The organism is Vibrio sp. ER1A (assembly GCF_000733315.1).
Classification (GTDB): domain Bacteria; phylum Pseudomonadota; class Gammaproteobacteria; order Enterobacterales; family Vibrionaceae; genus Vibrio; species Vibrio mediterranei.
Genome location: NZ_JPJA01000088.1, coordinates 424989 through 471483, shown reverse-complemented (window position 1 = coordinate 471483; position 46495 = coordinate 424989). Strand labels below are relative to the sequence as shown.

42 protein-coding genes and 1 riboswitch are annotated in these 46495 nt (G+C 44.0%); of the genes, 18 read left to right on the top strand and 24 right to left on the bottom strand.

Features of this window, described 5'->3' with window-relative positions; translation table 11 throughout:
- A partial coding sequence (locus tag HW45_RS17620) for a LysR substrate-binding domain-containing protein (protein WP_152559688.1) occupies window positions 1-673 on the top strand: 673 nt, incomplete at its 5' end.
- A gap of 57 nt (window positions 674-730) precedes the next feature.
- Here the strand turns inward: HW45_RS17620 and HW45_RS17615 are convergent.
- Complete coding sequence (locus tag HW45_RS17615) at window positions 731-1324, bottom strand: GNAT family N-acetyltransferase (protein ID WP_038228556.1); 594 nt, start codon at window positions 1322-1324, stop codon at window positions 731-733.
- A gap of 290 nt (window positions 1325-1614) precedes the next feature.
- Complete coding sequence (locus HW45_RS17610) at window positions 1615-2988, bottom strand: Na+/H+ antiporter NhaC family protein (protein WP_038228554.1); 1374 nt, start codon at window positions 2986-2988, stop codon at window positions 1615-1617.
- A 282-nt stretch (window positions 2989-3270) separates the two neighbouring features.
- Between HW45_RS17610 and sbcB the strand changes: the two genes are divergently transcribed.
- From sbcB to purT, 5 genes are all read left to right on the top strand, one after another.
- A complete protein-coding gene (gene sbcB, locus HW45_RS17605; protein ID WP_038228553.1) occupies window positions 3271-4692 on the top strand; it encodes an exodeoxyribonuclease I in 1422 nt (473 codons plus the stop codon).
- Between the two features lie 98 nt (window positions 4693-4790).
- Window positions 4791-5156 carry a CidA/LrgA family protein gene (locus HW45_RS17600; protein WP_038228552.1) on the top strand — a complete coding sequence of 122 codons (366 nt, stop codon included), beginning with the start codon at window positions 4791-4793 and terminating at the stop codon, window positions 5154-5156.
- A 1-nt stretch (window position 5157) separates the two neighbouring features.
- Entirely contained in the window at window positions 5158-5844 is a 687-nt protein-coding gene (locus tag HW45_RS17595) for a CidB/LrgB family autolysis modulator (RefSeq protein WP_006072457.1), read from the top strand.
- Window positions 5845-6020: 176 nt separating this feature from the next.
- The gene (gene cdd, locus HW45_RS17590; RefSeq protein WP_038228551.1) at window positions 6021-6908 is read left to right on the top strand and encodes a cytidine deaminase; all 888 of its coding nucleotides are present in this window, start codon (window positions 6021-6023) and stop codon (window positions 6906-6908) included.
- 157 nt (window positions 6909-7065) lie between these two features.
- Window positions 7066-8241, top strand: a complete 1176-nt coding sequence (purT, locus tag HW45_RS17585; protein ID WP_038228550.1) for a formate-dependent phosphoribosylglycinamide formyltransferase — start codon at window positions 7066-7068, stop codon at window positions 8239-8241.
- A 77-nt stretch (window positions 8242-8318) separates the two neighbouring features.
- Here purT and HW45_RS17580 read toward each other — a convergent pair whose 3' ends face one another.
- Window positions 8319-8675: a VOC family protein gene (locus HW45_RS17580; protein WP_038228549.1), complete on the bottom strand. Its 357-nt coding sequence runs from the start codon at window positions 8673-8675 to the stop codon at window positions 8319-8321.
- 178 nt (window positions 8676-8853) lie between these two features.
- Between HW45_RS17580 and HW45_RS17575 the strand changes: the two genes are divergently transcribed.
- Both HW45_RS17575 and HW45_RS17570 read left to right on the top strand, forming a co-directional pair.
- Window positions 8854-10224 carry an MATE family efflux transporter gene (locus HW45_RS17575; RefSeq protein WP_038228548.1) on the top strand — a complete coding sequence of 457 codons (1371 nt, stop codon included), beginning with the start codon at window positions 8854-8856 and terminating at the stop codon, window positions 10222-10224.
- A 90-nt stretch (window positions 10225-10314) separates the two neighbouring features.
- Window positions 10315-11379, top strand: coding sequence for a DUF3080 family protein (locus tag HW45_RS17570; protein ID WP_051868206.1), 1065 nt, complete (start codon window positions 10315-10317; stop codon window positions 11377-11379).
- Between the two features lie 3 nt (window positions 11380-11382).
- Here HW45_RS17570 and HW45_RS17565 read toward each other — a convergent pair whose 3' ends face one another.
- The 4 genes from HW45_RS17565 to HW45_RS29765 form a co-directional block, all read right to left on the bottom strand.
- A complete protein-coding gene (locus HW45_RS17565) occupies window positions 11383-12243 on the bottom strand; it encodes a DNA ligase (protein ID WP_038228546.1) in 861 nt (286 codons plus the stop codon).
- A 172-nt stretch (window positions 12244-12415) separates the two neighbouring features.
- Window positions 12416-12799 carry a DUF4156 domain-containing protein gene (locus HW45_RS17560; protein WP_038228545.1) on the bottom strand — a complete coding sequence of 128 codons (384 nt, stop codon included), beginning with the start codon at window positions 12797-12799 and terminating at the stop codon, window positions 12416-12418.
- Between the two features lie 162 nt (window positions 12800-12961).
- Window positions 12962-13705, bottom strand: coding sequence for a hypothetical protein (locus HW45_RS17555; protein ID WP_038228544.1), 744 nt, complete (start codon window positions 13703-13705; stop codon window positions 12962-12964).
- A gap of 29 nt (window positions 13706-13734) precedes the next feature.
- Entirely contained in the window at window positions 13735-13893 is a 159-nt protein-coding gene (locus HW45_RS29765; protein ID WP_038228543.1) for a hypothetical protein, read from the bottom strand.
- A gap of 389 nt (window positions 13894-14282) precedes the next feature.
- Window positions 14283-14382: riboswitch (glycine riboswitch) on the top strand.
- A gap of 145 nt (window positions 14383-14527) precedes the next feature.
- Here HW45_RS29765 and HW45_RS17545 point away from each other — a divergent pair.
- Window positions 14528-15895 carry an alanine/glycine:cation symporter family protein gene (locus tag HW45_RS17545; protein ID WP_038228542.1) on the top strand — a complete coding sequence of 456 codons (1368 nt, stop codon included), beginning with the start codon at window positions 14528-14530 and terminating at the stop codon, window positions 15893-15895.
- Between the two features lie 266 nt (window positions 15896-16161).
- On the opposite strand, the gene HW45_RS17540 is transcribed toward HW45_RS17545, so the two are convergent.
- Window positions 16162-17694, bottom strand: coding sequence for a bifunctional NUDIX hydrolase/phosphatase PAP2 family protein (locus HW45_RS17540; protein WP_051868204.1), 1533 nt, complete (start codon window positions 17692-17694; stop codon window positions 16162-16164).
- Between the two features lie 13 nt (window positions 17695-17707).
- Window positions 17708-18202: a GNAT family N-acetyltransferase gene (locus HW45_RS17535; protein ID WP_038228540.1), complete on the bottom strand. Its 495-nt coding sequence runs from the start codon at window positions 18200-18202 to the stop codon at window positions 17708-17710.
- 176 nt (window positions 18203-18378) lie between these two features.
- Between HW45_RS17535 and HW45_RS17530 the strand changes: the two genes are divergently transcribed.
- A complete protein-coding gene (locus HW45_RS17530; RefSeq protein WP_006072426.1) occupies window positions 18379-18714 on the top strand; it encodes a hypothetical protein in 336 nt (111 codons plus the stop codon).
- A 1-nt stretch (window position 18715) separates the two neighbouring features.
- Here the strand turns inward: HW45_RS17530 and HW45_RS17525 are convergent, their stop codons facing one another.
- The 6 genes from HW45_RS17525 to HW45_RS17500 form a co-directional block, all read right to left on the bottom strand.
- Window positions 18716-20596 carry a propionyl-CoA synthetase gene (locus HW45_RS17525; protein ID WP_038228539.1) on the bottom strand — a complete coding sequence of 627 codons (1881 nt, stop codon included), beginning with the start codon at window positions 20594-20596 and terminating at the stop codon, window positions 18716-18718.
- Between the two features lie 19 nt (window positions 20597-20615).
- Entirely contained in the window at window positions 20616-21791 is a 1176-nt protein-coding gene (prpF, locus tag HW45_RS17520) for a 2-methylaconitate cis-trans isomerase PrpF (protein WP_038228538.1), read from the bottom strand.
- Between the two features lie 10 nt (window positions 21792-21801).
- The gene (gene acnD, locus HW45_RS17515; RefSeq protein WP_038228537.1) at window positions 21802-24396 is read right to left on the bottom strand and encodes a Fe/S-dependent 2-methylisocitrate dehydratase AcnD; all 2595 of its coding nucleotides are present in this window, start codon (window positions 24394-24396) and stop codon (window positions 21802-21804) included.
- Window positions 24397-24445: 49 nt separating this feature from the next.
- Entirely contained in the window at window positions 24446-25576 is a 1131-nt protein-coding gene (gene prpC, locus HW45_RS17510) for a bifunctional 2-methylcitrate synthase/citrate synthase (protein ID WP_038228536.1), read from the bottom strand.
- Window positions 25577-25680: 104 nt separating this feature from the next.
- Window positions 25681-26580 (bottom strand): methylisocitrate lyase, encoded by a 900-nt coding sequence (gene prpB, locus HW45_RS17505; protein ID WP_038228535.1) that lies wholly within the window; start codon window positions 26578-26580, stop codon window positions 25681-25683.
- 72 nt (window positions 26581-26652) lie between these two features.
- Window positions 26653-27339: a GntR family transcriptional regulator gene (locus HW45_RS17500; RefSeq protein WP_038228534.1), complete on the bottom strand. Its 687-nt coding sequence runs from the start codon at window positions 27337-27339 to the stop codon at window positions 26653-26655.
- Window positions 27340-27632: 293 nt separating this feature from the next.
- Between HW45_RS17500 and HW45_RS17495 the strand changes: the two genes are divergently transcribed.
- The 3 genes from HW45_RS17495 to HW45_RS17485 all read left to right on the top strand — a co-directional run bounded on the left by HW45_RS17495 (window position 27633) and on the right by HW45_RS17485 (window position 30855).
- Window positions 27633-28607, top strand: coding sequence for a tripartite tricarboxylate transporter substrate binding protein (locus HW45_RS17495; protein ID WP_038228532.1), 975 nt, complete (start codon window positions 27633-27635; stop codon window positions 28605-28607).
- 214 nt (window positions 28608-28821) lie between these two features.
- Window positions 28822-29319: a tripartite tricarboxylate transporter TctB family protein gene (locus HW45_RS17490; RefSeq protein ID WP_038228530.1), complete on the top strand. Its 498-nt coding sequence runs from the start codon at window positions 28822-28824 to the stop codon at window positions 29317-29319.
- A 9-nt stretch (window positions 29320-29328) separates the two neighbouring features.
- Window positions 29329-30855 (top strand): tripartite tricarboxylate transporter permease, encoded by a 1527-nt coding sequence (locus tag HW45_RS17485; protein WP_006072415.1) that lies wholly within the window; start codon window positions 29329-29331, stop codon window positions 30853-30855.
- A 69-nt stretch (window positions 30856-30924) separates the two neighbouring features.
- Here HW45_RS17485 and HW45_RS30240 read toward each other — a convergent pair whose 3' ends face one another.
- The 3 genes from HW45_RS30240 to HW45_RS17470 all read right to left on the bottom strand — a co-directional run bounded on the left by HW45_RS30240 (window position 30925) and on the right by HW45_RS17470 (window position 33840).
- Window positions 30925-31404 carry a type II secretion system protein gene (locus tag HW45_RS30240; protein WP_081875848.1) on the bottom strand — a complete coding sequence of 160 codons (480 nt, stop codon included), beginning with the start codon at window positions 31402-31404 and terminating at the stop codon, window positions 30925-30927.
- 133 nt (window positions 31405-31537) lie between these two features.
- Window positions 31538-32224 (bottom strand): response regulator, encoded by a 687-nt coding sequence (locus tag HW45_RS17475; protein ID WP_038228528.1) that lies wholly within the window; start codon window positions 32222-32224, stop codon window positions 31538-31540.
- Complete coding sequence (locus HW45_RS17470; protein WP_038228526.1) at window positions 32221-33840, bottom strand: ATP-binding protein; 1620 nt, start codon at window positions 33838-33840, stop codon at window positions 32221-32223. Before HW45_RS17470 ends, HW45_RS17475 begins: the two co-directional genes overlap by 4 nt.
- 398 nt (window positions 33841-34238) lie before the next feature.
- Here HW45_RS17470 and HW45_RS17465 point away from each other — a divergent pair, with 398 nt between their 5' ends.
- From HW45_RS17465 to HW45_RS17445, 5 genes are all read left to right on the top strand, one after another.
- Window positions 34239-34478: a hypothetical protein gene (locus tag HW45_RS17465; protein WP_006072408.1), complete on the top strand. Its 240-nt coding sequence runs from the start codon at window positions 34239-34241 to the stop codon at window positions 34476-34478.
- A 199-nt stretch (window positions 34479-34677) separates the two neighbouring features.
- Window positions 34678-36099 carry a TolC family protein gene (locus HW45_RS17460; RefSeq protein WP_051868202.1) on the top strand — a complete coding sequence of 474 codons (1422 nt, stop codon included), beginning with the start codon at window positions 34678-34680 and terminating at the stop codon, window positions 36097-36099.
- Window positions 36096-37070: an HlyD family secretion protein gene (locus HW45_RS17455; protein ID WP_038228524.1), complete on the top strand. Its 975-nt coding sequence runs from the start codon at window positions 36096-36098 to the stop codon at window positions 37068-37070. Before HW45_RS17460 ends, HW45_RS17455 begins: the two co-directional genes overlap by 4 nt.
- Before the next feature lie 9 nt (window positions 37071-37079).
- Window positions 37080-38264 (top strand): ABC transporter permease, encoded by a 1185-nt coding sequence (locus tag HW45_RS17450; RefSeq protein ID WP_051868200.1) that lies wholly within the window; start codon window positions 37080-37082, stop codon window positions 38262-38264.
- Window positions 38261-39400, top strand: coding sequence for an ABC transporter permease (locus HW45_RS17445; protein ID WP_038228522.1), 1140 nt, complete (start codon window positions 38261-38263; stop codon window positions 39398-39400). The genes HW45_RS17450 and HW45_RS17445 overlap by 4 nt, the downstream gene beginning before the upstream one ends.
- Before the next feature lie 63 nt (window positions 39401-39463).
- Here the strand turns inward: HW45_RS17445 and HW45_RS17440 are convergent, their stop codons facing one another.
- From HW45_RS17440 to HW45_RS17415, 6 genes are all read right to left on the bottom strand, one after another.
- Window positions 39464-40765, bottom strand: coding sequence for a dicarboxylate/amino acid:cation symporter (locus HW45_RS17440; protein WP_038228520.1), 1302 nt, complete (start codon window positions 40763-40765; stop codon window positions 39464-39466).
- 354 nt (window positions 40766-41119) lie between these two features.
- On the bottom strand, window positions 41120-41728 hold the full coding sequence (locus HW45_RS28435) for an FKBP-type peptidyl-prolyl cis-trans isomerase N-terminal domain-containing protein (protein ID WP_006072399.1): 609 nt from the start codon (window positions 41726-41728) through the stop codon (window positions 41120-41122).
- A 139-nt stretch (window positions 41729-41867) separates the two neighbouring features.
- Window positions 41868-43664 (bottom strand): class I poly(R)-hydroxyalkanoic acid synthase, encoded by a 1797-nt coding sequence (gene phaC, locus HW45_RS17430; RefSeq protein ID WP_038228519.1) that lies wholly within the window; start codon window positions 43662-43664, stop codon window positions 41868-41870.
- A gap of 79 nt (window positions 43665-43743) precedes the next feature.
- Window positions 43744-44091 (bottom strand): phasin family protein, encoded by a 348-nt coding sequence (locus HW45_RS17425; protein WP_038228517.1) that lies wholly within the window; start codon window positions 44089-44091, stop codon window positions 43744-43746.
- Window positions 44092-44191: 100 nt separating this feature from the next.
- Window positions 44192-45403, bottom strand: a complete 1212-nt coding sequence (locus HW45_RS17420; RefSeq protein WP_038228514.1) for an acetyl-CoA C-acetyltransferase — start codon at window positions 45401-45403, stop codon at window positions 44192-44194.
- 15 nt (window positions 45404-45418) lie between these two features.
- A complete protein-coding gene (locus HW45_RS17415; RefSeq protein ID WP_006072390.1) occupies window positions 45419-46159 on the bottom strand; it encodes an SDR family oxidoreductase in 741 nt (246 codons plus the stop codon).
- Window positions 46160-46495: the final 336 nt, after the last annotated feature.

Genomic DNA, 46495 nt, shown 5'->3' with positions numbered 1-46495 from the left:
CTCGCGGGTGAATAGTTACGAGCATATCACCATTGCCTACCCGAGCTTTATTCCCACTAGAGCCATTACCGTAGTCAGGAGTAGGCTTCAAGAACTGCACCCAAATATGAAAGTGAACTGTATTATCCGTAATCGTCGCGAAATTCAACTGGGTATTCAGAACGATACTATTCATTTTGGTTTAGTAAACATTGACGATCGAAGTCTAATTAGCAGCCTAAACTCAACGTTAGTGAGTAATGTTACATTTGGTGTATTTGTATCTAAAGACCATAAAGTACTGCAACTGCCGGAAGACCAACGCTGGGACGCGTTAAAGTCTCAAAAGCAAATCGTCATAAGTGGCATGATTGAAGATAAGATGGAAAACAAAATCATATCTTCTTCTGACTTTGAAGTAGTCGATCAATTAACGTTAGCGCTGCAATTGATTCGCGAAAATATGGGCTGGGGATTATTGCCTCGTTTAATAACCTATACAGAATTTAATGCCACAGATTTGGTTGAGGTTGAAATGTCTGTGATGAAGGAAAGATTTAGAGTACCTATGGCAGTTTGGTCTTTGCACGCTAAGCATCTAAATATACTTCACGCAGAAATTGTAGAAACTCTAGTGACATATGTAGAAAAGACCGCGAGTGAAGCCTTAGAGAACTACGGCATGTCAAACTGACATGCTCTTATGGAAGAGCGCTAGTCTAGCTAACGCTCTTCGTAACCTAAACGGATTCTAGCCTTGAGCAGGTCTAAGCATGAACCAGTATGGGAAGTTTTCACTCTTAGACAGTACTTCAAAGCCTCGACGTTCAAAAGTCTTCACAACTTTCTCACTCGATGCTACCACATAAGTTGGTTTACCCGCCGCGTCTGCTTGGTCAGTGACGGTTTTGATTAACGCACTAGCTAGACCTTTTCCGCCAGCTTTCGGTGACACCCCTAGGCCCCACAACCAATAGCAATCTTGTAACGGTGGCACTGCTAGCATTTGTTCGCAGACTTCTTTTGCCAACTCAATTTTGCACGAGCCCATCATGCGAGTAACAATGGATAGAATCTCCATTTTTTGCATCACATCGGGCTGATGCTTGCCTGGTGAACGCATAATAACGCAACCATCGCGCTCAGGAGTGGTGTACACTTCACCACCGGCTAAACCCCATTCGCCAACCGCCCAACGCCAGTAACAATCATGTGCAAAGTCAGCCACTTCATCTTGACGTAATGCTGCTTGCATCGCTTCGTTATCAGCGTAAGCATCTAAAAACATGTTACATAGATCTGGTACTGCAGAGTAATCGGCTTTAATAATTTGTAATTCAGACATGCTACTTCCTCATGGCGGATTTAAATCGAAATCGTAAGAAAAGAAACACACGCGCATTTGCTTGCCTTCTTCCTTCAATAAAACAGCACTTTAAAGCAAAGTCAATATTCTACGATAGTTAATAACATATCGATTAATAAAGCAGCATAACCTGCAAATAGAGGCGTTTTATCTGACGGTATTTGGACAGATATGGAGATTGTGAGTTCCGCAAATAAAGCAAAGGCTCCATATAATGAAGCCTTACTTATTATCAAAATTGGTGGTTTAGCCTTTCAACTATCAGTTTGTTATACGTGTCTCTCTTCGCAAAATGTCGCTTGCTTCGTACGTGGTTTTAACACGATCGCTACTACCGCTGATAATGCTAATGCGAAGCAGTAATAGGAGTTAGAAACCACTTCTAAAGGCGATAATTGGAACACGGAGCCAAGCAGTAACACTTGAGCACCATAAGGCAGTATTCCTTGAATTACACATGAATAGATATCAAGTAAGCTTGCTGAGCGGCGTGCGGTTACTTTGTTTTCTTGAGCCAATTCTCGAGCCACGCTACCAGAGACTATAATGGCTACGGTATTGTTTGCCGTGCACATATTTACTAGAGAGACTAAGCCTGCAATACCGAACTCACTCGCCTTTCTGTTTGCTTGCGTTGAATGCGTTGACCCAAACTTACGAATCATTTTAGTAATAACTTGCGTTAGAAATGCTAAACCGCCTTGACGACGCATTAGCTCACTCAACCCACCAATTAACATAGACAATAAGAAGATTTCTTGCATGTTGCCAAAGCCAGCATAGATATCTTGGGCAAAGCTTGTCAGTTGGTAACCCTCAACAGAGGTCAAACTTACCGTACCCGCAAGCAAAATACCTACGGCTAAAACAACAAATACGTTTAATCCAGAGACGGCCAATACCAAAATCGCAATGTAAGGCATGACTTTAAACCACTCAATGTCTCCAGTTTCTGGTAACTGAGTCGCAGAACTATTCAATGCGAAAATCACTAACGCAATAAACGCTGCAGGAATAGCGATACGTATATTTTCTTTAAATTTATCTTTCATTTCACACCCTTGCGAACGTGTCGCAGCTATGGTTGTGTCGGAAATAATAGATAAGTTATCACCAAACATAGCGCCACTTAGTACGACACCCGCAGTCAGTGGAACACTCATGCCCGCAGATTCTGCAATACCGAGTGCAACAGGGGCAACGGCGGCTATAGTACCCATTGATGTTCCCATTGCAGTCGCAATGAAAGCTGAAATAAGGAATATACCAGGAAGAATCATGCTTGTTGGAATGGCCGATAACCCGAGGTTGACTGTCGCATCAACACCTCCAGAGGCTTTCGCTACGGCAGCAAACGCACCCGCTAACAAATAAATCATGCACATGGCAATGATATCCTGATGTCCCACACCTTTAATAAACTGCTCAATAGCTTTGTTCAGTGTTTCTTTACTTAAAACGATCGCCAAAACCACCGCTGGTAATGCAGCAATTGGAGCAGGAAGTTGATAAAACGCGAAATCTACACCTTGTAAGGATAAATAGGTCCCTACACCTATAAATAATGTCAGGAATAGCACAAGAGGAAGCAGTGCTATAGGTGAAGGAACAATAGATTGGTTGTTTTTATTCGTTTTGGTCATATCAAAAGTGGCAGCAATAACAGGAAGGCGTGCAGCATAATGCCGCCATTAAGACATGTCAACGTCTAGACGTCCAAATGTCCATGCACTATTCCACTGTATGATAAAACAGCTAAACGAAAGCGTGGTAAACACTGAAAGAAATAAAACACCAACATCACGTGGATAATACCGCTGAGAATGCTCAATGTTCGTTGCCATACACTCTCTCGGGTGGTCTAATAAGAGTTATTCAAGCATCATTTCATCATGCTTAGTCTATGATTTAAGGAACCATTTCTAATGTCCCAACACCAACCCACTTATTTCTTTTTCGATTATGAAACATGGGGAGTGAGCCCTGCTAAGGACAGACCTTGTCAGTTTGCGGGTGTACGGACGGATGAGAACTTTAATATCATTGGTGAGCCATTGGTTATTTACTGCCAGCCACCATCGGACTACTTACCTTCTCCCGAAGCAGCATTAATCACAGGTATCACACCACAACTTTGTCAGGAGAAAGGGCTCTCAGAACCAGAGTTCATTGCTAAGATTCATCACGAGCTAGCCACACCAAACACAACAAGCCTTGGTTACAACAGCATTCGCTTTGACGATGAGGTAACTCGTTATACCTGTTATCGTAACTTCATCGATCCTTACGCATGGAGTTGGCAGAACGGTAACTCACGTTGGGATTTATTGGATGTTATGCGCGCATGCCACGCACTCCGCCCTGAAGGAATTGAATGGCCGGAGAATGACGAAGGTTTTACCAGTTTTAAACTTGAGCATCTCTCTGTTGCTAACGGTATCGAACACGAAAATGCTCACGATGCCATGGCAGACGTTATTGCAACGATAGAACTAGCCAAAAAAGTAAAGGCCGCACAGCCAAAACTGTTTGACTACTTTTATTCGATGCGTCAAAAGCGAAAACTAAACGAACTCGTCGATATCGTGAACATGACACCCTTGATGCACGTATCCGGAATGTTAGGTAAAGAGTGCCAATATACCAGTTGGGTAGTACCTATCGCGTGGCACCCGACCAATCAAAATGCGGTTATCGTTGCTGATCTGGCCAAAGACCCACAACCACTATTAGATTTAGATGTTGATGCATTACATCAGCGCTTATACACTCGACATGATGAACTCGCACCGGACGAGAAACCTGTCCCGCTTAAACTTATTCATCTCAACAAATGTCCTATTCTCGCGCCGGCTAAAACGCTCACAGCGGAAAATGCAGAGTCCATTGGCATTGACAGAGAGCAGTGTTTGAAGAACCTCGCTCTCATCAAACAACATCCAGAGATCCGTGAAAAACTGATCGGACTTTATAGTATTGAGCGCGAGTTTGAGAATGATGACAATGTAGATACTCAGCTCTACAGCGGCTTTTTCTCGCCAGCAGACAAGAGCGCGATGGATATTATTCGCGAAACGGACCCAAATAATCTATCTGCGTTAGACATTAGTTTTAGTGATCCTCGTATTGAGCCGCTGCTATTCAGGTACCGTGCGCGCAATTTCCCATGGACCCTAGATGAAACGGAACAAGCTCGCTGGGCAAACCATTGTCGTGAGTTTTTCGAAAGTCGTATTGAAAGCTATATGCTAAATATGGAAAACTTAGTTCACGAACATGAGTCTGACGAGAAGAAACTCGCCATACTAAAATCCGTCTACCGCTACGTGGAGCGTCTCGTTTCTTAACTTCTCCAGCCATGTAGTGACCGTGCAGCCAAATCTCAGGATTCATTCTTTTGGCTGCATTTAAGGAGAGTCGTTACTTTTTATACTAAGAGGAAGCCATGCTCAAAACCGCGCTTCACTATATATTATCGTTCGCTATTATTTTCGTTGCCCTATTTATCGGAAATACCATCCAACATTTACTCGATGTGTCCGTGCCTGGCAGTATATTTGGCATGTTACTGTTATTTGCGGCGATGGCGAGCGGAGTTATCCCGGTTAAACTCGTTCAACCGGGTGCTCACGTGTTCATTCGTTATATGATTTTGTTATTCGTTCCCATTAGTGTCGGGTTAATGAACCATTTCGATATGTTGATTGCTAACGCTCTGCCGATCTTAGCCGGTGCTATTGGCGGGACACTTATTGTTCTGACGGCGCTCTCCGTCTTCCTTGATCGATTCTTAAAGAAGGGAGATAGCTAGTATGTGGCTGCTCGTTACTATTGTCGTTTTCTTTGTTGCCCGTTTTATTTCTCAAAAAGTAAAGAATCCACTGTTTAATCCGCTACTCCTCAGTATTGCGATTATGATTCCTTTACTCACGTACCTTAAAGTGCCGTTTGACACTTATTACGCGGACAACGAGTGGATCAGCTATCTGCTACAACCCGCAGTGGTTGCTCTTGCCTATCCGCTCTATGAGCAACTCCCGCAAATACGTGCTAACTGGAGAATAATCGCGTTAGCATGTGGTGTTGGCAGTGTTGCTTCCATGTTCACGGCTTCAATGCTCGCTGTATGGTTAGGCGCCGACATGCAACTCATCGCTAGTTTGTTGGGTAAATCGGTCACCACGCCTATCGCAATGGAAGTTTCAAGCCATCTAGGTGGGGAGCCGGCCATTGCAGCCATTCTAGTGTTACTCGTCGGATTATTTGGTGCGATATTAGCGTACCCAATTTACAACTTACTCGGTGTCACGCATCCCATTGCAAAAGGATTAACCATGGGCACGGTGTCTCACGCTCTTGGCACAGCCACTTGCGCAGAGAAAGATCCTAGAGACGCAGCGTTCAGTTCACTTGCTCTCGTTGTTTGTGGCGTTATCACCTCCATTCTTGCCCCGTCTATGTTCGCATTCTCCCTCTGGTTTGGGACTGTTATTGCTTAACACTTCAGGACTGTATAGCCAGTAAAACTCGTCGTTTACTGGCTACAAATTGTGTGACATCACTCTTATTGCTGAAAAATTGCATTCATTGCATTTTTATTTGTGATCACCATCACCCTTATTTCTGGCTAACTTGCATAGAATGTCAGTAAACCGCAAAAAATAAAGGACACAGCATGACAGATCGTTTTGAGTCAGCGCTTGCAGATATGCCAGAGCAGATCGTTAACTATCTAAAACCTATCATTACTAAGCCAGAATTCGATGCAACGCTATCGCAAGAGCAGTTTGAACAACTGCTTGTTCTTTCTGGCCTAGAAGATGATGAGCTTCGCGTCGCCTTGCTGCCTTTAGCCGCAGCCTATTCATATGCACCTATCTCTGAGTTTTTTGTTGGCGCAATTGCACGTGGGACATCAGGCAAACTGTACTTCGGCGCAAACATGGAGATCATTGGGGCACAACTTGGTCAAACAGTTCACGCAGAGCAATCCGCTATCAGCCACGCTTGGATGAAGGGTGAAACTGGACTTAAAGATATCACGATTAACTTTAGTCCTTGTGGTCACTGCCGCCAATTTATGAACGAGCTGACCACTGCGGACAAGCTAGTTATTCAATTGCCACAGCGCGATGCAATGACGCTACAAGAATATTTACCAGAGTCCTTTGGACCTAAAGATCTTGGTATTACCGAAGGGTTAATGAGCCCATTAGCTCACGCTTTAACTACTGACGAAACCGATGCGCTCGTCGTATCTGCAGTAGAAGCGTTAAATCGCAGTCATTCACCTTATACTCAAAACCTAAGTGGTGTTGCTATCGCAATGAAAGATGGCTCTGTCTACCAAGGGGCATATGCTGAGAACGCAGCATTTAATCCTAGCCTTCCACCATTACAGGTAGCGTTTGTTCAGTTGCTTCTAGATGGTCAAAACTTTGAAGACATTCAGCTAGTAGCGCTAGCAGAAGTGTCCAAAGGTAAAATCAGTCACCTTGCAGACACTCAAGCAACACTTGAGGCCATTGACCCAGATATCCAACTAGAATACGTGTCAATTTAGCGCTGCAACTCCCTGATATCGTTTAGCCTCGCTCATGCGGGGCTTTTTTAGGCCAAAATTTATACTGATAATAAAATCTCGCGCAAACGTTTGCTTTCCTCCAATAATCCAGTATGATCCCCCGAAATTCTTCCTCATGAATGCTCAAGGACACTCTATGTTTGGTACTGCTACTCGTGAAAATGCTACACGTGTTTTACTTTTAGGCTCTGGTGAATTAGGTAAAGAAGTTGCCATTGAATGCCAACGACTAGGCTTAGAAGTCATCGCTTGTGACCGATATGCTGACGCCCCTGCAATGCAAGTTGCTCACAGAAGTTATGTTCTCGATATGTTGGACGGCGAAGCACTAGAAGCCATTATCAATAAAGAACAACCCGCTTACGTAGTACCGGAAATCGAAGCCATTGCAACGGACAAGCTAGTCGAGTTAGAAAGTAAAGGCTTAAACGTTATTCCTACTGCGAATGCAACCAAGCTAACTATGAATCGTGAAGGTATCCGTAGACTGGCAGCTGAAGAACTCGGCCTGAACACCTCTCCTTACCAATTTGCAGACAGCTACGAAGACTTTAAAGTGGCTGTAGAAAATGTCGGTGTACCATGTGTAGTGAAACCAGTCATGAGTTCTTCTGGTAAAGGACAAAGTGTCATCAAGTCAGAATCCGACATTGAGAAAGCCTGGACCTATGCTCAAGAAGGTGGCCGAACTGGCGCAGGTCGAGTCATCGTTGAAGGCTTTATCGATTTCGATTATGAAATTACGTTATTGACCGTACGCGCTGTTGATGGCGTTCACTTTTGTGCTCCTGTGGGTCACCGTCAAGAGGATGGTGATTACCGCGAATCTTGGCAGCCTCAGGCGATGTCAGCTAATGCAATAAAAGCGGCAGAATATACGGCGGAGCAAGTGGTTAACGCGCTGGGTGGCTATGGTATTTTTGGTGTAGAACTGTTTGTTAAGGGCGATAAAGTTATTTTCAATGAAGTATCACCTCGCCCACATGATACAGGTCTAGTCACGCTGATTTCTCAAGACATGTCGGAGTTTGCATTACACGTGCGTGCTTTTACCGGCTTACCAATTAACGGCATCACCCAATATGGTCCTGCAGCTTCCGCTGTTGTACTCGGCCAAGGCACCTCTAACAATATCCGTTACCAAGGCCTTGATGAAGCTTTAAGTCTTCCACAAACTCAAATCCGCCTCTTTGGAAAACCAGATATTGATGGCCGTCGTCGTTTAGGCGTTGTACTTACTAAGCGTAGATCTCTAGAGACAGCAATCGATGAGGCTGTCGAGTGCGCTAAAAAAGTAAAAGTTATCTACTAACACGAGCGCTTTTACGTAATGGAATAACCAATGGGCTCCAACAGAATGCTAGAGCCCATTGGCGTATTTAGTGCTTATTATCTAGATTCAGACCAAACCGCAAATTCGTTGCCACTTGGCTCGCTGAAATGAAAACGGCACCCACCCGGAAAGTCGAAAATATCCCTTACTATGCAGCCACCATTTTGTTTCACCCGCTCCAGTGTTTCGGAAATCGCTGCGCTGTAGAAAACCAGTAACGCCCCACCCTGTTGAGCTTTTGAACTTAACTCTGCGCGATAAAATCCGCCGTTAAGTCCTTGGTTTGAAAAGGCTGTATAATCAGGTCCATAATCCTCAAACGTCCAACCAAATACTGCTTCAAAAAACGCTTTTGTCGCGGGAATATCGGCCGCTGCAAACTCAACATAATCCAATTTATCGTGTGTACTCATCAATTCATCCTTGCCGCTCTGATAATTCAATCATAAAGCACGTTCACTATAATAGTTGTGAGTAAACGTTTGTTTCCAAAACAAACAATTATCTGACCACAGAGACAATAAATTATGGTGCAAAATGACAAACTTCTTTATCATTCATCGTAGTTATTTATAAAACATGGAATCCTACGTGCAACGCTATCAGACTGAAGCTAGAAATCTCATCAAACTTGCCTCTCCCGTTCTCATTGCCTCAATTGCTCAAACCGGTATGGGGTTTGTCGACACTATTATGGCAGGTGGTGTGAGTGCCGTAGATATGGCGGCGGTTTCCATTGCCGCCAGTGTTTGGCTTCCTTCCATTCTTTTCGGTATCGGTCTTTTGATGGCCTTGGTACCCGTTGTTGCACAACTCAATGGCGCTGGAAAGCAAAAGCAGATCCCTTATGAAATCCATCAAGGTTTCATCATGGCTCTGCTTATTAGTGTTCCTATTGTGTTAGTCCTATTACAAATAGAAACCATACTCGATCTAATGAGTGTCGAAACCATCATGGCCGACAAAACCGTAGGCTACATTTACGCGGTTATTTTCGCTGTACCTGCTTTCCTGTTGTTCCAAGCACTACGTAGTTACACAGACGGAATGTCGCTGACAAAGCCCGCTATGGTTATTGGTTTTATTGGCTTACTGATCAATATCCCACTTAACTGGATCTTTGTTTACGGGAAATTCGGTGCTCCAGCTTTAGGCGGCGTAGGATGTGGCGTTGCGACCACAATAGTCTATTGGCTCATGTTCTTTATGATGTTGTTTTATGCCGTCACTACCGATCGACTCAAGCACATTGAACTTTTTAAAACTTGGCATAAACCAGAGAGAAAAGCACAGGTTCGCTTGTTTAAACTTGGCTTTCCTATCGCTGCTGCAATCTTTTTTGAAGTATCCCTTTTTGCAGTGGTCTCATTGCTTGTCGCGCCACTTGGCTCACTTGTCGTGGCGTCGCATCAAGTGGCAATGAACTTTTCATCTTTGGTCTTTATGATCCCAATGAGTATCGGTGCAGCAGTCAGTATCCGCGTTGGACATAAACTGGGTGAAACTGATACAGCTGGAGCAGTCATTGCTTGTCGTGTCGGTCTCGGAGTGGGTCTTGGGACGGCTATTTTCACCGCAATCTGTACGCTAATCTTTAAGCAACAAATCGTTCATCTTTACACTGACAACGTAGAAGTGGTTGCGCTAGCGATGCACCTACTGATTTTTGCTGCCATCTATCAATGTACTGACGCTATCCAAGTCGTTGCTGCGGGCGCATTGCGTGGCTATAAAGACATGAAAGCCATTTTTAATCGAACATTTATCGCCTATTGGCTAATCGGATTACCGTTAGGCTACGTTCTCGGAATGACAGATTTACTTATCGAGCCAATGGGAATTGTTGGTTTCTGGATTGGCTTTATTGCTGGTTTATCAAGTGCCGCTATCATGCTCACTATCCGACTGCTATGGATGCACCGTCAAAACGATGAGTTACAACTCGAATACGCGAGCCGCTAGCTTGAGAACGTCGATAAGTTCATTAAGGGTGATCAAAGATGGACTAGGCTTACGTAATACCTAGATACGTAGTTTAACGCGCAGAAAACTTTGAAAGCACTAACCATACCTCCATCATCTAAAGTAATCTTGGCGTTTGTTTTTATTATAAGCGCCTTGACGGGATGTCTTGAACAGAAGGGAGCGGAGAGCCGTTTCGAAGACTATTTGTCGAGAATTGCCTCGGTTCAAGACAGCGACGCATTACTTAGCCCTGACAACGCTTTAATCACCCTTCCTAGCCAACGCGAAATTACTATCGATATTCCACGCACTACCTTAGGTATCGTCGACAGCTATCAGCTCAGAAAATGCCATCTCTTTGAACTAATAGCTGAACGTAATTCTGTTTTAGGTAAAGTCCAGGACCAGTTTCGTGATTTTGACTATCAGATAGCATTAATCGACGGGATCGAACGCTGCTTGTTATCCGACAAAATAGAGCAAAGTGTGAAAGCTCAGCTTGAAGACATTCTGGCCACTAAATACCGTTATCTTCCCAGTTACTTTTCAAATCTTATCTTTACCAGTCATGCAATGCGCGCTCAGCTATCTGGTAATCAGTGGTTAGATGAAGGGATAAGTAGTCAAGCGGCTCAATTGCATTCTGCGTTAAAGACGTTCAATAGTATTGCCGCTTACATTATCACACAAACCGAAGGAAGCCATACCTTAACCTTACCTCCGCCTATTACACCGTACCAAGAAACATTAGAGAAAACGAAACTCATCGGAAATCTCGCCTACTCTCTGCAAGCGAGTACAAAGTGGCTGACGGTAGTCACTCAACAATTACAGAAGTACGATTATAAAATTCTATGTGGGGCTAATAGAGATACTACCCGCTTTAACTATTTAGTTAATGTCTTCAACAATCTGTTCATCACCGATATTCAGCCTTACCTCTCGTTTCTCAGCAGTGAATATCAAGCCATTTCTCGCGAAGTGGTGTTTATAAAGCACGTTTTGGATAAGGTCCAGCAAGATAAGGCGTCGATTTATCGACTCGACCGCATTTATGATGAGTTCAAAACGGCAAATCAGCAGCATGTATTCTATTGGAAATTGTTGTTTAAGCGCTGTGGTAAAACCCTGACGGAGATAAGACAACCGTAATGGCTACTCTGGGTCGCGAATTCGGAAAAATCGAGCAAAGCGTGGCAATCCATTGACTGTCCAACCGTTGTGCTTAAAAGTAATCATGGTTCCGATCTTTGGAGGATTAGTACGTTCTATATCGCTAAATCCGCTACCGACATAAAATCGTGCGCCGTCACTGAGTTCGATAAGTAATGCGCCCATTTTGCCTTGATACTTGCCTTTCCCCTCTTTGTAGCCAACCACAAGGCCTTCCATATCCTGTACGGTTTTAACTTTAACAAGGGAATGGTTTCTTCCCGGATGGTAGACCTCATGTTTCAACTTAAGCATCAGCCCTTCAGCATTGTCCACGGTTATCTGTTCTAAATAGTCATCGAGTTCTTTGTGGCTTGAAACCGTACGCTGCTCTACACATTGAATATGTCTCATAGCAACAGTTTGACAGTAACGTTTAAGAAATTCATAACGTTGTTCAAATGTTCCTAAATGCCCAGGCGCGTCAAACAATTTAAAACGGATTTTTTGCCAAGCTTCATTATCAGGGATTAGGTCAAGTACTGTATTTTGGACTTTTGAGAACTGCTGTCTTCCTGCCCATAACTCTCCTTCGACCATGATGGAGGGGAGCGAATGTATAAACCAATCTGGAGCGTTAATCACTCGTCCGGAACGCGTCACTAACTGCTCTCCCGTCCAAATAGCACGAATACCGTCCAGCTTCTCGCTAACATAGTACTCGCTTAGATTCAGGCTTTGATCGTAGTTCGTGGCGTTAACGACGCTAGGTTTAGTGTCCAGGTAGGCGACTCCTTTCGCAAAACCATCCGTTGATAATATCGATATTGAGATAATATAGGGCCAATAATTTGCTCTGTTCATTCTACTGTTCTTTGGGCGTTAAAATTAACGTTATTCTAGAGAACAACAGTATTTTAGTTCGATTATTTCCATGCAAAGTCGAGCTAATTTGAAGGATCTAGCAGCAAGGGATATATCAATTACAATTGGGTTTGAAGTGACTCGATAGAATAGTTTCTTATCGAGAAAAATATCATTGTTCCGCGCAGAAATAAGCCTCGCCAATTAACGTACTACTGTAGGTTCCTTTACTGCTGGACATACGAAACGAATTTTCGTCGGCATAAGCGTACAAACCCTCGTTACTGTTATCTACACTCTTTTGTAGTACAACGACATTTGCTCCTAGTTTATGCGCTTCGTTTTTCAGTTGGTTCCTTGCACCAACTAGAATGTTTCTGTCACTTGTAAAGTCGGCGGTAAACCAATTGCCTTGCGTTCCATCGACTTCACCTAAGTACAAGCAATTCGCTGGTGCGGAATCGACAATTCTGACCGATTTAGCCTCTTGGTTAACGGGTTTCGCAGAGCAACCAACCATTAAAGTAATGACTAGTAATAATGTGGAGTTTTTCATTGATTCACCAATCTAAAGATACGATTCTTATGAAGCCCACATATTACAATTAGATTGATGAATCAAAGAATCAGAGTGTGAATGAAATTCACTTCATAATTCACGGAGGAGATTAATCGGCAAAGTATTATTAGATATTTCTACTTTGCCAATCCTTGAGTGTTATTGAATTCCGAGTTCGCTTTTCAACGTCGCAATATGGTTGAGATCCATATTATGCACTTTCAACATCTGCTCGATCTGGCTAATACGTGCTGTGGCAGAATCATAACGGTCACATGAATCTGACTTTGCATCCCAAGATGTGCCTTCCAGGAATAGATCACAATCCTTCTTCCAGCGTTTCAAGTTTGGAGTCAGCTGCGATTTTTCTTGTTCCAACTTAGCCACTTCAGCTTTCAGTTCTGCTTCTCGCTTAAATAGCTCCTGAGACTGTTCGAACATCGAACTTTGGATATCCGTTTTACGTTCCAGTTGAACATTCTGTTTTTTCTGTTGCGCAAGTTTCTTACCTTGAGCACTCAACTGGTTTTCGAGTTGCTGGTTATCGGCTTCAAGTTTGGTAATCTGCTCATTCAAAGCATCTACTTGTTGCTGATGTTGTTCCACTTTCTCTTCTACCACTTTGCGCAACTTTAATTGTGACTCTGACTCAGCTAAAGCAAGTTGTTCATCCAAGTTAGATTGTTGAGTTTGAGTTTTAACTAATGCTTGTTGGTATTGGGTATCGAGCTCTTTGTATCGCTGCTGCCAGTCATTTTGCGTGACTGCCGAGCCAATAAGACCACCAGCTGCTAAACCCAGCGCTGCGGCAATACCAATATACAACCTCGCACGGGTATCTTTCTGCTCGATGACTACGAAATCATCACTTTCGACCGGCTGATTTTCAGGTTGTTTATCCACTCTAACCCCTTTAAAAGTTGTTCATAGGTTTATCGAATTAACTCAGATATGACCAAGGTTGCTGTATAAATAACAAACGCAGACAACACCGTAATCACCACGCCTTTCTGTACCTTCTCATTGGTTCTATATCGAAACAGTAAAAAGGCCAGAGCCACTAGAAACACAATTGCAATCAATCGGGTCATAAACATCTCCTTTGCACTAACGGCTACATTTTAAGCAAAAGTAGTGAATTTCCAGAGAGTTAACTGTACTACTCATCACTTTAGCGTACAACTTCAATTCTAAAGTCAGAAACATGTTCAAATATACCAAATGGAACGATCTACGACCTATTTTGGCTCAAATAAATTGTAAAATTATTCATGACATCGTTTTTTATTTACGATAGGATTGCCGTCACAGATTATCTAGTCACTAGATATTTGTTCCGTTGAAGACTGCAGGAGAGTGGTTTATTAACCTTACATTAACATTTGGTTAGTATGACCCGCCGAAGAAGTAAATCTTTCAGGTGCTTTATTCTGAGAAATCAGAGCTTATCTTAGATAAGGATAAAGTGAGGACTGTAGTTGGAGGAACCTCTGGAGAGAACCGTTAAATCGGTCGCCGAAGGAGCAAGCTCATTTCATGTAATGAGTGAAACTCTCAGGCAAAAGGACAGAGGAGAGAATAGCACCATTGAACAACTCATATTTCTACTGTAACGAACAACCGTTTACGGTCAATACTGAGTGGTAATGAACTCAGATCTTCTTCGGTCTGTGGATTACTGCCCTTCTCTCTTCTCCTTAAGTTTTGTTTTATTAAGGGGAAATCATGAACGACCTTCAATCTTTACTACAAGCTATCGACTCTTTTGTATGGGGACCACCATTACTCATTTTGCTTGTTGGTACTGGTGTATACTTCACGTTTAGACTTGGCTTACTTCAATTTAGACATCTTCCAACCGCGCTCAAGCTCGTATTCAGCAAAGACAAATCCAGTAATGGTGATGTTTCTAGCTTTGCTGCATTGTGTACCGCTTTATCAGCGACAATAGGGACTGGTAACATCGTAGGCGTTGCAACTGCAATTAAGCTAGGCGGCCCAGGTGCTTTATTCTGGATGTGGTTAGCGGCTCTGTTTGGTATGGCAACTAAGTATGCCGAATGCTTGCTCGCCGTTAAATATCGCAAAGTAGACGATAAAGGACAGATGCTTGGCGGACCTATGTACTATCTGCGCGATGGTGTCGGTTCTAAGTTCCTAGCCACGATGTTCGCTGTCTTCGCTCTTGGTGTAGCTTGCTTTGGTATCGGTACCTTTCCGCAAGTAAACGCCATTCTGGATGCAAGCCACATTTCTTTCGGTATCTCTCGCGAGATCTCCGCTTCGGTTCTTACCCTTCTTGTTGCCTTTGTAACCTTAGGTGGTATCAAGTCTATTGCTAATGTGGCAGGTAAAGTCGTACCGACCATGGCGGTGTTTTATGTACTAGCCTGCTCGAGCGTTATTATCATGAACGCCGAGCAGCTAGGTGCCGCAATTCAACTTGTCGTAGTATCTGCATTTACCAGCACAGCAGCAACAGGGGGCTTCGTTGGGGCTAGCATAATGCTCGCAATTCAGTCCGGTATTGCTCGTGGCGTATTCTCTAACGAGAGTGGTCTAGGCAGTGCGCCAATGGCAGCGGCAGCGGCTAAAACTGATAGCTGTGTTCGCCAAGGCCTTATCTCTATGACGGGTACGTTCATCGACACAATCATTATCTGTACCATGACAGGGCTTGCATTGATTTTAACTGGTGCTTGGCAAAGTGATTTTGCTGGCGCAGCTATGACCACTCATGCTTTTGCTGTCGGTCTAAATTCGGACACTCTCGGTCCTCTACTGGTATCGATCGGACTGATATTCTTCGCGTTTACCACCATTCTTGGCTGGAATTACTATGGCGAACGTTGCGTTGTATTCCTCATGGGCACCAAGGCGGTATTACCTTATAAGATCATCTTCGTTGGTTTGGTCGCGTCTGGCGCGTTCTTGCACCTAGATATGATTTGGATTATTGCCGACATCGTGAATGGCTTAATGGCGGTGCCAAACCTAATTGGATTGGTGTTGCTCAGAAATGTCGTTATTGAAGAGACTAAGCTCTACTTTGCTGCGACCTCTAAGAACAAGCGTGAGGCTGTTATTGCATAGAGTCATCAGCTCTTAAATTAGAAAAGGTCTGATGTATAATCAGACCTTTCTTTTTACATAAACATTATGTCAGTAACGCTATCTAATGCGGCATCGGTTGCGCCATTTAATTGAGAGGCTAAGGTCGCCATAAACGCCGAACAAGCCGCTATAATTGCGATGATCATAAGAATCTCCTACCGAGTGGATAAAGCCATAGATTAACGCCACCCTTTTTCCAAGAGTTACCTTTCTGCGCCAAGTGCTGAAGCGTTTACTAGAAGGTCTTAATGGCAGTTTCTCTTGCGAAACACGATCATCACAATAGCCGGAATCATAATAGTCACCGGTATCACCAATGTTTGTAACAGCAATGACCCAATACCACTGTGCGCAAACATGGTCTCTAAACGGAAATAGCCGACTAACAACAGTAGAATAAATATCAAAGCACAGAGGAGCTCTTTCAAACACATCTTCGAACGAGGCGGACAGTAACCATTTGCGACAGCGAATAATAACATTCCAATACACAGTGCTAACCAACTCAAAAATGATGGATATTGCCAGATATAAGCACAGATAGCCGCAATCACCGTTAGTATCTGCCACACTCTAACCCGTGTAAATGTGTAGTCTTCACTTACCGCAAGGCTAAAATGATGCCTAATAAAATGCCAGCCAACAAGCGCACCAATAATGGCGCCAGCCAACATATCCGACAAGAATGCACCACCACTGATAAATTGGTAGAACGCGATGATGACGGTGACCAAAAAAGCCGCGATGGCAAACTTACTCAAATGGCGCGGCTGTATTTGGCTCACCACGATACTAGAAATACAAATCCAATTTGCCATGATTAAGTCAGGAAAGCTGAATCCGCTTCGCTCGTTATAGTTAAGAGTGGGCAAATAAGCATGTGGAACAGGAAAGCTAAACCCCTGCTTTGCGACCAAAATAAATAAGGAAGTAGCCGTTACAGCAAACATCAGTTGCGCGGTAAAGTAACGCCCCCATAACCAAATGAACAGTGGCAGGAACGAAATAAGGAGTAATGGCTGTAACACGATATAAAGAACATTGCCACCTAAGACAACTAACTCTTGTAGTTGCTTCGGTGCAGCAACAAGCGCTTCTTGTGTACTAGATAACCAAGACAATTCGAGTTGATGTACTTTAGGTGCAGAACTGATCAGGTTGTCGATGTAACTGATAGGCTGATTAGGGAGCGCAGCAAACATTGATTCAACCATCGGCCATTGGCTAGGGTATCGATATTCTGTTGGTGATACCGATTTTGGACTCAGCAGGTTGGCACTGCGTACCTCAACACCAAAATGTGGTGCAAAGTAAATCGGAAGTTCTACGCCTCGACCATAATTAGTCTCACTGTAAGCAATGATGTCAGACTCGACCTTACACTCATAAAACACTGCGCGTTTAGTTCGACCTAACTCTTGACCAACGACAACCACTAACCCTGCCTCTTCCCATGTTTCACGTTGGGCAGTCAGTCGCGGGTCTTCGTTGTTATCAATCGTTCCTCCCGGCAAAGATAGCTTTCCCGTTACGATTTCATCGACCAGCAAAATACGATCGTCGGCACGAACTAAACACAATGCTCCTCTTATGGTAGGAGCCAATGGTGGATCGTTATGCACAAAAGGCTGTCGGAGATTATCCGATAACTCATTGAACGAGGAGTTTGGCACCTTAGACGTCACGCTCGATGACACGTCCGAAGCAGCAAAGCTCTGATGTATTGTTAATAGCGCAAGCAATAGCGTAAAAGCAATATGGCTCAAAAGTTGAGTCACAAACGTACCTAAATTAGATTTTTTTTCTAAGACAATGTATATGAGGGATAAATCCCTCTTTGTTATATAAGTTCAGAGCGGCGTGATTAAAGTCCCAAACCTCAACCATAATCTGACTGGCCCCTAATTCAATTAAACGACGTTCACTTTCTTTCAGTAATTTTTGAGCAAATCCATGATGACGATAGTCAGGTTTAATAAACAGCTCATCGATATTTCCTATTAAACAAGGCTTACTAATCGGTGATAGTAGTTCACAAAACTGTGCCGTCACAAAACCGACGATCTGAGAAACTTGCTTGCCGCCATCAATGGTTAAAACAAGTACCAGGCAGTCAGGTGAATCGAGGTAACGTGCAATGCTCTTTTCTTCCTGCACCTCTGATGCGGGCTTGAAGTCTTCGGGAACGGCTTGGTGATGATACTCATGCAACTCATACATAAGATCATTTAGCGTTTCCAAATCTTGGGTATTAGCAGAGCGAATTCTATAGGCTAAATCAGTCATAGACGCGTGGTAAATGTTGCAAAAGGAGAAAGTCGTTTACAAATGTGCGCCTAGTGTGAGGGTTTTGTCAGGCATGTGCAAATAAAAAAACATAATGAAAGGTGATGTGGGAGTCTCGTGGGTGAATATCACACTCTTAAGTGACTATACTTATCCAAAACGATAAGGAGCATGATATGTCACGTACACTGATTTGCACTTTGTTTGGCCTACTATTATGGGCACCCTATTCTTTGGCGTCTTTGCCGATGAAATGTACCTTAACGGCTACTACCGACCATTTTTGGTTCTATCAAGAACAGTTAGTATTTCAAAGTGAGCAGTTCGTTATTTTTCAGAATTTTAAAGGAAGAGTCGTCACACAGGTCGACCTCAAGACGGGAAAGTTCAGCCGTACTACCTATATCGGCGAACCTTTTACTCCTAAGTATCAAATGCTGTTTGGTAACTGCGAGGAACCGAACCATGTCCTCAAAATGTGGCAGATGAGCTCGGTTCCTTATGACAATTAAATCAGTCCGTATGCAATGCTCGTTCAATTTCTGAAAGACTGCTTGGGTCATCAATCGTCGAAGGGACAGTGTAGGTTTCACCGTCAGCGATTTGGCGTATAACTCGACGTAGAATCTTACCAGAACGAGTTTTGGGTAATCGTTCTACTACTAGTGCGTGTTTGAAACATGCAACAGCACCGATTTCCTGACGAACTTTACCGACCAATTCATGTTCCAATTCCCCACTATCGACTTTGACACCATCTTTTAATACCACTAAGCCCAATGGTAACTGACCCTTGAGGTCATCATGCACACCAACAACCGCGCACTCTGCAATCGCTGGATGTCCACCAACAATTTCTTCCATCTCTCCAGTAGATAAGCGGTGTCCTGCTACGTTTATGACGTCATCCACTCGGCCCATAATGAATAAGTAGCCATCCTCATCCAAATAACCGCCATCTCCAGAGACATAATAACCTTCAAACTGACTTAAATAACCTGATTCAAATCGATCATGATTGCGCCAAACGGTAGTAAGGCAACTTGGTGGCAATGGACGTTTAAGTGAGACAAAACCTTGTTGATTAGCGCCAACTGGTTCACCGATTTCATTGAGAATCTCGACGGTAAAACCCGGACTTGGTTTTGTTGATGAGCCTGCTTTGACGCTCATTACCTCGAGCCCTAATGGGTTAGAAGAGATAGCCCAACCTGTTTCCGTTTGCCACCAATGGTCGATCACTGGCTTTTTGGTATGTGTTTCTACCCACTCTAACGTCGGTGGGTCGAGACGCTCCCCCGCCATAAAAATGCTCTTTAATCCACTGATATCATACTTAGACAGTTCCAAGCCATCAGGGTCTTCCTTCTTGATTGCTCGAAACGCAGTAGGTGCAGAGAACAGCACTTGAACATTATATTCTTCACACACACGCCAAAATGCGCCTGGGTCAGGTGTTCTCACTGGTTTGCCTTCAAATAGAATCGAGGTGCAACCGTGAATAAGCGGCGCATAAACAATGTAAGAGTGCCCAACTACCCAACCTACATCCGACGCTGCCCAATACACGCCATCGGTTGGCATGTTGTATACTGCAGACATTGAGTACTTCATTGCGACGGCGTGTCCACCATTATCGCGCACCACACCTTTTGGTTTCCCAGTCGTTCCTGACGTATACAAAATATATAGCGGGTCAGTGGCAAGCACAGGTACACATTCATGGGGCAACGCGGATTCATATTCTGTTTGCCAGTCCAAATCACGTTCTTGATTCAGCTCTGCTTCACATTGCGGACGTTGCAGTACAAATACATTGTTCGGCTTCCAACGACTATCCATGATCGCCTTATCAACCAATGGCTTGTAAGGTAAAACTTTATTGATTTCTATACCGCAAGACGCGGTCATAATGACTTTAGGTTCAGCATCCTCAATTCTGACAGCCAGTTCGTTTGGTGCAAAGCCGCCAAATACTACCGAATGAATGGCTCCCAAGCGTGCACAAGCCAGCATTGCCATTGCCGCTTCCGGGATCATTGGCATATAAATTACAACACGGTCGCCTTTAACCACTCCTTGTTTGGCAAGCATTCCCGCAATCTTTGCAACCTTATCTCGAAGCTCAAAATAGCTATACTTTTGCTTTGTTCCTGTGACTGGTGAATCGTAAATGAGAGCGGTTTTCTCCCCTCGCCCTTGTTCGCAGTGATAATCAAGTGCTAACCAAGCAGTATTCATAACACCGTCAGGAAACCAACGCTCGATACCATTTTCATCTTTCTCAAGTATGGTTTTTGGTGCTTCAAACCAGTCTATGGCTTTTGCTTGATGTTCCCAAAAGGACTCTGGTTGCTTCGCAGCCCACTGATATTCTTGTTGATATGCAGACATAATGCGTCCTCCAATATGTCTATTTCATAGTATCCGATGGCACACGAACCCAACCTTCCATTAGGATTCGAGCACTTCGACTCATTATTGCTTTATCTACTGTCCAGCCATTCGGTGATTGTGAAGCAACCGCTCCCACCTTCAAGGTTCCAGAAGGGTGACCAAACGTCACAGATTCTCGGTTGCCTCCACCAGCAGCCAAGTTTACGACGGTGCCGTCTACACTTGCAGCACAGGCGATGGCAACGGCCGCAGTGCCCATCATGGCATGGTGTAATTTCCCCATCGACAAAGCACGAGCCAATAGATCCACGCTGTTTGCCTCAATGGGCTTACCACTCGATGAAACGTAGTCTTTGGCAGACGACACAAACGCCACTTTCGGTGTGTGCTGCCTAGTTGCGGCTTGATCAACCGACTTAATCAAGCCCATTTTTACCGCTCCATGGGCTCGGATTAGCTCAAACTTCTCAAGCCAAACTGCATCGCTGTTGATGTCATCTTGAAGCTCAGCACCTGATAACCCCAGCTCTTTGGCATCGATAAAAATTGTTGGGATACCCGCACTAATCATGGTCGCATTAAAGACACCTACATTTGGCACTTCTAGATCATCAATCAAGTTGCCCGTTGGGAACATCGACCCGTTGCTGTCACTAGGGTCAACAAACTCAACCGCGATCTCGGCAGCCGGAAATGTCACTCCGTCGAGCTCAAAATCACCCAGCTCTTGCACTTCGCCATCGACAATCGGAACGTTAGCGATAATGGTTTTTTGAATGTTTGCCTGCCAGATTCGAATTTTGGCGATACCGTTTTCGGGTATCCGCTCTTTTTCAACCAACCCACTATGAATAGCGAAGGGTCCCACCGCAGCCGATAAGTTGCCGCAATTACCACTCCAATCGACAAAGGCCTTGTCGATTGAAACTTGCCCAAACAAATAGTCAATATCATGATCATTACGGGTGCTTTTTGACACTATTACCGTTTTACTGGTGCTCGACGTCGCGCCTCCCATGCCATCAATCTGTTTTGCATAAGGATCTGGACTTCCTATTACGCGCATCAGTAGCTTATCTCGTGCTGCTCCTGGTTGCTGAGCTTCAAGAGGGAGATCCAACAAGCTGAAAAAGACCCCCTTGCTAGTACCACCACGCAGATAAGTCGCAGGAATTTTTATTTGTTTCGTCATTCCTTTCCCCTTACTGTGCTAAGAAGTCTTGAGCAAATCGCTGTAACACACCACCAGCAGAGTAGACTTTAACTTCATCTTCAGTATCCAAGCGGCAAGTCACTGGCACATCGAGTTTTTCCCCGTTGGTTCGGGTAATCACTAAAGCAAGATCACAACCCGCTTTAATATCGCCTACGACGTCGTACAGTTCCGTGCCATCAAGCGCTAACGTATTGCGGTTGGTACCTTTTTTAAACTCAAGAGGTAGTACTCCCATCCCCACTAAATTGGTGCGGTGAATTCGTTCAAAACCCTCTGCCGCAATAGCTTCAACCCCAGCTAGGCGCACACCTTTTGCAGCCCAATCTCGCGAAGAACCTTGCCCATAATCAGCGCCCGCTACAATGATTAACGGCTGTTTACGCGCCATATAGGTCTCAATGGCTTCCCACATTCTTGTGATTTTGCCTTCAGGCTCAATACGAGCGAGAGAACCTTGAACGACCTGTTCATCCTCTTTAACCATCTCGTTGAACAATTTTGGATTAGCAAATGTCGCTCTTTGCGCGGTCAAGTGGTCGCCACGGTGGGTTGCATACGAATTGTAGTCTTCTTCTGGCACGCCCATGCTTGTCAGATATTCGCCAGCAGCACTCGTGGCTAGAATCGCGTTAGATGGCGACAAGTGGTCAGTGGTAATGTTGTCGCCCAATACTGCTAAAGGTCGCATTCCTCGCAACGTGCGTTTACCTGTCAACGCCCCTTCCCAGTATGGCGGTCTGCGAATATAAGTGCTGCGTTCACGCCAGTCATAGAGTGGGCTTTTCGCCCTCTCACTCTCATCCAGCTTGAACATTTGAATATACACTTGGTTAAATTGCTCAGGTTTCACATGTTGGTTAACTACAGCATCAATCTCTTCATCACTAGGCCAAATATCGTTGAGATAGATGGGGTTACCGGAAGCATCAAGACCAAGAGGATCGCGCTCAATATCAAAGCGAATGGTACCTGCTATCGCATACGCAACAACCAATGGCGGTGAGGCGAGAAACGCTTGTTTAGCGTAAGGGTGAATTCGCCCATCAAAGTTCCGGTTACCCGACAATACAGCAGTGGTGTAGAGGTCGTTTTCAATGATCTCTTGCTGAATTTGCGGATCCAGCGCACCACTCATACCATTACACGTGGTACAAGCGTAAGCGACGATGCCAAACCCCAACTTTTCGAGTTCAGGTAACAATCCCGCTTCTTCTAGATACAGTTTGGCGACCTTGGAACCCGGTGCGAATGATGATTTCACCCACGGTTTGCGCAATAGTCCTAACTCATTGGCTTTTTTGGCGATCAACCCTGCTGCTACAACATTTCTTGGATTACTGGTATTTGTACACGAAGTAATAGCGGCAATGATAACAGCACCATCTGGCATCTTATCTTGCGTCTGCTCCCAAGGTGCAGCAATACCCTGCTGGTTTAACTCAGCAGTTGGCAATCGGCGATGTGGGTTGGAGGGACCTGCTAAGGTTCTTTCAACTTTAGATAGGTCAAATTCAAGTACTCGCTCATACTGTGCAGTTTCTAAAGCATTTGCCCAAAGCCCTGTTTGCTTGGCATAGTTTTCTACCAATTTAACTTGTTCATCATCGCGACCAGTAAGCTTCAGATAGTTAATAGTCTGCTCGTCGATGTAGAACATGCCAGCTGACGCGCCGTATTCTGGCGTCATATTTGAAATGGTGGCACGATCACCGATAGTCAGATGCTTAGTACCTTCACCAAAGAATTCCAAATAGCTCGATACTACACGTTGAGCACGCAAAAACTCCGTTAACGCCAACACAATATCAGTGGCGGTAATACCGGGTTGACGCTGTCCAACAAGACGAACCCCGACAATATCTGGTAAGCGCATCATGGATGGTCGACCTAACATCACCGTTTCCGCCTCTAAACCACCAACGCCAATGGCAATAACACCAAGTGCATCAACGTGAGGCGTATGGCTATCTGTGCCGACGCAGGTATCGGGAAATGCCACGCCTTGCTTAGTTTGAACGACTGGCGACAACTTCTCTAAGTTGATCTGGTGCATAATTCCGTTACCGGCTGGTACTACACTAACGTTCTCAAAGGCGGTTTTACACCACTCGATAAAGTGGAATCGGTCTTCATTTCGACGCTCTTCTACGGCTCGATTCTTTTCAAACGCATCAGCCTCAAAGCCGGCATGCTCAACCGCCAATGAATGGTCAACAATCAGCTGAGTTTCAACAACAGGGTTGACGCTGGCCGGATCGCCGCCTTGATTAGCTATCGCGTCTCTCAATCCAGCTAAGTCCACCAAAGCAGTCTGCCCAAGAATGTCATGACAGACAACGCGGGCTGGATACCAAGGGAAGTCTTTATCTCGACGGCGATAAATAAGCTGAGACAAACACTCCTCTAGCTCTGACGGTTCGCAACGACGTACTAAATTCTCTGCCAAAACTCGAGACGTGTATGGCAAGTGCTGGTAGGCTCCTGGCTCTATGTCATCAACCGCAGCTTTGGCATCGTAATAGTCCAACTGCGAATTTGGGAGAGCTTTGCGATATTGATAATTTATAGTTTGATTAGACATGCTCACATCCTTTCTAAACGCTTCTTTTTTCTCTGTTTAGTTTTCACAGTTAGTCACGTTCGTTGATTGCCACCCACTCTCTTGCTTCTGGGCCTTCATAGTCCGCGCTTGGTCTAATAATTCGGTTATTTGCGCGCTGCTCATAAACGTGAGCAGCCCAACCTGTAAGTCGACTCATGACGAAAATAGGCGTGAACAGTTTGGTAGGAATATCCATAAAGTGGTAAGCCGACGCATGGAAAAAGTCAGCGTTACAGAACAAACCTTTTTCGCGTTTCATTACCGCTTCTACCCTTACCGAAACATCGTAAAGATAGGTATCGCCAACTTGTGTAGAGAGCTCTTCTGACCAACGCTTAATGAGTGCATTACGCGGATCGCTCTCACGGTAAATAGCATGCCCAAAACCCATGATTTTATCTTTGTTGGCTAGCATCTGCATGATGTTCGCTTCTGCTTCGTCCGCGCTACGCCAATCTTGAATCATATCCATGGCGGCTTCGTTTGCACCGCCGTGCAATGGACCACGCAGAGTGCCTATAGCTGCGGTGATGCAGGAATGAATATCGGACAAGGTGGACGCGCAAACACGAGCTGCAAAGGTCGAGGCATTAAATTCATGCTCGGCATAAAGAATTAACGAACAATGCATCACTTTTTTGTGAAGCTCAGATGGCGACTTATCAGTTAGCATTTTCAGGAAATAGCCCCCGATACAATCCTCTGACTGGTCCTTGGTATCAATACGCACGCCATCATGGCTGTAGCGATACCAGTAACAGATAATCGCAGGAAAGAGCGCAAGCATTCTCTCTGTCGCGGCTTCTTGCTGTGAGAAGTCTAGTTCTTGCTCTAAATTACCTAGCATCGAGCAACCCGTTCTCATCACATCCATCGGATGAGCATTGGCGGGAATCAACTCCAGTGCCTTTTTCAAAGATTCAGGTAGCCCACGCAAGCCCACAAGAATAGTCTTATATTCATCAAGCTCTTTTTGATTAGGTAAATGACCACGCAATAGTAAATGCGCGACTTCTTCAAATTGCGCATTATTGGCAAGATCGGTGATGTCGTAACCTCGGTAAGTGAGACCAGTCCCAGACTTACCTACTGTACACAACGCTGTCGTACCTGCACTTTGGCCTCGTAGACCTGCTCCACCTATGGCTGAATTAGGCATTTTGAACTCCTTTTCCCGCTTTTGTCCCTTTTGGGATCTCTTAACGCGGCATCATGTTATTGGATAAAGTTAGTAAATGGTTTTCTTGAGCTTCCGTTGTATTTCTAGGATTTGCTTTCGGCAAATAATTGATCCAGTTTATCTTCATAGCTGTGATAATTGAGATGCTCATAAAGCTCTGCACGAGTTTGCATTTGCTCGGTAAGCGCTTCTTGATTGCCAACACTTAGCAAATGCTGGTAAACATTCTCTGCTGCCTTGTTCATCGCTCTAAACGCAGATAGCGGGTAAAGGACCATATCGACGCCGACTTTTGCCAACTCGTCACAACCAAATAGCGGGGTTTGCCCAAACTCGGTAATATTGGCAAGAATCGGAACATCTTTACCTGTAGCTTGATTCAAAGCCGTTTTGAATTGCTGGTAGTGCTCAAGCGAGGTCATCGCCTCGGGGAATATCATGTCTGCCCCTGCGTGAACACACGCAATCGCTCGTTCAATAGCCTTATCCATCCCTTCAACCGCCAGTGCATCAGTACGGGCCATAATGACAAAGCTAGCGTCAGTTTTGGCGTCTACCGCAGCTTTCACTCTATCTACCATTTCTTGCTGACTAACAATGGCTTTATTAGGGCGATGGCCACAACGCTTTTGAGCCACCTGATCTTCAATATGCACCGCTGCAGCTCCTGCTTTTTCCATCGCCTTAATCGTACGAGCAATGTTAAAAGCGCCGCCGAAGCCAGTATCGATGTCCACCAGCAAAGGCAAGTCACACGCATTTGTTATGCGTTCTACATCAACCAAGACGTCATTTAAGGTGGTAATACCTAGGTCAGGAAGTCCATACGATGCGTTAGCAATGCCACCACCCGACAAATAAATAGCTTGATGACCAACGTTTTTTGCCATCATGGCACAGTAAGGATTTACCGTACCAACGACTTGCAGTGGGTTACCGTTAGTGACGGCGTCACGGAATAGTTGTCCCGGGGATACTGACATGATTGTCTCCTTGTTACTTTCCCTTATGTAACGCAGTGCTCGACATCTTTACTGCGTTATCTATAAATTGAATTAGCTGTCTAGGTTCTTTTCGATTAACGCTTTGCTTCTTGAAATGTGTCTTCTCATCAGCAGTTCTGCCAATTCAGGATCACGATTTTTAATCGCGTCTAAAATAAAAAGATGTTCCTTTAACGCTGCCTCAGGACGAGATTGTGTCCGAGGTGATTGATATCGATACATCCTCAACAAGTGGTAAAGCTCATTGCATAGCAAGTTTACTAATTGACTGTTTTGACTGGCTTTGATGATGCGGTAATGGAAGTCAAAATCACCATGCTGGTGGAAATAGGAAGCGCCATCCACTTCGTCTATATGCTCTGAGTGTCTGTTCAACAGCGATTCCAACTCAGCAACTTCCTTATCACTGATGTTTTGTGCAGCCAGTCTCGCCGCCATTCCTTCTAGGGCTTCACGAACGGAGTACAACTCCACCAACTTATCTTGAGATAAGGTAATCACGCGCGCTCCTATATGAGGAATTCGCTCAATTAACCCCAGCCCTTCTAAGCGCATAATAGCCTCGCGAAGAGGTCCTCGGCTCACTTCAAAACGTTTCGCTAGCTCTGGTTCAGAAATCTTGCTACCTGATTCAATTCTGCCTTCAACGATCTCTTCGATGAGCAGCTCTGTTAAATTTTCAGACTTGGTCGCTTCTTTTAACGGCGCGTCGTCATTCATTACTGGTTCTGCACTCATATCAACGCTCACCTTGAAATTTACTCATATTGTTGACAGTTTTCATTTCTTGAACATTATTTAAGCAGCTTATAAGCATCAGATCAATAAGATTGTCGACAATGTAGACTAACGTCTAACTTGAAAACCAGTGTGTGAACTTTATGAACAAAATTCACCCTATGTTCTTTATCCTCAATATCTGCACTTTATTGATGCATTTGTAACAAGTACGTAACCTTTGACTAACCCATAGAGGTCAAGTCAGCATCCCTCTGCTGGCAGACAATAAAGTCAACATAAGGAACGTGAACATGTTTAAGGCACTAAAACCGACCCTAGCGGCATCGATTGTGGCAACTACTCTTTCTTTTGGTAGTTATGCTGCAGATCTAGAGAAGATTCATTTCTTAATTCCTGGGGGTGCTGGCGGCGGTTGGGATATGACAGCACGCGGAACAGGTGATGTCTTGGTAAAAGCAGATATTGTCGACAATGTTTCTTTTCAAAACCTGTCAGGTGGTGGCGGTGGTAAAGCAATTGCACACCTAATCGAAACCGCGAAACGCCAAGAAGACACTTTGATGGTTAACTCTACTCCTATCGTTGTGCGTTCATTGACTGGTGTTTTCCCACAATCATTTAGAGACCTAACACCTGTTGCAGCAACGATTGCTGACTATGGCGCTATTGTTGCTCCAGCAGATTCTCCATACAACACATGGGAAGACGTAGTTGCTGACTTCAAAGAGAACCCTCGTAAAGTCAAAATTGCAGGAGGCTCGGCTCGTGGAAGCATGGACCACCTAGTCGTTGCGGCAGCATTTAAAGGCGAAGGCTTTGATGCGAAAAAGGTACGCTACATTGCCTACGATGCAGGTGGTAAAGCGATGGCCGCTCTTCTATCGGGCGAAACCCAGCTTCTGTCAACAGGTCTTGGTGAAGTACTAGAAATGTCGAAGTCAGGTCAAGTCAAAGTACTTGCTGTTACAGCACCGAAGCGTCTCGAAGCAGCGCCAAATATTCCAACACTAACCGAGTATGGAAACGAAACTGTCTTTGCTAACTGGCGTGGTTTCTTCGCAGCTCCAGGGGCGAGTGAAGAGAAAGTCAAAGAGTGGACAGAAGCGTTGTCGAAAATGTACTCCACTGATGAATGGGCAGTAGTTCGTGACCGCAATGGTTGGATTGACAACTACAAACCTGATCAAGAGTTTTACCAATTCCTTGAAGACCAAGAAAAACAGATGGGCGCGCTCATGACTGAACTTGGTTTCTTGAAACAGTAAGTAACACTAAGGAGGGATTTGCTGTTCCCTCCTCTTGCCAATATTTTGCCGTATATGAGACGCAGCTACGAATCCTTCAGTTTGTAATTGCTCTAGCAGTACTCCTTTGTTTATCGGGTAAAAAGACTGTGTCCTGAGTTCTCTTACCCACTTGGTCGACGCTCATCGATCCCTTGTATACGGCCTTTTCTCTTTTCTTTACCTGGAGTGAGTTATGTCAGATTTCACCTCTAAGCTGTTCACGAAAGAAAATCTACTTTCTCGTGATCGTGTAGGTGCGATGATATTTATGATCCTTTGCTTATGCTATGGATACCAGACATCGCTAATCCCAATGTTTCCTGGGGATGAGTACGAACCGTTCACCGCGAGAACGTTACCAAACATATTAACCGTTGTTGGTATTGTGCTGTCGGTAATTCTTCTTGTCACCGGACAACCTAATGAAAAAAGCGGCGCCGTCACTGATTTCAATTGGAAACTACTGATTGGATTTTTGGTGTTAATGGCCGCTTATGGCTTGGGACTAACCTATCTAGGATTTGTCCTCGCTACTGGTTTCTTCTTAATGATTGGGTTCTATTTACTTGGCGAACGTCGTAAGAGCATTTTACTTGGTGCTTCTTTTCCTTTTGTCATCGCTTTTTATCTCATGCTTACGCAAGGACTAGATATTTATCTAGAGCCTGGACTCATCTTCACTCTTTGGTAGGACACCATTATGTTAGACGGAATTTTACAAGGATTATCAACGGCAGTTATGCCGATGAACATCATGATGGTGATTGTCGGTTGTTTTGTCGGTACTTTTATCGGGATGCTTCCGGGTCTGGGCCCTATTTCTGCAATCGCGTTGATGATCCCTATTACTTACGGACTGGATCCCTCCTCTGGCCTAATCCTGATGGCCGGTGTTTACTACGGCGCGGTATTCGGAGGTTCAACCTCATCCATTCTTATTAATGCTCCGGGCTGTTCATCAACCGTTGTTACCGCATTTGATGGTTACCCAATGGCACAGAAAGGCCAAGCAGGTAAAGCGTTAGCTCTCGCAGCCTACTCTTCTTTTACCGGCGGTACACTTTCTGCCATCATGTTGCTGTTCGCAGCCCCCGCCCTTGCCAAAGTTTCATTGAGTTTCCAGTCTTCGGACTACTTTGCGCTGATGCTACTTGGTTTATCTGCGGTTGCGGCATTCGCTGGCAAAGGTCAGGTTATTAAAGCGTGGATGATGGTTGTGCTGGGACTCATGCTATCAACAGTCGGTATCGATAAAGGTGTGGGTGTCGAGCGTTTTACCTTTGGTTTAACTGACCTAATGGACGGATTTAGTTTCCTATTACTTGCGATGGCAACCTTTGCTTTAGGCGAAACCTTGATGGGTATCCTTAAACCAGAAAAAGATACACGCCAAGACGAACAGCGCAAGATGAGCGATATAGGAAGCATGAAGATCACTAAAGAAGAAGTAAAAGAAGTGGCACCTGTCTCTATTCGTTCTTCTATCTTGGGCTTCTTTACCGGTGTCCTTCCAGGCGCAGGCGCAACTATTGCCGCTTTCCTTTCTTATGGTATGGAGCGTAACCTTGCGCCTAAAGACAAAAAAGAAGAATTTGGCAAAGGAAGCATTCGTGGCTTGGTTGCACCAGAGTCTGCTAACAATGCAGCATCAAGTGGTTCGTTTGTTCCGCTATTAACGCTTGGTATCCCTGGTTCCGGTACAACTGCAATTATGTTGGGTGCACTGATCGCTTATGGTATTCAACCGGGTCCTCGACTATTCGTTGAACATCCAGACGTGTTCTGGTCAGTCATCATCTCTATGTACTTCGGTAACATCGTTCTAGTTATCTTAAACCTACCGTTGATTCCTTATATTTCTAAGCTACTGGCGGTACCAAGAACCGTATTGTTGCCGATGATCCTATTCTTCTCGATTACCGGGGTGTATTTGGTCTCGTTCAATACCATGGACGTGTTTATCATGCTTCTCGTAGCAATGGCAGCAATCGCATTAAGGCTAGCCAATTTCCCATTAGCTCCGTTACTACTTGGTTTTATTCTTGGTGGATTAATGGAAGAAAACTTAAGACGAGCACTGATGATCAGTGATGGTGAGCTAAGCTTCTTGTGGGAGCGCCCTATCACATTGACGTTTACTGTGTTGGCAGTGCTAGTACTTGTTGGACCCGCGTTACTTTCATTGGTTAAAAAATGGTTTTATCAACCCAAGAAAGTTGAATCTTAAGTTCAATATGAATTAGTTCAATATGAATTGATACTAACAGAGCCACTCTATTGAGTGGCTCTTATTTATTTAACAATTCTGGTCGATAATAGCGTAGCGGTACTCGCCTTTTTCAGAATCTGGTTGAGTAACAAGAAGAAAGCAGCCGCCCTCTTTCACAGTTTCAACATTGCGTATTTCTTTACCACCATAGATAACCAACTCACCACCGTCAGTAGCACCATTCTGTTTGACATGATAATTCATGTCTGTATCAAGAAATTGAGCGACGTTGTTTTTAGTATCCAGTTTCAAGTGGCCATTGATTAAGTTTACTCTTTTACCATCAATTTTGACTGCTTTATCTCCATTGCGTTCAACGCCATTGATTACGGCCTTGCTATAAACCAATGAATCCATACCTTTAACCGCAGCTTGAGCGCCTTTCAACACGCTTACTCGGGCATCAGTGGTAAGATTTAAGAACCTTGGTGCGGCACTGACTGCTAAAATGCCAAGAATAACGATAACTACAACAAGTTCGATAAGCGTAAAGCCGTTACGTTTCATGAGGATTTTTCCTTTCTATTGGGCTGAGTTTATTGAATCAAGATCACGATTCGGCCGAATAGTACGAAAAAAGCCCTTTTGTAAAACAACAAAAGGGCTTTAGAAATCCTTTGAAAATCAGATTAAGAGATGATTAACGTATAACTTTACGATAACAGCGCTCAGGGCGTCCGACGGTGCCGTAATTCACGTCTGCTACCAACTCGCCATTACTAATAAGAAACTCCAAGTATCGTCTTGCTGTCGTTCTGCTCGCGCCAATCATTTCCCCTGCTTCATCGGCGGTAAATGGCTTATCTTCTTTAAACAACGCACGAATTTTCTCAAGTGTCACGCCATCAATTCCCTTCGGCAGCCGAAGCTCAACATTTTTCTCTGTGTTACTAGCTTGCATCATTTCATCTACTAGTGATTGATCCAGACCTTTCACGTGATGCAGTTGCTCAGTACGTTTCTGGTACTTTTTCAATGCGGCCTCCAGCCGAGGAAACATGACTGGCTTTAATAAGTAATCAATCACACCGCCACGCATCGCCTGTTGCAGAGTTTCAACATCGCGTGCAGCAGTAATCAAAATAACATCACACTCTTGATTCAAACTCCGCAGCCAAGCCAAAATTTCTATGCCAGTACCATCTGGCAAATAGACATCGAGCATCACTAGTTCGGGTTCTAAAATTTCAAGCTGTATTTCAGCTTCGGCTTTTGATGTCGCCATTCCAACTACTTCAAAACCACCAATTTGCTCTAGGTATCGACGATGCAGTTCTGCGATTTTTAAATCGTCTTCTATTATCATGACTCGTGTTAAGTCACTCATGCTAATCCATCCTTAGGAATATATACCGTCACACGTGCGCCGATATCCTTGTTTTCTACTATTTCCAACTGCCCTTGGTACCTTTCAGTCAATTGCTTGACTAAAAACAATCCCACACCTCGATTAGTGACTGATTTGCTAGACACTCCGCGTTGAGTCAGCGATTCCACATCGAGATGCTTGGGTAAGCCACACCCCTTATCAATGACTTCTAAAATGATTTCATTACCAAAGTCACTCACCGACACTTCAACTTCTGACCGCTCTAACCGCTCATGAGGAGAATGTGCAATAGCCGATAATGTTGCTTCAAACGCGTTATCAATTAAATTACCCAAAATGGTCACTAAGTCATCAGCATTTATCTCTTTTGGCAATGGTTCAAGTCGCGACTCATCTTCTACTTTTAATCCTAAACCCAGTTCACGTGCACGCTCTGTTTTTCCGAGAAGCATGCCGGCGATTAACGGGTCTTTAACGGTTTCTCGTAGGAACTCAATTAAGCTCTGATAGTGCTCAGTTTCTTGCCCAATGAGATGCTGCACTGCATCCAATTCCCTCATTTGTACCAATCCACTTATAGTGTTCAGCTTGTTTCGATGTTCATGTGTCTGCGAACGCAGCAGCTCTGCATAAGCTTTGGTTTGCGATAGCTGTTCAGTCAATTCCGAGATTTCATCGCGCAAACGAAAACTCGACACCGCACCAACGACTTTGCCATCAACAACAATGGGACTGCGATTAGCAACGATGCGTTGTTGATTGAGATACAGCTCAATATCGTTATCTGACTCTTGGCTTTCGATCAAACTTTGCAGGTCAGAGTTAGGTAATACCTGGTACAGAGGTTTGTTCATAACAGCCGATTTAGTTAATCCTAAGATCTCACACGCACTGGTATTAATTGAACGTAATACCCCATCGGAGTCAATGCTAATAACACCTTCCTTAATGGTGCTCATAGTGACGTCCAACTCGCCATAAAGACGACCGATCTCTTCTGGTTCAAAACCCAATAGTGCTTTTTGAAAACGACGTGAGATAAAGTAAGAAACAATCGCGTTCACAATGAGCACCAGTACTGCCATTCCAAGGAGGAACGCTAAATAAGGCTCAATACGGTCTTGGAGTCTATCCAATAAGTAGCCGACGGAAACAACACCTATGATATTGCCATCTTTATCAAATACCGCCGCTTTGCCTCGAACTGACTTACCAAGAGATCCTTCTGCAAACGATACGTAGGTTTGACCATGAATCAGAGCTTGATCATTATCACCCCCTTTCATTGGCAACCCAATTCGTTCATCAATAGGATGGACTAAACGAATGCCTTTCTCGTCACCAATAACAATGAAGGCTGCCCCAATCATCTCAGTAAGCCCTCGAAATCGGTTTTGCATTCGGGCAGACGTGTTCTGTTCAATCATATTGATAACAGCACTAGACTGCGCCAAGAATGTTGCGACGCCTTTGGCTTTTAGCCCCATCTCCTGTTCTTGGGACTGCTTGATGTAGCTAAATCCAGCTAATGATAAGACAAGCAACTGCAACAACCCCGAAACCGTCATAATTATGAGCATTCGGTGTCGAAAACTTATCTGGTTCCATTTCATGATAACTCTCCCTAACACCCATACTGTAACAGCGTTGTAACATACGAACACTCAATTGAGTATCGAACTGTGAAGCATATAATTAATTTACGTAGAATCAGTCAAATAGACGATAAAAACGCTCTTTGATTCCTACAGGTAGAGTGTAAATATTCATGTCAGTTACATGCATATGCAACCGAATATCTGATTATGATCACATCACTTTTAGCTTATTTTTAGAACAATTCAGCCGTTATTCCGTATAGTAAAATTGTTATCTAAAAAGTATCTGAGTCTACTTGCTATTTGTCGACTCAAACGTAACTTTCAAGGTCACTTATAACTAGAAAATAATAAACGAAAACGCAGTAACCCTTGTGCAGAGCGCAAAATACAACGTAAGAAGGAACGTCGTTATGGAACGGGACTGTTTTGGAATTTGCCTTAATCGGGCGATGCTGTCGAAAAATCGACGCGCTACATTTACTCACGTCAGAGCATATCAAGCGACAAACTCACAAGTATCGGAACTAGAACACGAGGTTATGGTATCGTTCGCTTCACCACAAATGTCAGGCAGTGAAGTCTTAAAAGAACTGCTTCAAGCAAAAGACTTAATGTGGAGAGCAGGCTACGTTTGTCCATCAAATGATTAAGATCGTTTAAAAAAAAGCAACGGCACGTAATGTGACGTTGCTTTTTTAGTATCCGTCATCAAAATATATCGTTTAGCTTCTAAATAACAGATACTTAACCGCATAGCACTCGAAAAAACATCTATAGTTATGTTATTGCACACCATTTTATTAGAGCATATACTCTAATTAATTTATTAACATCTGTTTTGGAGCAAACATGAAAATAAGGTCCCTACCGCTGGTTGTGGGCGCATTGCTAGGAACGCTTTCTTTCGGCAGCTACTCTGCCGAAGTCTCCTTTGATGAAGCCTGGCAATTGCTTCAACAAAACAATAATTCTTTAGCCGCCCAACGAGCCAACGTAGAACGATACGGGCACTTACAAGATGCAAGCAGTAGCCTAAACCTACCTAAGGTTACGGTTGGCGCTAACTACACTCGATTGGATCAAGATGTGACAATTAGTGGTTCACAGTTTGCGGATAGCTTAAGTGGGTTACCCGCAGGTGCTTCTGCTCTTGGACCTTTACTTGGCAACCTACTTGGTGGTGTAACCTCAACAATCGAAACACAAGATGTATTTAGCTCATCAATTCGAGCCGTTTGGCCAATCTTTACTGGTGGCCGAATCACAGCAGCACAAACTGCCGCTGAGGGTAAAAAAGAAGAGGCTCAAAGCCAGCTTGCAATGGAAGTTCAAGCTCGATACGAAGATTTAAGTAAATACTATTTTAGCGTGGTGCTCGCACGCAATGTCGTTGAAACCAGAATGGCGGCAGAAGAAGGGCTAACCAAGCACCGAGACTTCGCCATTAAACTCGAAGAACAAGGACAAATTGCTCGAGTTGAGCGCCTTCAAGCAGAAGCATCATTAGCGAAAGCGGTAGTGGAGCGCGCAAAAGCACAACACGGCCTAGATATAGCTGAAGCTGCCCTTACCCAAGTTTTAGGGCAATCTGAAACCGTTGAGCCTCGTGACCAGCTCTTTATCAACGAAAACCTGCCACCGCTGGATGCTTTCGTTGACCAAACTCTAGACACCTACCCTGGTCTCTCCATTCTTGATGCCAAAGAGAAGCAAGCAAGTAGCTTGATGAAGGCTGAGAAAGGTAAATATTTCCCAGAAGTATACGCCTACGGTGACTATAGCCTGTATCACGGCGATTCATTGGCTGGACAGCTGAAGCCAGATTGGTTAGTTGGTATTGGTGTAAGTGTCCCACTTCTTGAGAACACAGGCCGCAGTGAGCAAATGAAAGCGGCTAACAGTGCGGTATCTCAAGTACAATTTTTAAAGAAACAAGCGAAACAAGACTTAAGTGTCTTAGTTGAGAAAACTTACTTGGAAGCGCAGCAAGCACTCGATGAAGTGCAAGGGTTGAATACCAGTATTCAACTTGCAGAAGAGAACCTCAAGCTACGCCAAAAAGCCTTTTCTCAAGGATTAGGCCGCTCTCTAGACGTGGTCGATGCTGAGCTTTATCTTGCCAGCGTCAAGACCCAGCAAGACGCCGCAAGCTTCCAGTACTTACTGTCATTAAATAAATTACTCGCGCTTTCTAGCGAGATGAACAACTTTTCTACGTATAAATATAACGCTATTACCCCAGCTCAACTAAGAACGAAGGATGCATCATGAACAAGGTAAAACCTACTTTACTGACATTAGGTACGATTGCGATTATTGGTTGGGTTGGATACAAATTTTATGATGCCTATCAAACACCTCCATTTCGCCTACAAGGGCAAATCGAGTCTCAGCAATATAGCATTTCATCAAAAGTACCAGGTCGCATTGATGAAGTATTAGTGCGAAAAGGTGACGAAGTAGCTGAAGGCCAACTCATTTTCACCATCCATAGCCCAGAAATCGAAGCCAAACTCGAGCAAGCCGTAGCCGGACAAAAAGCTGCGGGAGCACTTGCCAAAGAAGCGGAGACAGGGGCACGTAAGCAACAGATTCAAGCAGCAGAAGACCAATGGCGCAAAGCAAAAGCCGCTGCAGCATTACTTGAGAAAACGTATCTACGAGTTAACAACCTATATAAAGATGGTGTGGTAGCTGAGCAGAAACGTGATGAAGCAATGACTCAATGGCAAGCAGCCAAATACACCGAAAGCGCAGCATTTCAGATGTACCAGATGACCAAAGAAGGGGCGCGTTCTGAAACAAAACTCGCTGCGGCAGAAAAAGCTCGAATGGCGGAAGGCGCGGTAGCCGAAGTGGAAGCTTATGCAGCTGACACTAAAATTCATTCTTGGTTTGATGGTGAAGTTTCACAAGTATTGCTGCACAGTGGCGAACTTGCACCTCAAGGCTTCCCTGTTGTTACGGTTATTGATACCAAAGACACCTGGGCCGTTCTGAATGTACGTGAGGATCTTTTAAGCCAATTCGAGAAAGGTAAAGAATTTGATGCTTACTTACCTGCACTTGATGAAACCGTGACCTTTAAAGTGTTCCACGTTGCTGTAATGGGTGACTTTGCTACATGGCGTTCAACTGACGCGACTCAAGGTTTCGATCTTCGTACCTTTGAAGTTGAAGCTCGTCCTGTAGATAAGGATGTACCGCTTCGTATGGGTATGAGCTTAGTGGTAGAAATGTAGGAAGCCATTATGCCTCACTCTTTTCCAACATTAGCTAAACGAAAACTCGCGAAAAGTCAGTTTCATAGCCAATGGCAGATACTACGCCATGACAAATGGTTATTATCCTGCCTCTCTTGGGTGCCAATATTACTGTGCCTTTCTATCTATTGGATCTTTTCCCAAGGAATCGCCAGTAACTTACCCATTGGTGTGGTTGACCTGAGTAAAAGCCAGTTATCGCAAAAGCTAATTCGAAACTACGATGCCACCTCGATGTTGAGTGTTAATCATCAATATGATGACATTGGCCAGGCTCGTGATGCCCTCATAGAGGGCAATATTTACGCAATTCTAACCATACCGCATGGTTTTGATAAAGCCGTAGTGAAGTCATTACGTCCAGAAGTAACCTTGTTTTATAACAGTCAGTACATACTCGTTGGACGCTTGATCAATTCTGCGGCTCTACAAGCACAAGGCACTTTTAATGCTCAAGTTGAAGTTGTCAAAGCTCTAGCAAAAGGCGACACAACAGGCGCTGCAGCTATGGGTAAAGCGGTCAACGTGAGAACTCAGATAACACCGCTGTTCAACAAAGGCACTAACTATGCTCAGTTCCTAGTGAGTGCTATCGTTCCAGCAATTTGGCAAATCGCTGTTGTGTCTTTCACTGTACTGGTGTTGAGTGCAAACTATCGAATCTCCGGACTCACTCCTTGGTTAGGACAAGAAAAACCCATATCAAGATTGGCACAGACCTTGTTCCCCTATTTCCTCTGGTTCTTGTTGCAAGGCACTTTCTTTTTAGTGTGGTTTTACGACTTAATTGGATGGCCAATGGAAGGAAGTTGGCTGGTGCTCTTCTTTGCACAGATCGTTACTACGATCACCTGTATGATAATGGCAGCACTGTTTTTCTTCTTAACTTGCGATGCTGCACGTGCGATGAGTTTTGCGGGCGCATTTACCGCACCAAGTTTTGCGTTTATGGGAATTACTTTTCCAGCGACAGACATGAATCCCCTCGCGTTATTTTGGCGTGAGCTATTACCAATCAGTCATTACATTGAGGTTCAGGTAAGCCAAGCAAGTTACGGCGTCACTCCACTTCAGTCACTCTCGCACTTAACACCAATGTTAGTTTACGTCATCCCATTGGTAGTAACGTCTGTGTTAATTAAAAAACATATGAGTAAGGAGTTAGTAGCATGACGCTGTTAGAACATGTAAAACTCGAACTCAAAGCCATTCTCACCAATCCCGCAGTAGTACTAACGGTATTTGGTGGCGTGATTTTCTATTCGTTTTTATACCCTCTTCCCTACACTCAGCAAACACCAAGAGAACAACCAATCTCTGTAGTCAACTTAGATCTCAGTCAAACCAGCTTTCAATTAGAACGGATGGTCGACGCAACACCAAATGTGAAAGTGGTACAGCGAGACCATACTATTGCTGCAGCGAAAGAGGCTTTTTTAAATGGGGAAGTGTCCGGTATTTTGGTGATCCCTGAGCATTTCTACAAAGACCTTATGTTAGGGAAAAGTCCAGTACTCGCCTACGCTGGCGATGCCGCTTTGTTTTTGGTTTATGGAACCGTGGTTGAGGGTCTAGCGCAAGCTGGCGGGACATTGGCAGCAAAAGCCAAAGTAACCAAATTGCTTATCGATGGCATCCCTCTAGAGCTGGCGAGCAAACAGTATGCAGCGACTCAACTTAACACCAAACCTACCTTTAACCCTCGAATGGGGTATGTAGACTATGTTGTGCCAGCAGTATTTGTATTAATCCTTCAACAGACTCTCGCAATGGCGTCCGGTTTAGTTGGTGGAACACAACGCCAAGGTAAAGGTTACTGGTGCTCTCAATCAGTGTTATCTGTTGTGGCTGTTCGCAGCATTGTGCTGACGCTTATTTACTACCTACTTGGTATGTATTACTTCGGTGCTAGCTTCGAGATGTATGGTATCAGTAAGCTGGCACACCCCGTTGAATTGCTGACTCTAATGTTGCCGTTTTTGCTTACTTCCTGTTTTATTGGCATATTTTTGGGCGCCATTACACCACGAAGAGAGCTAGTAACTGTTGTTGTTCTGCTAAGCTCAATGCCTCTGATCTTTTCCGCAGGCTTTATATGGCCAATAGAAATGCTCCCAGAGCCCATCAAGTGGTTTGCTGCAATCTTCCCTACGCAAGCAGCGATTAATGGCTTTTTGAAGCTGAATCAAATGGGTGCCGAGTGGTCTCAAATACGTGGGGCATGGACGCAACTTTGGATTCAAGCCTTCGCTTGGGGAAGTCTTGCTATATATAGCTTCAAGAAATATAGAGTAAGCAATGCTGAGTAACTAAAAGACAAAAGAAAGGGGCTAATGACATATCATTAGCCCCGTTTGTTTTCTCTCGTTGAATTAGCTTCGAACTAGTTCAACCTTTTCTTCGTTTTCACCGGCAGCAGGATCGTTGAACTTATCGATGTTCAATGCACCTTCCGATTTAGCAACAATACAAGTAACTGCACTGTCACCTGTGATGTTAACTGCGGTACGAATCATATCTAATAGGCGGTCAACACCCATGATTAATGCAATACCTTCTAAAGGTAGACCCACTTGGTTTAGTACCATGGCTAACATGATAAGGCCAACACCAGGAACGCCCGCAGTACCAATTGACGCAAGGGTCGCTGTCAGGATAACCGTCAGGTAATCACCCATGGTTAAATCAATATTAAACGCCTGAGCAATAAACGCCGTCGCGACACCCTGCATGATTGCCGTACCGTCCATATTGATGGTTGCACCCAGCGGGATAGTAAAGGACGATACTTTGTTATCCACACCAAGACGATTCTGAGCCGTTTCCATGGTAACAGGAATGGTTGCGTTGGATGATGCGGTCGAAAACGCGAACATGACAGCGTCTTCCATCTTCTTCAAGAAGGTAACAGGACTTAAACCTGTAAATGACTTAAGCATGACACTGTACGTAACCAAGCCATGCAATAGTAATGTGGCTGTTAGAACGAAGAAGTACTCTGCAAGGTTAAAGATGGCGCTTAAACCTAAACCAGTAAAGAGCTTAGCCATTAAGAAGAATACACCGTAAGGGGCGATGTTCATTAACAAAGCTACCAACTTCATGATCACTTCGTTAAGGTCACGGAACACAGCCGCGATTCGCTCTCCAGGTTCGCCCGCAGCACTAATCGCAATACCGAACAATACAGCAAACACGATGACTTGTAGTGTTTTACCTTCTGCCATTGCGCTAATAGGGTTAGTTGGGAACATGTCAATGATGACCTGCCCTAAAGATGGGGCTTCAGCAGCGGCAAATGAACTAGCAGCAGTAAGGTCTGCACCTGCACCCGGTTGGAACACAGTGCCCATGGTAAGAGCTAAGGTGATCGCAACTGCTGTCGTTGCTACATAAAAAAGAACAGTCTTACCACCTAAACGGCCTAGAGTGGTTACGTCCTTCAAAGAACTTGTACCACAAACTAGCGATACAAAAACCAAAGGTACAACAAGCATCTTCAAGCTGGCGATGAAAATTTGGCCACCAACTTCGAACAAACCATTAACGATGTATGCGTCTACAAATCCGTTCTCAGCAAACAAGCTTCGAATCGCGAAGCCCGTCAAAATACCTGCAACCATACCGATAATCACTCGTGTAGTCAGTGACATTGGTTTTTTGGTATTAGTCATAATTACTCCTTATTTTTATATTGCTTAGAGATGGGGACATCAAAAAGCCGGAGCAGATTAGCAGCTAGATACTGACGATTAGAATTACAAATTTGTTTTCTGGTTCTGCACTGTGACTGGGATCACTCATTTTGTTACGAATAGCACTCCAGCAAAAACCTTAACGCTACATTTGACCAACAAAACAGCATGCAATATAACACATTTCTCCATAAGTAATATTATGTTCTTTTAAAGTTCAGATAAGAAATATTAATACCTAAAAGGCACCTCAATATACCATCTTAATTAAATAAAAATACCTAGCACATAGTTCTGTATGTTTTTACAATGAAAGACAAATAATCTATATCATCAAATAGACACGAGACTCAACTCGAAAACGACAGCAGTTTCTTCTGGAATCCTAGGATGTTCATCTTCTTTGTAAGCTAAGTGCGCTGGGACATATAAACGCCACGTAGAACCTAGCTTCATCTGTTTTAGTACGACTAACCAAGAGACAGGAGCCTGATTTAAAGAAATCGTTAGCGGCTCAGGCAGATGTACAGAGCTATCAACTTGACGTCCGTTTAGAAGCCAAGTCTTATGTCTGACCTTACACTGAGTTCCTGACGAAACACTAGCGAGCTCATTCCCCTCTTTTAGTATTTCATACTGAATACCTGAGCTATGGGTTGTTACTTCACGGCGCTGACCATTCTTTTTGAAAAAAGCTTGTTCAAATTCTGTTTGTTGCTGTTTTAGCTGTTTCTCTGTTTCTTTGCGCTGATCTTCCATCTGTTGCTTCAATTGCTCATTTTCAGAGGGGTCAAATGGCCATTCTTTTTGCATGAATGTGTCCATGATGGCTTCTTGGACAATTTTGATATTCATTTTTGGAAATGATTTTTTGGCGAGTTCCAACGCGATTTCTCGACCGTATATATAGCTTACTTTTTGTTCTAACGTCTCTATTTCCATCTCAACCTCTCAACAACTAACTCTTGGTCTAATGTTAAGACTTCTTATACAGAAAAAAAGTATGTTACGGATAAAAAGGCTTGATACTGGAAGAAGAAAAGGACCAAGAGGTCCTTTTGCATTGATGATTATGTGAACTTTAGGTCGGTTCATTATCTGGCAGGGAATCGACCACTGGCAAAGTTTGCAACACGTATTGACCAGGAGCACTACCTACTACAGGATATTCTTCATTTCCTGTTGAAAACGGTTCAACTTGCTCTTCCGCGCTAAACTGTTTGAGCCACTCGTTCCAGTGTAGCCACCACGACCCCTTATGGTGTTCTGCATTACCTATCCACTCTTCTGCGGATTCTTCTAGAGTAGAATTAGTCCAGAAACCATATTTCTCTTTTGCGGGGTGATTAACGATACCTGCGATATGCCCTGATTCGCCCAATACGAAAGTTTTGTTCCCACCCATTTTCAACGCACCGCGATAAGTTCCTTGCCAAAGTGCAATATGATCCTCTTTGGTGGAAATAAAGTAACTTGGGATTCGTATCTTATCTAAGTCTATCCACACGCCACCGATTTTCACACCTTTATCCTGAATCAGCTTGTTTTCAAGGTATAGCTGTCTTAATAGAAAATTATGTGTAGCTGCAGTTACATTAGTGCTATCACTATTCCAGTACAACAAGTCGAAATCTACGGGACTGTTACCCTTAAGGTAATTATCGACATAGTAGTTCCAGTAGAGACTATTTTCGCGAAGCAAGCTAAATGTCACACTGAGTGAGCGACCATCCATATAACCTATGGCGTTATTTTGCAGTTCGATAGCTCTGATGATGGTGTCGTTTATATAAGCTCCTACTTCGCCAGGTTGGCTATAATCAAGCAACGTGGTAAAAAACGACGCTGAGACAATCCGTTTCTTCATACGTTTGGCGGCGTAGTACGCCACAGTAGAAGCGAGGACAGTGCCTCCAATACAATATCCGGCAGCATTGATTTGATCTTTACCAGTGATCGACTCAATGGCAGAAACTGCTTTTACAACACCATTAGTCACGTAATCACCAAACTCCACCTTAGCTTGAGAAGCGCCAGGATTTCGCCACGACATCATAAATACACTGTGACCCTGCTCCAGCAGCCACTTAACCATCGAGTTTTTCTCACGAAGGTCAAGAATGTAGTATTTGTTGATGAAAGGCGGAACGATAAGCAATGGTGTAGAGTTCACCACTTCTGTGACTGGACGATATTGAATCAGCTCAAATAGCTCATTCTGATAGACAACATCTCCAGCCGTATTAGCGACATGTTCACCTATTTGAAATGCTTCAGTATTCGTCATACGAATTTTCAATACGTCTGCACTTGCTTCGATGTCCTCTTGGAACTGCTGGAGTCCAGCAAGCAAGTTTTCTCCATTTTGCTCAACAGTTAGTTTAAGTAGTTCAGGATTAGTGGCGATGAAGTTCGTTGGCGAAAGTGCATTCAACGTTTGTCGGGAGAAAAACGTCAATCGCTCTTTGATTTTCTCATCAACACCTTCTACCGAGTTGATGGTTTCTAGATAAGTCTTACTGAAAAGAACATAGGATTGCTTAATGAAATTATAAAACGCTTCTTCTTTCCATGCATCATCTTCAAATCGACGATCGCCTTTTTCTACAGAAACGACCTCTTCTTTACTTGATTGCAGTGCTACTCGCTGCCAAATCTCTAGTTGTTGTGTCCACCATTTAGTTTGCATGTCCAACATAGCAGCGGGTTGCTGTGAAGCCTTATCCATAAAAGCTGCAGTATCCTCTGCGTTGAGTTCCTGCATTGCTTTACTTAGCGGGCTGTTAACGGCTGCCTTGCCTTGCTCGAAGTCTTTCCACCATTGCTGGTTGCTCTCCTGCAGTTTCACAAGGTAGTCCGAAAAGAAGTTTTGAAACATAGTTAAAACCCTTTTCTTGGAAAACAAAAAAGGCTGCGGGAACGAGTGCCCCCGCAACCCTAATAAAAAACCTGAATCATTAAGCTGGTGTGTTAGCTTTTACTGTTTCAGTTGTTAGAGCTTCAATATCTTCTTTGAATTCTTTCGCAACTTGTTGAAGCTTATTGCTGTCATCCATCATTTGCTGAGATAAGCGAGACAGTGTATTAAGTTGTTGGCTATTAAAAACCGCTAATGATGACACGTCTTTAATTTCGGAGGCCGCTTTCATTTGGCTTAAACCAAGCTCACTGTAAGAACGCATGGCGTTAAGTTGTAGTTCAGTTAGAGTCTCTACATTTTTCGTCATCAATTTGTTGAATTTTGCATATGGTTCAAACGTTTTTTCTGACTGTTCATTGAAAACTTTAAAGATATCCGTGTACATGATTATTTCTCCTAGGAAATATATTCCAATTTTATATAACTATCCCATTAATATTTGGGAATCCGACAACACTGTAATGAGCTATTAACAATTACGTTTTTTAAGACTGGCAGTTTTTCAAAAGTACTGCTGTTCCCATGCCACCACCTACACATAAAGATGCAACGCCGATATTTTTTTGTTCGCGTAACATTTCATGAATGAGAGTGACAATGATTCTATTACCAGATGCTCCTAATGGATGTCCTAAGGCAATAGCACCACCATTTGGATTAGCTTTTTGCAAGATAGACTCCGCAGGCACACCATGTTGCGACGCTAAGTTGCGTATAACGCCTAACGCTTGCGCCGCAAACGCTTCGTTAAGCTCAAACACATCCACGTTTTCTATAGTCAACTCAGCCTTTCTAAGCACTTGAGTAACCGCTTGAACCGGGCCAAGACCCATAACTTTGGGATCAATGCCAGTTTGAGCGCAGTTAACGACTTCGCATAGTGGAGTCAACCCCAGGCGTTCAACCGCCGACTCGGAAGCAACAACCAAAGCGCTAGCACCATCATTAATGCCCGACGCATTACCCGCCGTCACCGTACCTTCTCTATCAAACGCAGGCCTTAACTTAGATAAGCCTTGCATGGTCGCGTCTAGTTTGGGGTATTCATCGGTCGAAAATTCGACGCTTTGACGTCTAGTTTTCACCTCAATGGGTTGAATTTCGTCTACAAACTTCCCTGCTTCAATCGCTGCCGCCGCTTTTTGCTGGCTTTGTAGGGCATACGCATCTTGGTCGTCACGAGAAATATCGACTTCCTTAGCGATGTTCTCAGCTGTCACACCCATATGGTAAGCGTTAAAGACATCTGTGAGTCCATCTGAAACGAGCAGATCCTTTGCGGTGATATCCCCCATTTTGTGACCTGAACGTGCCGACGCTGGCATAGCAAACGGGATTTGCGACATAACCTCAACACCAGCAGCGACAACAACTTCTGCCTCGCCTGATTTGATATGTGATGCGGCATCCATGAGCGTTTTCATTCCACTGCCACATACCATGTTTAGCGTATAAGCTGGAACTTCCGCTGGAATACCCGCATAGATAGAAGCTTGTCGTCCTACTCCCATGCCTTGATTTGCACTCACAACATTACCGACAATCACTTCATCTATGTCGTTAACGGTTATACCGCAGGCATCGACCGCTCCAGCAATCACTTCCGATGCAAGTTTTCCAGCAGTAACGCTCTGTAAGGTGCCACCAAAACTACCGATTGCTGAACGCTTTGCTGCAACAATAAAAACTCTTTCCATTATCTGTTCCCTTAATTACGCCATGTATAGGCCGCCATTGATGGCAACCGTTTCACCTGTGATGTAAGCCGCTTCTTCGCTTGCCAAAAATGCTACCGTGGCGGCGACTTCTTCTGGTTTTGCTAGGCGTTTCAGTGGGATGGTGCTTTTTATGGAATCGAGAACGTCTTCACGCATCGCCTCAACCATAGGCGTGCCTGTATAACCAGGTGCAACAACATTTGCTGTAACTCCAGATCTAGCGCCTTCTGAAGCAAGCGCTTTGGTAAAACCAATCATCCCAGCTTTTGCTGCAGCGTAATTCGCTTGGCCAAACTGCCCTTTTTGACCATTTACCGATGAGATATTGATGACACGGCCATTACCTTTTTCACACATAGCCGCGAAAAGAGGTTGCGTCACGTTATAAACACTATTCAGATTAGTGTTGATGACATCAAACCACGCTTCAGCCTTCATTTTCTTGAACTGGCCATCTCTGGTGATACCGGCATTGTTTACGACCAGATCAAATGTCCCTTCTTCTTGCTGAAGTTGATTTAGCTTTTCATTACACTCCTCAGTATTCGTAACATCCAGTTCAAACAGCCTTACTTGATCTTCTGTGAAACCCTTGCTGTCGAACCATTCCTTAGCGCATGAGTAGTTACCTGTGTTATAGGTAGCAATCAGACGATATCCTTTATCGACAATTGCAGATGATATTGCGGAACCAATTCCGCCTTTTGAACCGGTGATTATTGCGAGCTTCTTCATTAATGACTCCATTCCTAGCAACTAGCATTTAGCTATTGATGTAAACAAACTAAATTCTGACGTCCTAACTTGCGCATTTATTATGATGACTGACTTTATTATTGATATTACTGAGCTTTTGTTACGCTTTGACTTATGGATATTAAATTAATGAAATCTTAATATTTAACCACCCTTTAATCGTTGCACGGAGTAGTACTTAGATACTGATCACAATCATGAAATCACTAAATTACATTTTATTCCCCTTTTTTCCTGAAGCAAAATCCAGAACCAAATCCTCGCCAAGCCTTTAAATAACAACAACTTTAATTTTATAGTAGTATTAATAAAGAC

Bases quoted from the DNA above. Each gene is read 5' to 3' on its own strand.
- HW45_RS17615 (WP_038228556.1), bottom strand. From the start codon at position 1,324: ATGTCTGAATTACAAATTATTAAAGCCGATTACTCTGCAGTACCAGAT.
- HW45_RS17610 (WP_038228554.1), bottom strand. From the start codon at position 2,988: ATGACCAAAACGAATAAAAACAACCAATCTATTGTTCCTTCACCTATA.
- sbcB (WP_038228553.1), top strand. From the start codon at position 3,271: ATGTCCCAACACCAACCCACTTATTTCTTTTTCGATTATGAAACATGG.
- HW45_RS17600 (WP_038228552.1), top strand. From the start codon at position 4,791: ATGCTCAAAACCGCGCTTCACTATATATTATCGTTCGCTATTATTTTC.
- HW45_RS17595 (WP_006072457.1), top strand. From the start codon at position 5,158: ATGTGGCTGCTCGTTACTATTGTCGTTTTCTTTGTTGCCCGTTTTATT.
- cdd (WP_038228551.1), top strand. From the start codon at position 6,021: ATGACAGATCGTTTTGAGTCAGCGCTTGCAGATATGCCAGAGCAGATC.
- purT (WP_038228550.1), top strand. From the start codon at position 7,066: ATGTTTGGTACTGCTACTCGTGAAAATGCTACACGTGTTTTACTTTTA.
- HW45_RS17580 (WP_038228549.1), bottom strand. From the start codon at position 8,675: ATGAGTACACACGATAAATTGGATTATGTTGAGTTTGCAGCGGCCGAT.
- HW45_RS17565 (WP_038228546.1), bottom strand. From the start codon at position 12,243: ATGAACAGAGCAAATTATTGGCCCTATATTATCTCAATATCGATATTA.
- HW45_RS17560 (WP_038228545.1), bottom strand. From the start codon at position 12,799: ATGAAAAACTCCACATTATTACTAGTCATTACTTTAATGGTTGGTTGC.
- HW45_RS29765 (WP_038228543.1), bottom strand. From the start codon at position 13,893: ATGACCCGATTGATTGCAATTGTGTTTCTAGTGGCTCTGGCCTTTTTA.
- HW45_RS17545 (WP_038228542.1), top strand. From the start codon at position 14,528: ATGAACGACCTTCAATCTTTACTACAAGCTATCGACTCTTTTGTATGG.
- HW45_RS17535 (WP_038228540.1), bottom strand. From the start codon at position 18,202: ATGACTGATTTAGCCTATAGAATTCGCTCTGCTAATACCCAAGATTTG.
- HW45_RS17530 (WP_006072426.1), top strand. From the start codon at position 18,379: ATGTCACGTACACTGATTTGCACTTTGTTTGGCCTACTATTATGGGCA.
- HW45_RS17525 (WP_038228539.1), bottom strand. From the start codon at position 20,596: ATGTCTGCATATCAACAAGAATATCAGTGGGCTGCGAAGCAACCAGAG.
- prpF (WP_038228538.1), bottom strand. From the start codon at position 21,791: ATGACGAAACAAATAAAAATTCCTGCGACTTATCTGCGTGGTGGTACT.
- acnD (WP_038228537.1), bottom strand. From the start codon at position 24,396: ATGTCTAATCAAACTATAAATTATCAATATCGCAAAGCTCTCCCAAAT.
- prpC (WP_038228536.1), bottom strand. From the start codon at position 25,576: ATGCCTAATTCAGCCATAGGTGGAGCAGGTCTACGAGGCCAAAGTGCA.
- prpB (WP_038228535.1), bottom strand. From the start codon at position 26,580: ATGTCAGTATCCCCGGGACAACTATTCCGTGACGCCGTCACTAACGGT.
- HW45_RS17500 (WP_038228534.1), bottom strand. From the start codon at position 27,339: ATGAGTGCAGAACCAGTAATGAATGACGACGCGCCGTTAAAAGAAGCG.
- HW45_RS17495 (WP_038228532.1), top strand. From the start codon at position 27,633: ATGTTTAAGGCACTAAAACCGACCCTAGCGGCATCGATTGTGGCAACT.
- HW45_RS17490 (WP_038228530.1), top strand. From the start codon at position 28,822: ATGTCAGATTTCACCTCTAAGCTGTTCACGAAAGAAAATCTACTTTCT.
- HW45_RS17485 (WP_006072415.1), top strand. From the start codon at position 29,329: ATGTTAGACGGAATTTTACAAGGATTATCAACGGCAGTTATGCCGATG.
- HW45_RS30240 (WP_081875848.1), bottom strand. From the start codon at position 31,404: ATGAAACGTAACGGCTTTACGCTTATCGAACTTGTTGTAGTTATCGTT.
- HW45_RS17475 (WP_038228528.1), bottom strand. From the start codon at position 32,224: ATGAGTGACTTAACACGAGTCATGATAATAGAAGACGATTTAAAAATC.
- HW45_RS17470 (WP_038228526.1), bottom strand. From the start codon at position 33,840: ATGAAATGGAACCAGATAAGTTTTCGACACCGAATGCTCATAATTATG.
- HW45_RS17465 (WP_006072408.1), top strand. From the start codon at position 34,239: ATGGAACGGGACTGTTTTGGAATTTGCCTTAATCGGGCGATGCTGTCG.
- HW45_RS17460 (WP_051868202.1), top strand. From the start codon at position 34,678: ATGAAAATAAGGTCCCTACCGCTGGTTGTGGGCGCATTGCTAGGAACG.
- HW45_RS17455 (WP_038228524.1), top strand. From the start codon at position 36,096: ATGAACAAGGTAAAACCTACTTTACTGACATTAGGTACGATTGCGATT.
- HW45_RS17450 (WP_051868200.1), top strand. From the start codon at position 37,080: ATGCCTCACTCTTTTCCAACATTAGCTAAACGAAAACTCGCGAAAAGT.
- HW45_RS17445 (WP_038228522.1), top strand. From the start codon at position 38,261: ATGACGCTGTTAGAACATGTAAAACTCGAACTCAAAGCCATTCTCACC.
- HW45_RS17440 (WP_038228520.1), bottom strand. From the start codon at position 40,765: ATGACTAATACCAAAAAACCAATGTCACTGACTACACGAGTGATTATC.
- HW45_RS28435 (WP_006072399.1), bottom strand. From the start codon at position 41,728: ATGGAAATAGAGACGTTAGAACAAAAAGTAAGCTATATATACGGTCGA.
- phaC (WP_038228519.1), bottom strand. From the start codon at position 43,664: ATGTTTCAAAACTTCTTTTCGGACTACCTTGTGAAACTGCAGGAGAGC.
- HW45_RS17425 (WP_038228517.1), bottom strand. From the start codon at position 44,091: ATGTACACGGATATCTTTAAAGTTTTCAATGAACAGTCAGAAAAAACG.
- HW45_RS17420 (WP_038228514.1), bottom strand. From the start codon at position 45,403: ATGGAAAGAGTTTTTATTGTTGCAGCAAAGCGTTCAGCAATCGGTAGT.
- HW45_RS17415 (WP_006072390.1), bottom strand. From the start codon at position 46,159: ATGAAGAAGCTCGCAATAATCACCGGTTCAAAAGGCGGAATTGGTTCC.